General features: G+C 30.4%; 43 protein-coding genes (1 of these 43 running past the window's edge). 32 read left to right on the top strand and 11 right to left on the bottom strand.

Annotation, left to right across the window (positions count from 1 at the left end; translation table 11 throughout):
* From Q0998_RS13475 to Q0998_RS13420, 12 genes are all read left to right on the top strand, one after another.
* Nucleotides 1-1,052, top strand: partial view of a PorP/SprF family type IX secretion system membrane protein gene (locus Q0998_RS13475; protein WP_299670580.1) — the 3' portion only. The gene continues 919 nt to the left of window position 1, outside the view; the window shows 1,052 of its 1,971 coding nt (coding positions 920-1,971); the start codon falls outside the window, past its left edge; its stop codon occupies nt 1,050-1,052.
* Between the two features lie 34 nt (nt 1,053-1,086).
* A complete protein-coding gene (locus Q0998_RS13470; protein WP_299670578.1) occupies nt 1,087-12,240 on the top strand; it encodes a T9SS type B sorting domain-containing protein in 11,154 nt (3,717 codons plus the stop codon).
* Between the two features lie 6 nt (nt 12,241-12,246).
* Nucleotides 12,247-13,203 (top strand): type IX secretion system membrane protein PorP/SprF, encoded by a 957-nt coding sequence (locus Q0998_RS13465; RefSeq protein ID WP_299670576.1) that lies wholly within the window; start codon nt 12,247-12,249, stop codon nt 13,201-13,203.
* 173 nt (nt 13,204-13,376) lie between these two features.
* On the top strand, nt 13,377-14,492 hold the full coding sequence (gene gmd, locus Q0998_RS13460) for a GDP-mannose 4,6-dehydratase (protein ID WP_299670574.1): 1,116 nt from the start codon (nt 13,377-13,379) through the stop codon (nt 14,490-14,492).
* Complete coding sequence (locus Q0998_RS13455; protein WP_299670572.1) at nt 14,485-15,597, top strand: GDP-L-fucose synthase; 1,113 nt, start codon at nt 14,485-14,487, stop codon at nt 15,595-15,597. Before gmd ends, Q0998_RS13455 begins: the two co-directional genes overlap by 8 nt.
* A gap of 46 nt (nt 15,598-15,643) precedes the next feature.
* A complete protein-coding gene (locus tag Q0998_RS13450; RefSeq protein WP_299670570.1) occupies nt 15,644-17,029 on the top strand; it encodes an MATE family efflux transporter in 1,386 nt (461 codons plus the stop codon).
* A gap of 9 nt (nt 17,030-17,038) precedes the next feature.
* The gene (locus tag Q0998_RS13445) at nt 17,039-17,620 is read left to right on the top strand and encodes an acyltransferase (protein ID WP_299670568.1); all 582 of its coding nucleotides are present in this window, start codon (nt 17,039-17,041) and stop codon (nt 17,618-17,620) included.
* On the top strand, nt 17,604-18,605 hold the full coding sequence (locus Q0998_RS13440; RefSeq protein ID WP_299670566.1) for a hypothetical protein: 1,002 nt from the start codon (nt 17,604-17,606) through the stop codon (nt 18,603-18,605). The genes Q0998_RS13445 and Q0998_RS13440 overlap by 17 nt, the downstream gene beginning before the upstream one ends.
* A gap of 5 nt (nt 18,606-18,610) precedes the next feature.
* Complete coding sequence (locus Q0998_RS13435; protein ID WP_299670564.1) at nt 18,611-19,441, top strand: hypothetical protein; 831 nt, start codon at nt 18,611-18,613, stop codon at nt 19,439-19,441.
* Between the two features lie 4 nt (nt 19,442-19,445).
* Complete coding sequence (locus tag Q0998_RS13430; protein WP_299670562.1) at nt 19,446-20,207, top strand: glycosyltransferase family 2 protein; 762 nt, start codon at nt 19,446-19,448, stop codon at nt 20,205-20,207.
* Nucleotides 20,208-20,598: 391 nt separating this feature from the next.
* Nucleotides 20,599-21,378: a hypothetical protein gene (locus tag Q0998_RS13425; RefSeq protein ID WP_299670560.1), complete on the top strand. Its 780-nt coding sequence runs from the start codon at nt 20,599-20,601 to the stop codon at nt 21,376-21,378.
* A complete protein-coding gene (locus tag Q0998_RS13420) occupies nt 21,356-22,441 on the top strand; it encodes a glycosyltransferase (RefSeq protein ID WP_299670558.1) in 1,086 nt (361 codons plus the stop codon). Before Q0998_RS13425 ends, Q0998_RS13420 begins: the two co-directional genes overlap by 23 nt.
* A gap of 474 nt (nt 22,442-22,915) precedes the next feature.
* Here the strand turns inward: Q0998_RS13420 and Q0998_RS13415 are convergent, their stop codons facing one another.
* Entirely contained in the window at nt 22,916-23,098 is a 183-nt protein-coding gene (locus Q0998_RS13415) for a hypothetical protein (protein ID WP_299670667.1), read from the bottom strand.
* On the opposite strand from Q0998_RS13415, the gene Q0998_RS13410 reads away from it, so the two are divergent.
* The 4 genes from Q0998_RS13410 to Q0998_RS13395 are packed head-to-tail and all read left to right on the top strand — an operon-like array spanning nt 23,025 to nt 26,946.
* Nucleotides 23,025-23,657, top strand: coding sequence for an O-antigen ligase family protein (locus Q0998_RS13410; protein WP_366943652.1), 633 nt, complete (start codon nt 23,025-23,027; stop codon nt 23,655-23,657). The genes Q0998_RS13415 and Q0998_RS13410 overlap by 74 nt on opposite strands.
* Nucleotides 23,654-24,820, top strand: a complete 1,167-nt coding sequence (locus Q0998_RS13405; protein ID WP_299670554.1) for a glycosyltransferase — start codon at nt 23,654-23,656, stop codon at nt 24,818-24,820. Before Q0998_RS13410 ends, Q0998_RS13405 begins: the two co-directional genes overlap by 4 nt.
* A 32-nt stretch (nt 24,821-24,852) precedes the next feature.
* Nucleotides 24,853-26,208 (top strand): exopolysaccharide biosynthesis polyprenyl glycosylphosphotransferase, encoded by a 1,356-nt coding sequence (locus Q0998_RS13400; RefSeq protein WP_299670552.1) that lies wholly within the window; start codon nt 24,853-24,855, stop codon nt 26,206-26,208.
* Nucleotides 26,209-26,946 (top strand): glycosyltransferase, encoded by a 738-nt coding sequence (locus Q0998_RS13395; RefSeq protein ID WP_299670550.1) that lies wholly within the window; start codon nt 26,209-26,211, stop codon nt 26,944-26,946.
* On the opposite strand, the gene Q0998_RS13390 is transcribed toward Q0998_RS13395, so the two are convergent.
* Together Q0998_RS13390 and Q0998_RS13385 are read right to left on the bottom strand one after the other, a co-directional pair.
* Entirely contained in the window at nt 26,943-27,539 is a 597-nt protein-coding gene (locus Q0998_RS13390; RefSeq protein ID WP_299670549.1) for a response regulator transcription factor, read from the bottom strand. The genes Q0998_RS13395 and Q0998_RS13390 overlap by 4 nt on opposite strands.
* Nucleotides 27,532-29,430, bottom strand: a complete 1,899-nt coding sequence (locus tag Q0998_RS13385) for an ATP-binding protein (RefSeq protein ID WP_299670547.1) — start codon at nt 29,428-29,430, stop codon at nt 27,532-27,534. The genes Q0998_RS13390 and Q0998_RS13385 overlap by 8 nt, the downstream gene beginning before the upstream one ends.
* An 82-nt stretch (nt 29,431-29,512) precedes the next feature.
* On the opposite strand from Q0998_RS13385, the gene Q0998_RS13380 reads away from it, so the two are divergent.
* The 7 genes from Q0998_RS13380 (at nt 29,513) to Q0998_RS13350 (ending at nt 37,618) form a co-directional block, all read left to right on the top strand.
* The gene (locus Q0998_RS13380) at nt 29,513-30,139 is read left to right on the top strand and encodes a T9SS type A sorting domain-containing protein (RefSeq protein ID WP_299670545.1); all 627 of its coding nucleotides are present in this window, start codon (nt 29,513-29,515) and stop codon (nt 30,137-30,139) included.
* Nucleotides 30,140-30,157: 18 nt separating this feature from the next.
* Nucleotides 30,158-30,937: a tail fiber protein gene (locus tag Q0998_RS13375; RefSeq protein WP_299670543.1), complete on the top strand. Its 780-nt coding sequence runs from the start codon at nt 30,158-30,160 to the stop codon at nt 30,935-30,937.
* Nucleotides 30,938-30,956: 19 nt separating this feature from the next.
* On the top strand, nt 30,957-31,841 hold the full coding sequence (locus tag Q0998_RS13370) for a hypothetical protein (RefSeq protein WP_299670541.1): 885 nt from the start codon (nt 30,957-30,959) through the stop codon (nt 31,839-31,841).
* A 184-nt stretch (nt 31,842-32,025) separates the two neighbouring features.
* Nucleotides 32,026-33,711 (top strand): T9SS type A sorting domain-containing protein, encoded by a 1,686-nt coding sequence (locus Q0998_RS13365; protein WP_299670539.1) that lies wholly within the window; start codon nt 32,026-32,028, stop codon nt 33,709-33,711.
* A 12-nt stretch (nt 33,712-33,723) separates the two neighbouring features.
* Nucleotides 33,724-35,112: a tyrosinase family protein gene (locus Q0998_RS13360; RefSeq protein ID WP_299670537.1), complete on the top strand. Its 1,389-nt coding sequence runs from the start codon at nt 33,724-33,726 to the stop codon at nt 35,110-35,112.
* Between the two features lie 99 nt (nt 35,113-35,211).
* The gene (gene purD / locus Q0998_RS13355; protein WP_299670534.1) at nt 35,212-36,486 is read left to right on the top strand and encodes a phosphoribosylamine--glycine ligase; all 1,275 of its coding nucleotides are present in this window, start codon (nt 35,212-35,214) and stop codon (nt 36,484-36,486) included.
* Nucleotides 36,487-36,571: 85 nt separating this feature from the next.
* Nucleotides 36,572-37,618 (top strand): glycosyltransferase, encoded by a 1,047-nt coding sequence (locus Q0998_RS13350; protein WP_299670532.1) that lies wholly within the window; start codon nt 36,572-36,574, stop codon nt 37,616-37,618.
* On the opposite strand, the gene Q0998_RS13345 is transcribed toward Q0998_RS13350, so the two are convergent.
* On the bottom strand, nt 37,583-38,623 hold the full coding sequence (locus tag Q0998_RS13345; protein ID WP_299670530.1) for an ATP-binding protein: 1,041 nt from the start codon (nt 38,621-38,623) through the stop codon (nt 37,583-37,585). The genes Q0998_RS13350 and Q0998_RS13345 overlap by 36 nt on opposite strands.
* 10 nt (nt 38,624-38,633) lie before the next feature.
* Nucleotides 38,634-39,332 carry a response regulator transcription factor gene (locus tag Q0998_RS13340; protein WP_299670528.1) on the bottom strand — a complete coding sequence of 233 codons (699 nt, stop codon included), beginning with the start codon at nt 39,330-39,332 and terminating at the stop codon, nt 38,634-38,636.
* Nucleotides 39,333-39,555: 223 nt separating this feature from the next.
* On the opposite strand from Q0998_RS13340, the gene Q0998_RS19395 reads away from it, so the two are divergent.
* Together Q0998_RS19395 and Q0998_RS13335 are read left to right on the top strand one after the other, a co-directional pair.
* Entirely contained in the window at nt 39,556-39,651 is a 96-nt protein-coding gene (locus tag Q0998_RS19395; protein WP_366943651.1) for a T9SS type A sorting domain-containing protein, read from the top strand.
* 86 nt (nt 39,652-39,737) lie between these two features.
* On the top strand, nt 39,738-40,454 hold the full coding sequence (locus tag Q0998_RS13335) for a 3'-5' exonuclease (protein ID WP_299670526.1): 717 nt from the start codon (nt 39,738-39,740) through the stop codon (nt 40,452-40,454).
* Here Q0998_RS13335 and Q0998_RS13330 read toward each other — a convergent pair.
* The gene (locus Q0998_RS13330) at nt 40,451-42,316 is read right to left on the bottom strand and encodes an ABC-F family ATP-binding cassette domain-containing protein (RefSeq protein WP_299670524.1); all 1,866 of its coding nucleotides are present in this window, start codon (nt 42,314-42,316) and stop codon (nt 40,451-40,453) included. The genes Q0998_RS13335 and Q0998_RS13330 overlap by 4 nt on opposite strands.
* 269 nt (nt 42,317-42,585) lie before the next feature.
* Complete coding sequence (locus tag Q0998_RS13325; RefSeq protein ID WP_299670522.1) at nt 42,586-47,229, bottom strand: GEVED domain-containing protein; 4,644 nt, start codon at nt 47,227-47,229, stop codon at nt 42,586-42,588.
* A gap of 407 nt (nt 47,230-47,636) precedes the next feature.
* On the opposite strand from Q0998_RS13325, the gene Q0998_RS13320 reads away from it, so the two are divergent.
* The 5 genes from Q0998_RS13320 (at nt 47,637) to Q0998_RS13300 (ending at nt 52,335) form a co-directional block, all read left to right on the top strand.
* The gene (locus Q0998_RS13320; RefSeq protein ID WP_299670520.1) at nt 47,637-48,653 is read left to right on the top strand and encodes a sugar nucleotidyltransferase; all 1,017 of its coding nucleotides are present in this window, start codon (nt 47,637-47,639) and stop codon (nt 48,651-48,653) included.
* Nucleotides 48,654-48,712: 59 nt separating this feature from the next.
* Nucleotides 48,713-49,633: a hypothetical protein gene (locus tag Q0998_RS13315; protein ID WP_299670518.1), complete on the top strand. Its 921-nt coding sequence runs from the start codon at nt 48,713-48,715 to the stop codon at nt 49,631-49,633.
* Between the two features lie 70 nt (nt 49,634-49,703).
* Nucleotides 49,704-50,405: a DUF4292 domain-containing protein gene (locus Q0998_RS13310; RefSeq protein ID WP_299670516.1), complete on the top strand. Its 702-nt coding sequence runs from the start codon at nt 49,704-49,706 to the stop codon at nt 50,403-50,405.
* A gap of 32 nt (nt 50,406-50,437) precedes the next feature.
* Nucleotides 50,438-51,640, top strand: coding sequence for a peptidoglycan DD-metalloendopeptidase family protein (locus tag Q0998_RS13305; protein WP_299670514.1), 1,203 nt, complete (start codon nt 50,438-50,440; stop codon nt 51,638-51,640).
* A gap of 134 nt (nt 51,641-51,774) precedes the next feature.
* On the top strand, nt 51,775-52,335 hold the full coding sequence (locus Q0998_RS13300) for a type 1 glutamine amidotransferase domain-containing protein (protein WP_299670512.1): 561 nt from the start codon (nt 51,775-51,777) through the stop codon (nt 52,333-52,335).
* Nucleotides 52,336-52,468: 133 nt separating this feature from the next.
* Here Q0998_RS13300 and Q0998_RS13295 read toward each other — a convergent pair whose 3' ends face one another.
* The 3 genes from Q0998_RS13295 to Q0998_RS13285 form a co-directional block, all read right to left on the bottom strand.
* A complete protein-coding gene (locus Q0998_RS13295; protein ID WP_299670510.1) occupies nt 52,469-52,972 on the bottom strand; it encodes a mechanosensitive ion channel domain-containing protein in 504 nt (167 codons plus the stop codon).
* A gap of 6 nt (nt 52,973-52,978) precedes the next feature.
* Nucleotides 52,979-53,488 (bottom strand): acyl-CoA thioesterase, encoded by a 510-nt coding sequence (locus tag Q0998_RS13290; protein WP_299670508.1) that lies wholly within the window; start codon nt 53,486-53,488, stop codon nt 52,979-52,981.
* A gap of 80 nt (nt 53,489-53,568) precedes the next feature.
* Nucleotides 53,569-54,474 carry an SPOR domain-containing protein gene (locus Q0998_RS13285; protein ID WP_299670506.1) on the bottom strand — a complete coding sequence of 302 codons (906 nt, stop codon included), beginning with the start codon at nt 54,472-54,474 and terminating at the stop codon, nt 53,569-53,571.
* Nucleotides 54,475-54,569: 95 nt separating this feature from the next.
* Between Q0998_RS13285 and dprA the strand changes: the two genes are divergently transcribed.
* Entirely contained in the window at nt 54,570-55,670 is a 1,101-nt protein-coding gene (dprA, locus tag Q0998_RS13280) for a DNA-processing protein DprA (RefSeq protein WP_299670504.1), read from the top strand.
* On the opposite strand, the gene Q0998_RS13275 is transcribed toward dprA, so the two are convergent.
* Nucleotides 55,663-56,376, bottom strand: coding sequence for a DUF6503 family protein (locus Q0998_RS13275; RefSeq protein WP_299670502.1), 714 nt, complete (start codon nt 56,374-56,376; stop codon nt 55,663-55,665). The two genes, dprA and Q0998_RS13275, sit on opposite strands and share 8 nt — an antisense overlap.
* A gap of 127 nt (nt 56,377-56,503) precedes the next feature.
* On the opposite strand from Q0998_RS13275, the gene Q0998_RS13270 reads away from it, so the two are divergent.
* Entirely contained in the window at nt 56,504-57,571 is a 1,068-nt protein-coding gene (locus Q0998_RS13270; RefSeq protein ID WP_299670500.1) for a hypothetical protein, read from the top strand.
* The last annotated feature ends 100 nt before the right edge of the window (nt 57,572-57,671 follow it).

The raw sequence follows: 57,671 nt of genomic DNA, 5'->3' as shown, positions 1-57,671 counted from the left end.
TAAATGATTTAGAGGCAACAGGTTTAGATATTAATACTGCGGGTTTAACTCAAAAAGAATATAAAGAAAATCAAAACAACGCTAAAAAAGAAGCGGTTGATAAAATTATAGACACCTATAAAATTCGTCAAGATTCTATCAATGAAATTCAGAAAAAAGAAACGCAAAGAAAGCACTTACAATTGCTAAGACTCATCAAAAGCAACCAACAGAATACTGCTGTAGAAATTGTTTCAAACAAAAAGAAAGACACCACACTCGAAAAAACGGAGTTTCTAGAGAAAAAAGAGTTTACTACACCAAAAAAGATACTTCCTAAAGTTGTTCCGAAGAAAACACCTATAAAAAAGAAAGCAGTCCTTCTTGAAGAGCCAAAAATAAATCCATTAAAAGCTACATTCCCAGCAGAAACTCCTAATGGATATTTTGTAGTTGCAAATTATTATTCAAGCGAGAACAATGCAATTGCCTTTACCAAAACAATGAAAGATAAAGGCTTTGACGCAAAGTACTTTAAGCATCCTAGAAGGAATAATTATTATGTGTATTTAGCTTCTTTTGGTACAAATAGCGAAGCTCAAAAAGCAGTAAGTTCAAAATTAAATAATCGCTATACAAAGTTATTATCTATTGTGAAAGTAAACGAAAATAGCGTAGGTGTAATTCCTGTGAATAGCGTTTATAAAAAACCACAACAACCAAGAAAAATTGTTACAACTAAAAAAACAATACCAAAAAAGAGGATAAAAACCTCCACGGTAAAACCGAGCATAAATAAGCCCGCTAAATTTAAAATAATGAAATCTGGTAACGGTTTAGAGCCAGGTTATTACTTAATTGTAAGTGTTTTTTCTAAAAAATCTAATGCAAATAGGTTTATGGTACAATTAGCTAACAAAGGCTTAAACCCAGCATTTTTTATCTATCCAAGAAATAATTATAGGTATGTCTATTTAGACAAAAAAGAGTCAAAGAAAGAAATATTAGAAATATACCATTCTAATCTAAATGGAAATTATAAAGAAGATAAATGGGTCATGCATATAAAATAAAATAATATCAATTAAAATTCATAATCCCCTAAGTATGAAAAAATTATTACACCACAGCAAGTGGCTACTGCTTTTGCTAATAGTGCAAACAGTTAGCCTAGAGTTTTATGCTCAAACGAAAAGTGAAACTTCCACAAGTGCTAAAAACGTTCCGTTTACACAAAGATTAGTAAATGGAGGCGTTAATTTAAAAGGAGACATTTCCTTTATAGCAAATAACATTGTCAGTAAAGATCAAGGTGGTACAGTACCAAATGATAATTATAACGGCACTAGTGAAGGAAACAATAAATTAAATCTTAATTATATTGATATAGATGGAGATGCAACCACATTTTCATCAAGTAAAGCTCAATTAAATCTACCAAATTGTTCTAAAGTTGTGCATGCAGGTTTGTACTGGACAGCCGTATATCCGTATAGATACTGGGACACTAAAGAGGCTAGAAGTAGTGATTTTAACAAAATTAAATTTAAACTTCCAGGAGGTAATTATCAAGATATTATTGGAGATATTATTTTTGACGGACAAACAAGTACAGAGGCAGAAAAAGTAGTGTACACCTGTTACAAAGACATTACTTCTATAGTAAGTGCTTTAGGTGATTCAAACGGAGACTATTATGCAGCAAACATAAGAGCAACAGTAAGAGGTACCAGTAACACGGGTTCTTCAGGAGGTTGGATAATGGTGGTGGTTTACGAAAACCAGACAGAGCCAAGTAGAAGAGTTTCTATTTTTGATGGTTTTGCAAGTGTTCAAGGAGGTTCAAACCCTAAATCTGCAGAGGTTTCTTATTCGGGTTTTAATACCATTCCTGTAGGCCCTGTAAAAGCTAGAATGCTAGTAGCTGCTTTAGAGGGTGATTATAATTTGAAGGGAGATCAATTTAAAATGGAAGATGTGAATGGAGCTTATCAAGACTTGTTTACACCCAACTTAAATGCTGCTACAAATTTCTTCAACGGTTCTATCACTATAGATGATACTTTTCAGGTAGGAAGAGTTCCCAGCAGTCAAAATACCCTAGGGTTTGATGCAGATTTGTTTACTGTTAATAACGTGAATAACAAATTAATTGCAAATGATCAAACCAGTGCAAAGGTACAAATGACTTCTAAAGGAGATGGGTATTGGGTTTTCTTAAATGCAATGAGTATAGACATTATTGAACCAAATATCGAATTAATTAAAACCATAGATAACGGCGAAGGGGTAGATATTGGAGGGAAAAATGTGGATTTAGGAGATTTAATTTGGTACAATGTAAGTTTTAGAAATAAAGGAAATGATGATGCTTTAGGTGCTGTTTTAATTGACAGGCTTCCCAAAAATGTAGATTTTTTAGAGTCAGAATTAATCCTTCCACCAGGTGTTAAATATACTTATGAACCTCCCGTTTTAGCGAATGAATTTCGAGGAGTTTTAAGGTTTACGATTCCAAATGGTTTGGTAGAAAAAGGAGATCCAGCCTATACGATTCGTATCAAGACAAAAGTGGTAGAAAATTGTAACGAGTTAAGAGATGTTTGTTCAAACAAAATAGAAAATCAGGTAATTACAAGTTATACAGGAAAAACAAGCGGAATTTCAATCAATGAAGATCCCAGTTTTTATGGTGTAGATGCTTGTAATATTGGTTTAGAAGGGCCATCAAATTTTTTAGTAGATGTAGACGGTTGTAAATATGAGCGTGATGAAATTTTATGTGCAGCAACCGTTACATTAACAGCCGGAAGTGGTTTTTTATCTTACGAATGGAAAAATGAAAACGGAGTTGTTATTGGGAATTCTCAATCAGTAACAGTTTCAAGTACGGGAAGATATACCGTTGATAAAATTGCGCCAGTGGGTTGTATTAGTACTTCTGAAATTGTAAACGTTAAATCTTTTATTACGCAAGAAAATCCATTGTTAGCCTATGCAGATGAAATAAAAACCTGTCCTAATGATGGTTCAAAATTATCTGAAATATATTTGTGTGGAGACGGGAGTATCAAAGAAATAAAAACAACAATTTTTAATTCAAATACCATTTTATGGCAAAAGTTAGATGAAACTTCTTGCGGAGCAGTCACCAACTCAGATTGTGCAAATGTAGACAATGCATGTACTTGGAATACGGTAAAAACAGAGAACGATTTTACAGCAGATGCACCAGGGCAATATCGTCTAGAAATCCGTTCTCAAGGTGGTTGTTTTAAAAGATTTTACTTTAATGTTTTTAAAGCAACGATAGACCCAGCTGTTATTACAAAAGATATTATTTGTGGAACTCCAGGAAGCATCACCATTAATAATGTGCCTGTAGATTACGAATACAGTCTAACCAATAATGTGGGCTCTTACCAAGATCGTAACGTTTTTGATGTAACTTCAGCAGGCAGTTATAATGTATTTATCAGAAAAAAAGGAGGATCCATAACTTCTTGTATTTATTCTTTAGTAAATATAGATATTGTAGAAAAAGATATCGACGTAAAACTAATTACGCAGCCTATTTCTTGCTCAGACTCTACAGGTGAAATACGAGTGCAAGTAGATAATATTGCTGGAGATTATACTTATAAACTATACAAAGACGGCAACTTGTTGTCTACGGTTGGTCCCATAGCAGATAATGATTATAGTTTTGATGTTTCTCAAGCAGGTTTTTACAGTGTAGAAGTAACAGCATCTAACAGTTGTAATTTTATTGGTGAGGTAACTTTTACCAAGCCAAGTCCATTAGATTTATCAGCAACTGCCACTAAAAGCATTAATTGTTTAGACGGAAGTATAGAATTAAATCCCTCAGGCGGAGTTCCAATCTATAATTTTGCCATTTGGTCCTATAATGGTACTAATCTTTATAGCGATGCTGATGCAATTCCGGTTTCAGATTTCTTTACGTCAAGCACAATTGCTATTCCTTTAGGAAAAGAAGGGATCTATGAATATTTGGTGATGGACGCTAACAATTGTTGGACGATTTCAAACCCAGTAACTATTTCTAAAGAAGACGATTTAGCATTTAATGAAACTGTAAATAATAGCACTTGTTATGGCGAAAATAGTGGAAGTATCAATGTAAGTATTCAAGGAAGTAATTTAGGATATAGCCTAACCTATAGTATTGACAATGGTGTAACCTATCAAGGAAATGGCATTTTTAACAATCTAGCTCCAGATACGTATGTTATTAAAATAAATGCTGCAAAAGCGGGAGAAACCTGTACTTATGAACGTAGCATTTTAGTAACAGAACCCACTGAAATTGTTGGGAGTGCAAGCTTAACACAAGATTATACCTGTACTACAGATGGCATCATCACTTTTGATATGCCTTCAGGAGGAAAAGCACCGTATAAATTCAGTATAGACAATAGTAATTATGTTACTAACAGCACTTTTAATAATTTAGGTTCAGGAATTTATACCGTTTCTATAAAAGATGCAAATAACTGTGTTTTAAATTTACCAAATATTACTATAAATCCACTGCCAACTGCACCAAATGGAACAGCAAATGTTGTGTATGCATGTGATGGTAAAGGCACAATTACAATACTGCCTACCAATGCTCTTTATACTTATAGTTTTAATGGAGGTGCGTTTTCGTCAAATACTATTTTTACGAATATTTCTGAAGGAAGCTATCCTATTGAAATTAATTACGGCAGTAATTGTACTGAAACTATTGTTGTAGAGGTGTTGCCAAACAATACGTTTAAAGGAACCGTTTCTAGTGTTTCTGATGCTACCTGTAATGGAAATTCAGACGGAAGCATTACCATAAATGCAGAAAATTTTGGAAGTAATTTTGAGTATGCTGTAAACGGGGGAAGTTGGGTTGCTGCTACAAGTTCACCAATCATATTAAATACACTACCTCAAGGAAATTATGCCATCCAACTAAAAAAAGATACCTGTATTTTAGATTTAGACACACAAATTATTTCTGAACCATCAGTAGTTACGGTTACGGCAACTATTACCAAAAACCTTTCTTGCGGAAGTTCTGACGCAACAATAACGCCTAGTGCTGCTGGAGGAAAGGCACCCTATGAATTCAGTATCGACAATGGTACAACCTGGCAAACTCAATTTACGAATCTTTCTTCAGGAATTTATACAATAAAAGCAAGAGATACAAACGGATGTTTGGCAACAACAGATGCTGTAATTCAAATTAATACACCAGTTACGTTACAACATACCGCTACGAGTGCGCAATGTTATACAGGGAACAACGGAGAAATTTCTGTAAATGTCACCCAAGGAAATGGAGACTATACATTTAGAATTAATAATGGACTTTGGTTTTCTCCAGATGTAGCGACTCCAAATGCCTATATTTTTAAAAATTTAGTTCCCAATACCTATACTATAAATGTAAAAGATGCTTTAGGATGTGAATCTGTAATTTCTAATCATACCATTTATCCGCAGTTAAATGCCAGTATTTTAACTACAGATATTTCCTGTACTTCAGGAGCAATTTCTGTAACGGCTTCAGGTGGAAATGGCGCTTATGTATATGCTTTTGTGGATGCTGGAGTTTTACCTACAAATGCTGATTTTGGAAATACAAACAACAAAACTATTTCGATTGCAGGAAATTATGATGTGTATGTAAGAGATCGATCTGGAAATACTGGTTTTTGTGAATTCATAAAAACAGTTACCATTCATAAAACACCAGATTTAAATGTTATTGCTACAGCAACAGACCCAAAATGTTTTGGTGAAAAAGGAAAAATTGAAATTGCTATTTCTGGTAGTAAAGCTCCTTATTCGATTGAAGTAAATGGCTCTAATGGTTATACAAACACGACGGTATTCTTTTATGGAACTTTAAAAGAGTATGTAAATTTATCCGCAGGAAATTATACAATTGAAGTTACAGGTGCTGATGGTTGTTCAAAAACAACCAATGCTGCTGTTATAGAACCTTTGGATTTGGAAGCAAATATAAAACCGATTGTTCCAGATTGTACCATTACAGATCCAACTCAATTTGGTTTTGAATTTGAAGTAACAAATTCTTACGCTCCTTATATTTTAAATTATAGTTCAGACAATGGAGCAAATTGGAGTACAAATCCTGTTTTTTTGAATAACCCTTCAGGAACAAAGGTATTTCCAGTTATCAGATTGTTAGAAACAGATGGAGTTACAGTAAGATGTGAAAAAGTTTTAGATCCGTATACAATTCCCTACCCAGTTTCTAATTTAGTTGTTAGTACAGCTCCAGGAGGAAGTTGTGTAGATGGTTTTAATGTAACAGTAGAAGCGCAAGATGGTGTTGCACCGTATCAGTTTGCAATTAATTCTACAACAGATTGGCAGACGCCTATACCATCAACATCGTTGCAATATATTTTTGATAATCTAACACCAGGGCTTAATTATACTTTTTACGTAAAAGATGCTACGGGCTGTATCAAACAAAATGATACAAATGTGTATGATACGTTTACTCCAGATATTGCAATTACTGGAAACGTAACAAAAGATGCCTGTGCAACTTCAGATACTGGTGAAATTGAGTTTTCTATCGATGATGCTAAAAATCCTTTAAGTGGTATATTAAATTGGAATGTATTTGATAAAACAACCAACACTATAATTTCAAACGGAAGTCAATCAAATACAAATAACATTACAGTATCTAACTTGGCCGCCGGAGATTATTACTTAGTACTTACAAATGGCGCTTCTTGTTCTTGGGGAAGTTTAGATGTTAGCGTTAAAAGAGGTTTGGAAATTACTGGTGTGGCGGTTGTAGCAAAAGATATTACCTGTGCACTTCCTGGAATTATAGAAATCTCAAGCATTTATGGCGGATTTGGAAATTATGAGTTTACACTTTCAAGTTCAAACTTTGTTTCGACAATAGTAACTACAGATTTGTTTATAGAAGTTCCGTTGTCAAATTTAGTGGATCCAACAATTTCTTCAACAGTATTAATTTCAGTAAAAGACGCCTCTGAATGTAACAAGGTTTTAAATTCGGTAACACTTAATGTTAGTGAAAAACCAACCATCTCAACTTTAACTGCGAATAGTTGTGATAGTAACAAAACAATTACAGTTATTGGAGCCAATGGTTTAGCACCTTATTTTTATTCTATCGATAATGGGGTAAGTTATGTTTCAACTTCAGTATTTGAAAACTTAACCCCAGGAGACTATCAAGTAAAAATAAAAGATAGTAACGCTTGTGAGAGTCCTGCTGAAACTGTAAAAATCATTCCTGAATTAGATTTTATAGGAACGGTTACTAAAAATTTAGATTGTTCTTCATCACCTAATGCAGAAATAACGTTAACCGTTACAAGTGGTTCTGGAGATTATGATTATGAAGTTTCAGACGGTCTTGGAAATATCGTTTTTTCTAGAACCAATTTGCTTAATAATCCAGAAATAATTAGTGTTTCAAACGTAACATCATATCATATTACTGTTTTTGATAACGCCCTTGCTACGGGAAGTTGTTTTAAAACCATTGAGGTAGAAATTCCAGAGAGATTACTTCCAGACTTTACGTACACGGTTACTAACAGTGTTTGTAGTGGCAGTAATTCTGGCAATATTTCATTCCAAAATTTAAACAGCAGCCTCACCTATACGTATAGTATTAGTCCTGTTTCTGGAACTTTTGATACAAGTTCAAACAGTTTTATAGATGTTGCTCCTGGAACTTATACCATTACCGCGTTAAGTTCTAATGGGTGTAATGTTGACAAAACAAACGTGAATATTTTAGAATTTAATCCAATACTAGTTCCAACTCCAACGGTTACAGAATTTAATTGTTTGGTTGGAAATTCTGGCGAAAACGCAAGTATTTCTATTGATAAAACAGCCATTTCTGGTGGAAGTGGTTCATACACTATTTTCGAATTTATCGACACAAAAGGAACAGTAGCCACAACAGATGATGAAGTTGTACAAAAAGGAAATACCAGCACTTATTATTCAACGAATAAAAACGGAGGAGCATATCGCATTAACGTGTATGATTCTTTGGGTTGTATGGGAAGTACAAATGCTATAATTCAGCCATTTTCAGAAATTACAGGGGCGTCAATTACTATTGATAAAGCTTTAGATTGTGCTACAGGAGAACATATTTCTATAAATTATACATCAACATTACCAATAGCAAATATTAGTTATGCCGTAGTTGGTAAAAACGGATTTTCAGAAACGAACAATACGGGTGAATTTTTCAATTTAACAGAAGATGTGTATACAGTTACTGTAAATAACCTAACAACAGGATGTAGTTTACAGCGTACACATCAAGTTTTAGAAATTACCCCTTTTAAGTTAACGGTAAATAAAGTAAATGATGTGAGCTGCTTTGGTGCTAATACGGGTGAAGTTACTTTAGATTTTAGCACAACAACACCATATTCAGATGCGTATAATTATGAAATATTTGATAATAATAGCGGAATCACCACCTCAATTTCTGGCACAGGAACGGGTGTAACGTCCATTAATAATTTACCAGCAGGAGCATATTATACAGTAGTAAACATGTCGAATACTCCTTTTTGTGAAGTTACTTCTGAAGTATTTACTATTGAAAATCCAATGAATCCTTTAGATTTTTTTTTCGTAGAAACTCCTATAAATTGTTTAGTTGCAAATAGCGGAGAAATTTTAATAAACGCAAAGGGAGGTTGGGGAGATTACCAATACAAAGTAACCACTACGTCAGGAACTATAATTCAAGATTTTAGTAATAATAATTCAATAATTAATTTATCATCAGATGCTTATAATGTCATTGTAAAGGATAAAAATGGATGTGAAGTTCTAAAAAATAGTGTTTTAGAAGCACCAACACCTATACAAGCAACGTTAGTGGAAACGGTATTAAATAGCTGTGCTGGAGAGGCTAGTGCAGCAATACAAGTAGCTGTTTCTTCTGGCGGACAAGGAAATCCTCCAAATTATTTTTATCAAATTCAATTAGACGGGCAAACAATTTCAGCAAAACAATCCTCAAATATTTTTACTGATTTAGCTGCAGGAAATTATACGGTTACCATTTCTGATGATTATTCTTGTGATTTACAATTGCCAATTACGATTAATGAACCAAATAAGGTTATTATTGAAGCCAATATAACAAGTTCAGTTTCTTGTTTGACAGAAACCGCTTCAGTTACTGTTTCCGCAAATGGTGGAGCTGGAAATTATACCTACAGTTCAGATGGAATCAATTTTGGGAATAACTCAACTTTCAATTTAACTCCAGGAGATTACCAATTCTATGCAAAAGATGCAAATGGTTGTACTTCAGAAACATCAGCAATTATTAATATTTTACCAGTAACACCACTTTCGGCGACGCTTAATTTAGACGTTGCGTTGGTAAGCTGTGCGAATGAAAACACCGCTGTTCTTTCTGCAAATGCTTCTGGTGGTTTGGGTAATTATTTCTATGAATTATTAGAGGATACGAATGTGGTAGTTAGACCACAACAAACTTCAGAAATTTTTGACAATCTTGGTTCTGGAACTTACAAAATTAGAGTTACCAGTGAAGATTGTGAGATCACTACAGCAACACACACAATTGTTGATCCAGTTCCGTTAGAATTCACTGCTCCAATAGCGGTTACAAACATTACCTGTTTGGGATCAAATGATGGTTCTATCACTATAAATGCTCAAGGTGGAACAGGAAACCTAATTTACAGTATAGATCAATTAAAATTTGAAACTTCAAATACATTCAGCAATTTATCTGCAGGAAATTATGATGTTATTGTGCAAGATGAAAGCGGTTGTTTTATTCTACAAACCGTAACAATTATGCAGCCTACAGCCTTAACGGCAACGGCTATAAATGTGAAGCAAGAAACGTGTTTTGGAAATGCAGATGCTTCTTTTTCTGTAGCTATTGTTGGTGGAACAGCGCCGTATAAAACAAAATTAAATGGGGGAGTTTTTATTGACAATCAGGTAGCTTTTAGCAACCTTACAGGAGGAAAAACGCATGTTGTTTTTGTTGAAGATAGCCAAGGTTGTGAAACTGTAGTTATTGTAAACCTAGAAGAAGCTGTTGATTTAAACTTACAATCAACAACAGCGGTAGATTGTACAAATTACCTAACAACTATTTCTGCGACAATTGATGCTGCTTATGCGAATGAGGTTACTTTTTCTTTAGATGGAAGCACGCCTCAAACGAATGGAGAATTTAAAGATATTGCTTCTGGAAACTATACTTTAACAGTAACTCACGAGAACGGATGTATAGTAACCGAAGAGATTGTAATAAATAATCCAGAACCATTAATTTTTAATGGACCCGTAATTAAAACTGATGTTTCTTGTTTTGGCGAGAATAATGGAACAATTACTATAAATGCCCAAGGTGGAACAGGAAACCTCATGTACAGTATAGATCAATTAAACTTTGAAACTTCGAATACATTCAGCAATTTATCTGCAGGAAATTATAATATAACTGTGCAAGATGAAAGCGGTTGTTCTATTTTACAAACCGTAACAATTATGCAGCCTACAGCCTTAACGGCAACGGCTATAAATGTGAATCAAGAAACATGTTTTGGAAATGCAGATGCTTCTTTCTTTATAAATATTGTAGGCGGAACTGCACCGTATAAAACAAAATTAAACGATGGAGTCTTTATTGACAATCAAGTAGCTTTTAGCAATCTTACAGGAGAAACAACCCATGTTGTTTTTGTTGAAGATAGCCAAGGTTGTAAAACTGTAGTTACTGTAAACCTAGAGGAAGCTGTTGATTTAAACTTACAATCAACAACAACAGTAAATTGCACAAATTATTTAACAACTATTTCCGCGACGGTTGATGCTGCTTACGCAAGTGAGGTTACTTTTTCTTTAGACGGAAATACGCCTCAAATTGATGGAGAATTTAAAGACATTGCTTCAGGAAGTCACACTTTAACAGTAACACACACAAACGGATGTATAGTAACCGAAGAAATTGTAATAAATAATCCAGAACCGTTAATTTTTGATGGGCCGGTAATTGCAACCGCTATTTCTTGTTTTGGCGAAAGTAACGGAACAATTACCATAAATGCAAAAGGCGGACAAGGTGATTTCTTGTGCAGTATAGACGGTGTAAATTTTAAGAGTCAGAGTGTATTTACCAATTTAGCTTCAGGAGTATACGAAGTTAGCGTCAAAGACAATTTAAATTGTGAGCCAATTACACAAAAAATAACTATTGCAGAACCCTCAGAATTAAAAGTAGCATTAAAAAATATTGTTGAAGAAACCTGTGTTGGAAATTCGAATGCTTCTTTTGAGTTGGATATTTCTGGTGATGAAGCACCGTACGAAACGAAGTTAGAAAATGGTGCTTTTGTAACAGGACAAACGCTATTTTCGAATTTAGAAGGAGGTAAAACCTATGCTGTAACGGTAAAAGGTAAAAACGGTTGTGAAAAAAGTATCGATGTTTCGCTGAAGACAGCAGTAAATTTAAATGTATCTGCAAATGTAAGTTACACTTGTGAGGAAGGAGCCTCTATTGTAGCAGCGGTTAGTAGTGCATATCAAAATCAAATAACCTACACGCTAAATGATACAAGTCCAACAACTGATGGTAAGTATTCTAATGTATTGCCAGGAAAATATAGGGTAAAAGCGGTGCATGAAAATGGTTGTTCCGTAAGTACCGAAATTGAGGTAGAAAAGTCTGTACCTCTAGAGCTTACCATAGATACCAATACAAAAAATACTTTAATTGCAGACCCTATTGGGGGTTCTTCACCCTATACGTATAGTTTAAATGGAGGTGATTTCGACTGGGACAATACCTTTATAATTAATGCAACAAGAACCTATACCATCACCGTAAAAGATGCAAAAGGTTGTGAAGTTTCTGCGGCTGTTGAAGGTGTGTATATCGATATTTTTATTCCAAATTTCTTTACCCCAAATAATAATAATGAAAACGATTTTTGGTATCCAGAAAGAGTAGAGGAATATCATGAAATAGAAGTTTCTGTCTATGATAGGTATAGTAGATTGTTAAAAGAGTTTAAAGGGATTCAGCAAGGTTGGGACGGAATTTACAACGGCAAACCCATGCCTTCTGGAGATTATTGGTATGTAGTTTACTATAAAGACATTCTTGGAGACAAGAAAAAATTAATTGGAAATTTCACCCTTTATAGATAAGCACCGATGAAGAAATTATATATACTCGTTATTTGTTTGATAGCAAACGGCTCTATTTTTGGACAAGAAAATAATTTGCCACAATATTTAAATTATATGGGTGATAATCCTTTTATGATCACACCTGCGTATGCAGGAATTGGTTCAGGATTAAGAATTAGAGTCAACGGATTATCGCAATGGCTCGGTGTAAAAGATGCACCAGACACCCAATCTTTTTCTTTAGAAAGTAGAATAGCAGACCGTTTTGGAGGTGGTTTGGTGGTGTTTAATGACAGCAATGGAAATACGACCCAGCAAGGAGTAAAACTTACTTTTGCCAGTCATTTGACTTTAAGTCGTCTGAATGATAGTTTTTTCTCATTTGGTTTTACCTATAGTTACAATATGTTTAGAATTGACACCGATAATTTTAATGGACCAGATTCTTCTGTGGTAGATAATAGAAGTGTAAATTCTTCCAATTTTGATGTCAGTTTTTTATATCGTTTTAATCATTATAGCGTTAGTTTAAATATTTCGAACCTTTTAAATAAAGATGATGATACTTTTGCAAACGGAGAACCCTTAGTGCTCAGAAGGTTTTCTCTTTTTAATTCTTATATTTTCAATAAATTTTCCGCTAATTATGAGCTAGAACCTTCTATTCTGGTTGAATATTTTGAGGCTGACCAAAGGTCTAGAACCGATTTTAATCTTAAATTAAGAAAAAGAACAAGCAATGGGTATATCTGGGCTGGTGTAAGCTATAATTTCTTAAATGATCAATTTTTAAACCCGAACAGCATCGCGCCAATTGTAGGTTTAAAAAGAGGAAATTTATATGCCTCTTATGGTTTTGGAATCAACACCAACAAAACACAAGCATTTAATGTGGGTTCGCATATGATTACTTTAGGGTTCGATTTTGTTCGAAGTGCAAGTTCGGCAAGATGTACTCAGAAGTATTATATTTTTCAGTAATTGAAATTAAAAAATCAATTATCAATTTTAATGAAGTCTTATAAAGATGGTATAATTTACAAAAGAATTAGTGCTATTGATTTTCATTTTCTAAAAATTCAAATTCTTATTCATTTTTAGCACCAAAATCGTATGTTTGTGTATTAAACTTATACCAAAAAAGATTCTTAGAAATGAGAAAAGTTGCTTTAATTACAGGAATTACAGGACAAGACGGCGCCTATCTAACCGAATTATTACTTAAAAAGGGTTATGAAGTTCATGGAATTAAAAGAAGAGCTTCTAGTTTTAATACCCAAAGGATCGACCATCTGTATCAAGATCCACACATAGAAAACAGAAGTTTGTTTTTACATTATGGGGATATGACAGATTCTTCTAATTTAATTAGAATTATTCAAGAAGTAAAACCCGATGAAATTTACAATCTCGCTGCAATGAGTCATGTACACGTTTCTTTTGAAACACCAGAGTATACTGCAAATGTAGATGGTTTAGGTACTTTAAGATTGTTGGAAGCGATACGAATTTTAAACCTAGAGAAAAAGACCAAAATCTATCAAGCTTCCACTTCAGAATTATACGGTAAAGTGCAAGAAGTACCTCAAACAGAAACAACGCCATTTTATCCAAGAAGTCCTTATGGAGTAGCAAAAATATATGCCTATTGGATTACAGTAAACTATAGAGAAGCGTATAATTTATTTGCCTGTAACGGAATTTTATTTAATCACGAATCTCCAATTCGAGGAGAAACTTTTGTTACCAGAAAAATTACGAGAGCAGTCTCTAAAATTGCTTTAGGTATGCAGGGCAAAGTCTTTCTAGGGAATTTAGATGCAAAAAGAGATTGGGGTCATGCAAAAGACTATGTAAGAATGATGTGGATGATTTTGCAAGCAAAAGAACCAGAAGATTGGGTAATTGCAACAGGAAAAACAACCACTGTTAGAGATTTTGTAAATATGGCATTTGCTCAAGTAGGTATAAGTTTAGAATTTAAAGGAGAAGGTACAGAAGAGAAAGGATATATAAAAGCATGTTCCAACAGTGAATATACTGTCGAAATTGGTAAAGAAGTTGTAGCGATAGATTCTCATTATTACAGACCTACAGAAGTAGATTTATTAGTAGGAGACGCCACAAAAGCAAAACAAAAATTAGGTTGGGTTCCAGAATTCACCCTGCAAGATTTAGTAAAAGATATGATGCAGAATGATGTAAATCTAATGAAAAAAGAAATGTATCTTAAAAAAGGGGGGCACGATATTCTCAACAATTATGAATAAGAACGATAAGATATTTGTTGCAGGTCATAGAGGTTTGGTGGGGAGTGCCATTTTAAAGAATCTTCAAGAAAAAGGGCATACCAATATTATTACTAGAACACACAAAGAACTAGATTTAACAAATCAGCAAGCAACCGCAGCTTTTTTTGCACAAGAAAACCCAACTTATGTCTTTTTAGCAGCGGCAAAAGTTGGGGGTATTGTTGCAAATAATAGGTATAGAGCAGATTTTATTTATCATGATTTAATGATTCAGAATAATGTAATTCACCAGAGTTATGTTTCTGGCGTTAAAAAATTACTATTCCTAGGAAGTACTTGTATTTATCCAAAAAATGCAGCGCAACCCATTAAAGAAGAGTCTCTATTAACAGATGTTTTAGAATATACCAATGAGCCCTATGCGATCGCTAAAATTGCTGGTATTAAGCTTTGTGAAAGTTATAATTTGCAATATGGCACCAATTTTATTTCTGTAATGCCAACAAATCTATACGGACCCAATGATAATTTTGATTTAGAAAAATCGCATGTTTTGCCAGCTTTAATTCGTAAAATTCATTTGGCAAAGTTGATATTAGAGGATAACTGGGAAGGCGTTCGAAAAGATTTGAATAAAAATCCTATAAAAAACATTTCAGGGAAAAATGATAAAAATGAAATTTTAAAGATTTTAGAGAAGTTTGGTGTCTTTCAATTCTCCCCTTTTGGGGAAGATGTGCATAGCGCAGAAGGGGCTGTTGAAGTTTGGGGAACAGGTAAACCAATGAGAGAGTTTTTATATTCAGAAGACATGGCAGATGCTTGTGTTCATATAATGCAAAGTGTAGATTTTAAAGATTTAATTTCTGATAAAAAAGAAATAAGAAATACCCATATCAACATTGGAACAGGAAGAGATATTTCGATTAAAGATTTAGCAAATTTGATAAAGAAAATTGTAGGCTTTAAAGGTAAATTTGTTTTCAATACAGAAAAACCAGATGGTACCATGCGTAAGGTTACAGATGTTACTAAATTAAATAATCTGGATTGGAAACATAAAGTAGAATTAGAAAGTGGTGTACAAATGATGTATGATTGGTATTTGAAAAAGTCTTTATAACATAAAACTGTCAAAATACAACATCAAGTTTCATTAAAAAGATAAAATGATATTTTTCAAAATTTTTTTTTCCAAAATATTTCAATATATATCCAAGGGGAATGAAAGGTCAATAAAAGCAAAGTCTAATATTATTTCACTTTTTTTTATAAAAGGGTTTAGTGTGATTATAAATTTAATGTTAATACCATTAACATTAGATATTTTAAGCAATTATAAATATGGAGTATGGATTACTATATTTAGTGTTTTATCATGGATAGAAATTTTTGATATTGGTATTGGAAATGGACTTAGGAATAAGTTTTCTGAATCTATAGCAAGGGGTAATTTAAAGGAAGGTAAAGAATACATTAGTACTGCATATATTATAATGATTTTTTTATCAATCTCAGTAATATTAATATTCTATTTACCTTGGAATTATGTTAATTGGGCATCTGCTTTTAATGTTAATGAAAATTTTCAAGAAGAAATTAAATATTTAATTTTTATTCTTTTCTCAATTACAGTTGCACAATTCTCTTTAAAATTGATAAATTCAATATTATTAGCTAACCATAAACCAGCTTATCCTTCGCTAATTATTGCTATTTCTAATTTTATTGTTCTATTGATTTTTTTAGTGTTTAAAGAAGAACTGAAGGATAATCTTTTAGGTATTGGAGTTATTTACACTATAATTCCTTTTATAATTTTTGTTTTTTTTAGTTTTTGGATGTTCAGTAGAAAATACAAAAGTTTTAGACCATCTTTTACTTTTTTCGATAAAAATAAAGTTAAAGATTTATTCTCATTAGGAGGTAAATTTTTTTTTATACAACTAGCAGGAATAATAATTTTCCAGACAGATACATTAATTATATCTCATGTGATATCTCCAGAAGAAGTTACTCCATATAGCATAACTTTTAGATATTTTGGTGTTATTACAATGCTATCTACATTAATAATGATTCCTCTTTGGTCTGCATATACAGAGGCTTATGTGAAAAAGGATTTTATTTGGATAAGAAAAATAGTAAAAAAACAATTAATGGCTTTAATAGTAATTTTTCCAATACTAATTATAATGGTTTTCTCAGGTAGAAAAATAATAACTATTTGGATTAATGAGTCAATGATTATTTCTAGTGAACTACTAGTGTCTTTTGCTGTTTATACCTTCTTGAGTATGGTTACAGGAATATTTTCCACAATATTAGGTGGTATTAGCAAAGTTAGACTAATTATGTATATGACTATATTTACAATGATTTTAAACATTCCATTATCTATTTTCTTTATTAAATTTACGGGTAATAATACTTATGGAGTAATCATAGCAACATCAATATGTTTATTAATTACTGCTATTGGAAACATATTTCAAGTAAAATATTTCATATTTTCAGACAGAAAAACAGCTTTTTTAGATAAGATTCTACAGTAAAAATAAATTATGAAAAAAATATTAGAATTTTTAAAGGATTGGGTTTTCACAATATTGAATTTATTCTCTAGTATATTTGCTATTAATCTTAAGCCGTTCTTATTTGTAAGAACTTTTATTTTAAAAATTACTGGAATTAGTATTGAGAAAAATTGTTTTATAGATTTAGGATTTAGATTTTTACATCCCAAAAACATATCAATTGGGAATAATGTAAGTTTAGGACATTTCAATAAAATATGGGCTTTTAATAAAGTTGAAATTGGTAATTATGTTCAAACAGCAATTGGTTTAACAATAGTTTCTGGTGGGCACGAAACAAATGACTATAGTGCCAAAACTATAAATCAAGAAATTATTATTGAAGGCGAAAATTGGATAGGTGCCAACGTAACAATTTTAGGAGGAGTGACTATTGGAAAAGGGACAGTTGTTGGAGCTGGTTCTGTAGTAGTAAAAAGTTTACCAGCGTATTCAATATGTGTGGGAAATCCTTGTAAGGTTATTAGAAAAAGAACTCCTTCAAAATCAGTAATTTCACCATTTGGTAACTATGAACCTAGCTATTTTAATAATGAAAAACCTAATTAAAGATTTAAAATATATTTTAGAGGATTTTAAAGGAGCAAGAAGAAGGAAAGATTTTCTAAATAATTCTTTGATAAAAGTAAGAATATCTTCTAACGCAGCTAGCTATAACAGCTTTATAATAAATCAAACTCCAAATAATTCTGGAATTGTAAACAACACTATTTTCTATAACGACTTAACTCCAGATTTTGATTTTGTTATAAATAAACCAAATAAGGCACTAAAGTATAATAAAAAAAACAGTTTTTTATTACATATAGAGCCACCAAAATATATTAGAAAACTAGATCTTTCTGCACCTAAAGTAGTGCGAAAATTTAAAAAGGTTTTTACAACAGATCAACATGCTATAAAAAAAAATAATGATAAATTTATTTTATCTCCTCCTTTTGTTCATTGGCATTTAGGAGGTAATTATTATACAGATAGAATAGAAAGCGAAAAGATTATAGATTACAATTTTTTAGAAGCTGCAAAATATCCAGAAAAAAGCATTAATTTATCTACTATAAATTCTAACTTAACAAGTATAGAAGGGCATAAAGTTAGAGCAGATTTTATAGAAAAACTATGTAAAAGCAATTATAAGTTCAACTTGTATGGAGGTTCTAAATGGGCAAATTTTAAACAATATATAGATAATGCACCAAAGGGCAAATGGTTTCCTTTTTCAAAAAGCAGGTATGTTCTTGTTATAGAAAATGAAAAAGCTCCCTTTTATTGGAGTGAGAAATTTTCTGATGCAGTTTTAAGTTTTGCAACGCCTATATATTATGGCTGTACAAATATGTTAGATTACTTTCCAGAAGGCAGTTTTTATCCTTTAGATATTAATGAAAGAGACAGTATAGAGGAGCTAAAATCTGTTGTTGAGAGTGATTTTCATGAAAAGAATATGTCTAAATTAATCGAAGCTAGAGCACTAATTTTAAAAAAATACAACTTATTTAGTTTTATGAGTAGAATAGTAAATGAGAATTTATAAAAATTATGATAACACTTGTTAATTTTGCAGATGAAAAATTCAGAAATAAGCAAAAATGGAACACTTTATCGGCTAAGCTATTTGGAAAATTTGATCACGTTATCGAATATGATTTTAGCGATATAAACGAACAAAGCTTATCATTAAATAAAGAAAGTCTTAAATATAAAGAAAAAGGGTCTGGTAATTATTTTTGGAAACCTTATATAGTTGAAAAAGCTTTAAATAGAATTAATGAAGGTGATTATTTAATGTATGCAGATAGCGGTTCGTTCTTTTTAAAAAGTGTTTTACCATTAGTAAAACACATGCAAAAGAAAAATAAAGAAATCCTTTGCTTTAGGTTACCCTTAATAGAAAAACAATGGACTAAAAGAGATGCTTTCATTTTAATGAACGCAGATAATGTTAAATACACAGAAACCTCTCAAGTTTTAGGAACTTTTTTCTTATTAAAAAAATGTAAAGAGTCAATAAATTTCGTTGAAAAATATAAAACCCTCTGTTCAGATAGTAGAATTTTGAGTGACGACCCAAATGAATTAGGAAAAAAAAATTACCCAGAATTTATAGCACATAGACATGACCAATCTATATTAAGTTTATTATGTAAGAAACACAATAATCTATTGCTTGAAAAAGATATAAGCGATTACGGCTATTACCCCTATAGGTATTTGCTAGGAAAAAACAGACTATTTGATAAAGAAATGCTTAACACTAAAAATAATAATTTTAAAGGAATATTAATTTCTCAACGAACTCAAAATTTATTTCTTTACCTGTTAAAATATTATATAAGAAGAATACTATTAAAATTTAATATTAAGATTTAAAAAATTGATAAACAAACCATTATTTACTATTGTTACAGCATCCTTCAATAGTGCTTTAACTATAAAAAGAACTGTAAAATCTGTGTTAGCGCAAACTATTACTGATTTTGAATATATAATAGTAGATGGAAATTCAAAAGATTCAACGTTAGCAATTGTAAAATCTTTTGAAGTAGATTTTAAAAAAAAAGGAATTGTTTACAAATGGATTTCAGAAAAAGATTTTGGCATTTATGATGCATTTAATAAAGGAATAAAAGAGGCAAGTGGCAAATGGATTTCTTTTTTAGGATCGGACGATTTTTATCTAAAAATTGCTTTGGCATCCTATAAAAAAAAGATAGAAGATTTAAATTTTGAACCGGATTTTATTCATTCTAGTATAAAAATAGATCATAAAATTTGCTTCAAAAAAGCATGGAAATGGAAAGATTTTAAACGAAAAATGACAATTGCCCATGCAGGAGGATTTCATAATGCAGCGTATTTTCAAAAATATGGATTATTTGACACAAATTATAAAATTGCTGCAGATTACGAATTGCTGCTTAGGGCAAAAGACAAACTTAAAACATCCTATCTCAATAATTTTATTTTAGTAATGTCTAGTGAGGGAATAAGTAATAACAGAGTAATTGACGTTTATAAAGAAACTACCAGCGCTAAAATTAAAATAGGTTTAAATAGAACATTGGCAAAAGCCGATTTTATTTTATGGTCTTTTAAATATAAAGTAAAAAATATTTTACATGCGGTTATTAGATAAATATATCATTTTTTCTAGTGTGTTTTCTCTTTTTACAGAAGCATTTTATATAAATTATTTTATTGATATAAAGTTGTTTTACGTTATTTTACTGTCTAATTCTTTATTATTGTCAGTAAACCATAAACTAACAGTTTCAAAAAATTTAATTATATTGTTATGTTTTCTTTTGGGACATGGTATTTTGAGTTACTTACTCTTATGGAATCCAATTAAATCTTTATTTGCTCAACTAATAGGGATTTCAATTAGCAGTATTTTTTTCTATAACTTTTTAAAATGTTACTCTACTAAAACAGTATTCCAAACCTATCTTGATTTTGCATTTTGGATTGCAGTATTAGCAATACCAATGTATTTTTTTGAAATTAATGCATTCTCAGTAAATAGATTGAACGGAATATTAACAGAACCAGCTCATTATGCAGTAATTATGTTGCCTGCATCATATTTTTTTTTCCGAAGAAAAAAGTATTTGAGGTTGGCAATAGTTGTTTTTACTGTTATGTTGTCAAAATCTTCCATCGGTTATATAGGTTTAATTCTAATTTTAATTTTACCTTTATTTAAAGTAAAATATTTTATTAAATATTCTTGGTTAGTAATTATTGTCTTAGGGTCGTCTATTTACTATATAAGCACACAGTGGAATAAATCTGTAGATGAAAATGATAGTAATTTATTAGTAAGAAGATTAAAAGAAACCAACGAGTCTTTAAATGCTATTAATTCTGGTAAATTTAAAGAATATACAAATTTAAGCTCCTACGCTTTTATTAGTAATGCTTTTGTTGCTAAAGAAATTATTATGAAAACACCTATAGGTGCTGGGTTAGGAGGTTACCAATATGAGTATGATAAATTTTACAAGAAAATAAAACCACCAAAATATTTAGTAACACTTAAATTATCTAAAATTAATAGAACAGATGCAAACTCATTATTTTTGAGGCTGATAGGAGATTTTGGAATTTTAGCAGTTGTTTTTTTACTCTATTTTTTTTATGTAAGTTTTTCCTTATTTCAAAAAGATAAAAAAATAATAAGGCAAAGCACCTTCTTTTATCTCATCGTAAAGTTGATTAGAGAAGGACATTATTTTCCGCCAGAATTTTACTTTTTTTTACTTATTTTTTTAAAAGATTTTGATGAGGATATTACACATAGTTGAAGATTTTTCTATTAAAAGTGGAGGGTTAAGAACAGTTATTAAGAATCTTGATTTTTTCTTAAAAAAAATGGGGCATAAATCTTACATTATTGCTTCAGATAAGGAAAAAAGCGATGCTATTTTTGTTGTAAAATCAACTACCAAATGGTTGTATTCTCAAGAATGGAAAAAAAGTATTCTTACAATAATTAATGAACAAAAAATAGAAGTAGTACACATTCATGGTGCTTGGTTATATCCACAATATATAGGTGCAAAAATTGCTGTGGAAAATAAAATTCCAATGGTTTTAAGTTTACATGGGATGTTTCAACCTTGGCTTTGGAAAAAAGGAACATTAAAAAAGAAACTTTATTTTAATCTATTAAGTAAAAAGTATTTTTCAAAAGCATTAGTATTTCATACCATAACCCCTATTGAAACAGAAACAATAAAAAGATTTTTTAAAAAAAGTAATAGTGATGAAATTCCCAATTTAATTTCAATAGCAGAGCAAAACAATAAAGTAAATTTTACGGAAAAAAATATACTTTACTTAGGAAGGCTTAATAAGACTAAAGGAATTGATATTTTAATAAAAGCATTTTCAAAAATAGACAATAACAAAGTAAAACTTCAAATTGCAGGAGGTTTTAATAAGTATAAAAAAGAATTAGAAGAAGTAGTAGAATCATTAAACTTAAAGGATAAAGTAATTTTTTTGGGAGAGGTTAAAGGAGAAGTTAAAACTAAATTAATAAAAAATGCTTGGGTAATGGCAAGTCCTTCATTTTCAGATGTAATAGGCATGGTGAATTTGGAAGCAGCTTCGCTAAAAACACCAATGATTACAACATATAATACTGGTTTGAAACCAGAATGGAATTTAAATGGTGGTAAATTAATAAACCCAAACATACAAGAATTAACAGATGCTTTAAAGGAAACTTTAAGTTGGTCTTTAGAAAAGAGAAACGCAAAAGGCAAGCTTCTTTATAACTATGTTAAGAAAGTCTATTCTTGGGATACTAGATTAAAAGATTGGCAGTTATTATATGAAAAAGCGATTTTTAATGAAAAATAATTGGCTAGAGAAAGTAATAAAATTATCATTTTTAGGATTGGCCTTATTTCCATTACTTAAGGAAAATATAAATTCTATCCTAATTATTATTTGTGCACTTTTGACTTTAGTTAGCAATATTAAAACAAAAAAGAAGCAAAAAATAGACTCAAAATTCTGGGTTTTAACAATCCCTTTTTGGATGTATTTTTTGCATGAATTATTAACTTTAGATAATAATTTTGATAGGGTTTTACTAAATTTACCGTTCTTAATTTTTCCTTTGTTATTTGCTTTCAGACCAAGTTATATTGATTCAGATATTAAAAAAAAATCATTATATATTTTTCAAACAAGTTTATTGTTACAATGCTTCATATATGTGTTGTTCTTTCTATTTCATCATTCAATAGATAAGTTCTTTTTGGTACACAATAGTATCCCTTTTTTTAGAGAATTTGTATCAGAAAATTATTTATTTACAATACATCCAACTTATTTTAGCTCATTTTTATTAATAAGCTTTACTATATCTTTTTTTTCATTAATTACTAGTACTACTACTAATAATAATAAAATAGCTACCACTATTAACATTTTAGCAATGGTTTTTTTTATATTTTTATTTTCTTCTCGAATGATAATCCTATTATTGCTACTTACTATATTTAGTAACATTGTTTACTTAATTTCAAAAAAAGGATTAAAACGAGGTGTATTGTTTTTACTTCCAACGGTTATTTTACTGGCTATTTTAATTTATCCTGCAAAAAAAGGAATTGGAGAGCGATTTAAAGAAATTAAAACAGAGATAAATAAACCAATTGTTGGTGATTATTACAACTCTTCCAATACTAGAATAGCTATTTTAAAATGTTCTTTAACTTTATTAAAAGAAACGCCTCTTTTTGGTTATGGAGATAAATTACAGGAAAAACTGAATGATTGTTACAAACAAAATAACGATAGCAATTTTTATCTAAAACAAACGTTTAACACACACAATTATTATATCAACTTAGTCACTTATGGAGGGTGGTTTTTTCTGCTTTTATTTATAATATATCTATTTTACACATTTATAAAAATTAAACACTCAGTTTTAGGATTGTTTCTATTATTTCAAATTTTGGCTATTAATCTTACAGAAAATTATTTTTCTAGACATTACGGAATTGTTATTTATGTTTATTTAATAGCTATGTTTATATTTATAAAAGAAAGAAAAGAAGTATGAAAACCCTCTCTAAAAATATTTTAATACTATCTCCATTTTTTTTTCCAGAACCTATTTCTACAGGAAAATTCAATACAAATTTTGCTCTCGAATTAAGAGATAAAGGGCATAGTGTAACCATATTATGTTTTCATCCATTTTATCCAGACTGGAAATCAAAAAAAAGTAATAATCAATTAAAAGGAATTAAAATAATTAGAGGAGGTAAAAATCTTTTTTATTCAAAAAAAACAATCTTTAGAAGATTCGTTTTAGAAATAGGCTATGCTTTTTTTGTGTTAAGAAAATTATTCAAGTACAAAAATAAAATAGATATTGTAGTGCCTGTTTTTCCACCAAGTTTTGCTTTTTTTTCAGTAATATCTTTTTTGAAAAGTATAAAAAAAGTGGGTATGGTTCATGATCTTCAAGAAATTTACTCTTCTACAAAAAAAGGAGTATTTAATAAATTTATTACCTATTTCATTAATAAAATTGAGAAAAAATGCTTTAAAAATTGTGATAGACTTATTTTTTTATCAAATGAAATGAAAGATGTTGCTAATGAATTATATAATTTAGATGAAACTAAATTAGAGGTGCAATACCCATTCCATTCGATAAAAAATAAAATAACTAATGATTTAGAAAATATTTTAAGTTCAGAAACAATAAACATAGTATATTCTGGAGCTTTAGGAGATAAACAAAATCCAGAAAAATTATATAATTTTTTTGACTACTCATCAAAAAAGACAAAAAACTTAAAATTTTATTTTTTCTCTCAAGGTACTATTTTTAATAATCTTAAGGACAAGAATAAGAACCAGGATATTAATTTTTACGATCTAGTGAATAGAGAAAATTTAGAGGAATTATACCATAGAAGTTCTGTGCAAATTGTACCTCAAAAAGAAAAAACATCTAAAGGCTCATTACCTTCGAAATTACCAAATTTACTAATAACTGGCTGTAAAATTCTAGTTATTACTGACAGAAATAGTGAAATAGAAACACTTTTTAGAACTAATAATTTATATTCTGTGACTAATTCTTGGAATAATGAAGTGCTTTTGACAACATTAAAAGAGTTAATAGATAAAGATTTAGATATTGCTCATCAAATAGAGGTTTCGAAAGATTTATTTACCATAGATAAAATGATTGACAAAATTTTATATTAAAACAATATATTTGTCTATAAAATAAAACTCTATTGAAAAAAAGATATTCATTTTTAATAAAACCCCTGCAAATATTACTAGACATACTTCTAATAATATTAATAATCTTTTTTATTAGAGACAAAGCATATCTGAATCTTCCTTTTTTATTATTTATAATTCTGTTTTGGTTATTAACTAGTTATTCTACTTCATTTTATAGAATATATAGGCACTTTAGTGCATTAAAAATTCTCACACTAATAGTAAAACAGTTTTTAATTTTTACTTTAGGTTATTTTGCCTATTTCGGTGTTTTTAAAGAAGGAGAGGTCGTAAATAACCAATTTCTAATATTAGTTACAATTCTTATTTCAATTACCTTTACAAAGTTTATAATTTTCTTTTTAGTAAAAAAATATAGAGCATTAGGTAACAATTTTAGAACAACTGTTGTTTTAGGATACGATGACTCTGCAAAAAAAGTAATTAAAATATTCAATAGTAAGGCAAATTTAGGGTACAAGTTTCTAGGCTTTTTCTCAGAGAGAGAATTTAAGAATCATAATTATTTAGGAAAAATTAAAGAAGTTTTCGAATTTGTAGAAAATAATATTGTAGATGAACTTTATTGTTCCTTATCGGTTTTAACTAAAAATCAAATTAAAGAAATAAAAAAATATACTACAGACAAAGGAATTGTTTTAAAACTAATTCCAAATGCTAACGAATTGTATTCAAAAAATCAAAGTATAGAGTTTTATGATGATACCTTATTGGTGTTAAATGTAAAAAAACTTCCTTTTGAATTTGCTGAAAATTTTTATATCAAAAGAATGTTTGATGTTTTTTTCTCTTTATTAGTTGCTGTTTTTTTACTTTCTTGGCTATTGCCAATCTTATGGGTTTTAGTGAAAATTGAGTCTAAAGGGCCTTTGATTTTTAGACAAAAAAGGGAAGGTATTAACGGTGATGAGTTTGTTTGTTACAAGTTTAGGTCAATGCAAGTAAATGAACATTCAGATACAATTCATGCTATAAAAGGAGATGTAAGAGTAACCACGATAGGTGCATTTATGAGAAGAACAAGTATAGATGAACTACCTCAGTTTATAAACGTTTTGTTTGGAGATATGAGTGTTGTTGGCCCTAGACCACATCTAGAAAGCTTATCTTTAGAATACCAGAGAGATGTGGACGATTATTTAAAAAGGCATATTGTAAAACCAGGAATTACAGGTTTGGCCCAAATTAGTGGGTATAGAGGAGAGATTAAAAATAGATCTGATATTAAAAATAGAGTGCGTTTAGATATTTTTTATATAGAAAATTGGTCTTTTTTATTAGATTTAAAAATTATTATTCAAACAATTTTAAATGTTTTTAAAGGAGAAAAAAATGCATATTAGATGATTACTGCCTCAATTGTCACTTATAAAGAAAGTTTAGAAACGCTTCAAACAACAGTTGATAGTTTTTTAAAAACGCCACTTCAAAAAAAACTATTTATAATAGATAATTCACCAGAGAATGAATTTGAATCAAAATTTAAACATGCTGAAATTGAATATATTTTTACTGATAAAAATCTAGGTTTTGGAAAAGCACATAATCTAATTTTAGATAAAATAGATTCAAAATTTCACCTAGTCTTAAATCCTGATATTATTTTTCCTATGGATGTAATTCCTAAATTGATTCATCAATTAAATAAAGAAAAAGTAGTTTCTTTTATTACGCCAAGAGTCACATATCCAAATGGGAAACTTCAATATATTTGTAGAAAACATCCTACTTTTTTTGATTTGATGAATAGAAAAATCAAAATTTCTAAAAAACAAATTTTTGAAAATGAATACAGAAACCAAGATTTGGAAAAATCTTTTTATCCAGATTTTATTCATGGTTGTTTTATGCTTTTTAAAACAGAAGATTTTATAAGATTAAGAGGTTTTGATGAACGTTATTTTTTATATCTAGAAGATGCAGATATTTGTAGAAAAATAGATGTTCTAGGTAAGAAAAAGATGTATTACCCAGAAGCAGAAATTATACATCTGCATCAAAAAGGATCTTCAAAAAGATTAAAGCTATTCTTTCGCCATCTTTCTTCTGCAATAAAATATTTTTTAAAGTGGGGATTTTAATTGATAAGACCCAGCATAAAAGCTTTTTTAATTAAACCTGCATTCGATTTAATATTTAGTTTTAAGAAAATATTTTTTTTATGAGTTTCCACTGTCATCCTACTGATAAATAAATTTTCCGCAATTTCATTTACCGTCTTTTCTTGTGCAATAAGAAGAACAATTTCTTTCTCTCTTTTCGTTAATTTATTATTTATTAAAGGAGTAATTTTTTTCTGGGTTGTAAAATAACTCATCTCATCTAGAACTATTTTTCTTATTGCTTTTATAAAATCTTCACTACTGGCATCTTTTAATATAAAACCATGAATCATTTTACGAGGAATTATTTGTGGAAACATACTAACTACTAATATTTTTAGATAAGGATATCTATTCTTAACTTTTTCTATAAACTCTATTCCATTCATATAAGGCATAGAAATATCTGTTATTAATAATTCTGGTTTATAAACATTCAGTTTATCTAGAGCTTTTTGAGCGTCTAAAAAAGTAGCCAATATCTCAATGTCTTCTTCTTTTTTTAAAATTGCAGATATACCTTCTATAAATAGTTTATGGTCGTCAACTAATATGATTTTTATTTTATTCATTGGGGATCTCGATAGAAATTAAGGTTCCTCTGTCAATCGTAGCATCGATATGTAAAGTACCATTCATACTACTAATTCTGTCTTTTATATTTTTAAAACCAATACCATCTGATTTTTTTTTAAGATCAAATCCAATTCCTTTATCTTCTACAATTAAAGAGATATATTCTTTATGACATGTAAATGAAATATCGATTGTTTTAGATTTTGAATATGTATAACTGTTGTTTATTAATTCTTGAAGAACTCTATATAGTTGGTGCTTTTTATGATTATTTAAAATATTAATGCAGTTTTCTGGATAGATACTAATATTAATTTTAGTTTTTTTCGAAGTTTCAAACGTGTTTTTCAATTCTAAAATTAAGTCAACGAAAGAAGTGTTTAAAATATAATGAGAACTTAATGTATGAGATAACAATCGAACCTCATGGGTTATTGAATTTATATTCTTTGTTATTTTTATAATTTCTAAATTTTTAACATCAGAATTTAAGGCATTTAAAATATGTTTTATTCCTGCCAATTTACCACCTATTCCATCGTGTAATTCTAAGGCAATTCTGTTTTTTTCTTTTTCTTGCCCTGCTATAAATTGATGTATTTTTTCTAATTCTAATTCTTTTTCACGTTTTTCTTTCTGACTTTTAAAGAGTTTCTTTTCTTGAGTCCTTATCTTTTTTTGATTTTTAAATCTATTTTTGTAGAATAGTAGCAAAACAAGTACAACTGTTAAAACTGAAATAAAAATAATAAGGATGTTTCTCTTACGTATTTCGGCTACTTCATTTTCTTTTTCTAATAAAACTATCTGATTTTCTTTTTTTTCTACTTCATATTGTGTTCTAATTTTTTCAAACTCTTTTTTCTTTTCTAGGCTTAAAATTCTCTCGTTTAATTCTAAAAAAGTATCAAGATATAAATAGGCTTCTTTATATTTTTGTAGGTGGTAAAGAACACCAGAAATTGTCCAATAGGCTTTCGATTTTTGATAGTCATCTACAAAAGAGCCGAATTCTTCAATTGCTTTTGTATATTTTTTTAGAGCATTTTTTAAATCTCCTTGACGCTCATAATAGATGCCTAAAGAAATATTAATATGATGAAGAGAATAGCTATTTCCAATCTGTTTGCTTATTTGTTCAGACTGCTTTAAATATTGAAATGCTTTTTTATACGCTTTCAAATAAATATAAAGATGCCCTAAGTTAGAGGTGATAATACTTTTAAGATACTTGTTATTACTTTCATTTATTAAAGCATATGCTTTTTTATAAAATATTAACGAGCTGTCTTTGTTTTTTTCTAAAAAAATAACCCCTAAAATATTATATGCATCCGCAAGATTATTTTTATCTGTACTATTATTTTTAATAACCTCTTGTAAAACTATTTTTGCATTTTGTTTTTCATTTGTAGCCCAATACAATCTTGCCAGATTATTTTTTATTTTAGAGACATCTTCTTTTGAAATTGTATTGGCAAGGACTAAGGCTTTCTCATAATACTTTAAAGAGGCTGTAAAGTTGTTTTTTCTTTTTTCAATAGAACCTAATAAATTATACAATTTGGCAAGTAGTTTTTTGTTCTCTAATTCTAAAGCCAATGAAATACCTTTCTTATTGTACGTATTAGCACTATCATTTTCTCTTTTAAAGTACAGAATTTCACTTAAATTTTTAAAGGAAGTAAGCAAGAGATTTTTGTCTCCAATTTTTTTACTATATGAAACAGCTATCGTAGCTTTTTTGTGTGCTGTATTAAAATCAGTAAAAAGAACTTGTTCAAATTCATTATGAAGCTTTGTAATATCCTCTTTAATTTGACCAATTACAGAGGCGTAGAAAAAGTAAAGTATACAAACTAAAAGAGGTTGTTTTGAAAGATTCAAAATTGAGTTAAATTTATAATGAATAAATATACCATATTTATGGTATATTTTAGAACTAAAAATATCATCAAATTTGTAAAGTATGAAAGATTATAGATTGTCCTTTTTATTAATACTATTGATATCAATTAGTATAAACCTTTTTTCTCAAAATTGGCCTTGTGAAGATACAGTACATGGCGTATTTAGTCATATTCATATGGATTGTACACAAGATATACAAGTCACATCAACCCAACAAGATCCTAATGGCACCATAATTAGAGGGGTAATTACAACTTCTGGAAGTATAATTATAATACCAGGAAGTAGTTTTGTAAGGATTATGCCAGATGGTACACAATCTAAAGGAATTAAAAAAACACAAACACACACCACAAAAATTGAAAGTAATGGGTCTGTAGGAGCAAAGTCTGGCAACAAGGCTAAAACGAAAGTTTCTTATGAAACAGATCTCTTGGATGAAATACCTGTTTTAGAGGAAATTATGGTGTATCCAAACCCAACGGAAGATTTTTTACATGTCCAATCGGCATCCCATAAAATAATAGGGTATCAAATTTCTAATTTTTATGGAAAAATTATTAAAAAAGAAAACCTATTATTAACAAATAAAATAAGGCTGTCTTTAGTGAAAAACGGAATATATCTTCTTAGAACACATTTAGAAAACGGAACTCAACAGATAGAAAAAATCATTAAAAATTAATAATCTTAAATTTATATTATGAAAAAAATTATTTTAGTATTAGTAGTTTATATCTTCAGTTTTGGAATTGAAATTAACGCACAAGATTTAATAAGCGGAGGTACTAACTCTTGGGTATTTCATACGCCTGATGATGGAAGAACAATTTTAAGCATAACCCCTAAAATTAATGGAGTGTGGGATTTTGGAAAAGAAACAGTTTTTCAAAATGACGGAATAGTTAAAATTCAGCAGTTAACTGTTGGTATTGGAGGAACATCGATGTTGGGGGATTTAGCTTTTGAAGGAGGAAACGATTGGGTACTTCATCATCCAGGAACAGTTCAAGGAAGTTTACATTTTGCTCCAAAAATTAATGGGCAATGGAATTGGAATCAACAGATTTATTTCACAAAAGATGCAGATGTAATTGTAGACGGTAAAATTGGTATTGGCTCAAGAAACCCAGACGAAAAACTAACCGTAAAAGGAAAAATACACGCAGAAGAAGTACGTGTAGATTTAAATGTACCTGCAGATTATGTATTTCAACACTATTATACAGGTTTTTCTGCCTTAAAAGAAACCTATAAAATGCCCACTTTAGAAGAAGTAGAAGCATTCGCTAAGAAACACCACCATTTGCCAGCAATTCCTTCTGCTAAACAAATACAAAAAGATGGTTTGCATCTAAAAGAAATGACCAACTTGTTATTGCAAAAAATAGAAGAACTAACCTTATATACAATTGAGCAACAAAAAAGTATCAAAGCACAAGAAAAACGTATAAAAGATTTAGAAAAAGTAATAAAAAATTAATAAAACTAAAATTTATATTATGAAAAAAATATTATCTACTATAGCTTTAGCCCTTATTTGTTTTATCTCACAAGGTCAAACTCAAACACAAAATTTAAATATGGGATTGTATCAACTTCAATTTCCGAGTGCAAGTGGGGGTAGTAACAGAATACAGAGCTATGCAGGAACTGCACCTGGGAAATGGATTTTTAAATCTAGATTTGATGACATCATTCTAGATGCAGGTGAAAATAGTAATAATAAATATCAAATATTATTCAAAACTGGAAATATTGAAAGAGTTCGAATTAATTCTGATGGTAAAGTTGGGATTGGAACAAGTAGTCCAAATTCACCACTTACAATAGGCTATAATAATTCTTCTAATCAACTTGCTTTTAAAAGACTAGATGGTGTTGAGTCTTTTTCTATGAATATAAACTCGTCTAATCAAATTATATTTAAAAATTATTCTGGAGGAGGAGATTTCGATTTCCAATCAAATATTGGTGGTCAAGGATTACGTTCCGTTTTATTTTTTAAAGGAGGTAACGGTAATGTTGGTATTGGTTCAATAAACCCAGACGAAAAACTAACGGTTAAAGGAAAAATACACGCAGAAGAAGTGCGTGTAGATTTAAATGTACCCGCAGACTATGTGTTTCAGAAATATTACACTGGTTTTTCTAATTTAAAGAAAGAATACAAAATGCCCACTTTAAAAGAAGTAGAGGTTTTTACTAAGAAACACCACCATTTGCCAGCTATTCCTTCTGCTAAAGAAATACAAAAGGAAGGTTTACACCTGAAAGAAATGACCAACTTGTTACTGCAAAAAATAGAAGAACTTACTTTGTATACTATTGCGCAAGAAAAACGTATTAACGCTTTGGAAGGTAAATTAGTAGAAAAGAAGAAATAGTTTTAATATTTTTTTTAAATTTTAGTAAAGAAGATGGAGCTGCATCCCAATTAAGCCATCTGGCGGCTTCTTATCTTTAATAAAACAATACTTTAAGTGAAATATACCACTTAAAAGGTATTCTTATTGTTAAGATTTAGGCAAATGCTACAAATTACATTTAACAACATCTAAAACTTTTATGATGAAAAAAAATTATATAGTAACGTCTTTTCTTCTATTGATTCTATTAAATTTTAACGCTCAAGAGCAAAATTCTAATTGGTATTTTGGTCATAATGCAGGTTTAGATTTTAGTACAAATCCTACCTCAATTTTAATGAATGGTCAAATTACCACACTGAATAAATCTGCAGCTATTAGTGATGAATTAGGAAACTTACTTTTTTATACAGATGGCAAAACAGTTTGGAATAAGAATCATTCTGTGATGCAAAATGGCAATCAAACATTAAGAAGTAGTGCCACTAATGATTATGAATCTGTAGTTATTTTGCCAATACCAAACAGTACAAAATACTATATTTTTACAGAAGAAGTAACATTTAATGACCCTGCTGGCTTTTTTATTTCTACATACTATTTTTCTATTGTTAATATGAGCTCAAATAATGGGTTAGGTAATGTTGAAACTTTAAATAAAGTATTACTTTCTTCATCACATACTGTAAATGGTCAGCAGAATTACTATTTTAATCATCATAATATGACATCTGCTCTTCATTCAGATGGTCAATCTTACTGGTTAATTTTAAACCCGACTAATAATTTTTATTCATTTCATATTACAAGTAATGTATTTCAAGAGAATCCTAGTTTTGTTTCCTCTACAACAACTTGTCAAAATGTTTTAGCTAAATCAACTTCAGATTGTACTCAATATTCAACAAAAATATCTTTAAAATCTTCTCCAACTTCAGATAAATTAGCTTTAATTGAAAATAATGGTCCGTGTTTAGCTGGTTCTAAAATAGATATTTATAATTTTAATAATTCAACAGGATTAGTAGATGGTTGTTCTTCATCAAATATAGAAACTCCAGAATTCATTTCTTTAGAATTTTCAGCTAATGGAGATTATTTATATGTTTTAAAAGAAAACGGATCAACTAATAATTACATTTCTATTTTTGATGTTTCTAGTCCATTAAATAGTATCTCAAATTTAAGTATTGCCAATTCTCAAAATAATTATTTTCCAAGAGGAAATTCAATTCAAAGAGGTATTGATGGCGATTTATATTTTTTAGATAATTATGCAAACCAAAGTGTTTCTGTAATTCAAAATTCCGATACACCAAATACTATTCAATTATTAAATAATACTATTGTTTTTAATAACTCTGTAGGACAATTTCCAAAACTAATTCCATATAATGAATGTCGTTTAGATCTTACAATTACAAAAACTATTGATTTTGGAGAAGTTTACATTAAATCTGCACAAAACACAATTACTGCAACAAATAGTATTCATAATGGAGGTTTAGCTAATTATGATGCAGGTGCTACAGTATTTCTAAAACCAGGATTTCATGCAAAGTCTGGTGCTAGTTTTAGAGCTTTTATTGAGGGTTGTAGTTCAATTAATACCTCTTCGAAAAGCGCTTCGTCTATAAAGAAACAAGCTATTTCGGTTTATGATAAACAAGTAGTAATTTTTCCAAACCCTACAATTGATAATCTTTATGTACAAAGTAATGGAGAAATAAGAACTTGGAATTTATTTAATTACAAAGGACAATTAGTGATTAAAGGGAAAGGAAATGTTAAAGTGATTAACACTCAAAAATTATCTAAAGGAATTTATTTATTGAAAGTAACTTTAAATAATGGAAAAGAAATTATTGAAAGAATTATAAAGAATTAAAAAAAAAATGATATGAAAAAAATTATAATAGTAATATTTTGTTTTCTTGTTTGGGGAAATTTAATTTCACAATCTATAAGAAAAGATTATAATGAAATGACTTCTACTGAAAAGCAATTATACGTGCAAGCTTTATATATTATGAGAGATCTTAATGGTGATAATGCATCAGGAGATGCTAATCCAAATGATGATGATTTAATTTTAGATATTGCCAATTACCATGCTGCAAATTTTAGTAATTCTACGAATGCAATTCATTTCAATTTACCAAATAATCCACAAAGAGATGTGTTTTTGGCATGGCATAGATATCTGAATTTTGAGTTAGAACAAGCGATGCAAGATTATGTAAATCCAAAATTAAGCATTCCTTATTGGAATTGGACGACGGATAATTCTGTAAATGACCCACTTTGGGATACTAATTTTTTGGGTCAGTTTGAAACAAATTGGGGGCTTACAAGACAATTTAATACATCTGTCTCCCTTCCAACAATGAGTCAAGTAAATGCTGTACAAGCTGTTAATTTTCCTTCAGGAAGCTTAAGTGCTTTTCAAAATTATTCTAATAGTTTAGAAAGAAGTAATGTTCATTTTAATGGTCATAATTGGATTGGTGGAACAATGTCAGCCGCAAATTCACCATTAGACCCAGCGTTTTATTTACATCACGGTATGATTGACAAACTATGGCAAGAGTGGGGCGAAAATAATACCGGATTGTCATCATTTATTAGAGTAGATATGCCAAGGTATAATGGAAACCATTCTTTTAATGGAGTTAATTTACCTTTAATAGACCCGGATAGTGTTATAGACTCTAAATCATTAGGCGTCTTTTTTGCTAATAATGGAGTAGCCAGTTTACATAACTATACTGTATCCAATCAACATAATTCTGTAGAAACTTTTTATTACCAATACTTAATAGATGTTAAAGACGGCTTTATAATACCTTCTTTAAAATCTAGTTTAATAGAATCTGTAAATAGTATTTCTTTAAAAGCAGGGTTTCATGCAAAAGCAGGCTCAAATTTTATAGCTAAAATAGATACGGATAACAATATTGTTACGCTCGGAAGAAGAAACATAATAAAAAAATACAAAAACCCATTTAAAGGAAAAGAAACAAATGTTTTCTTAAATAAACTTAGTACAGATGATATTATTGAAGACCTAGAAATAAAGTTTTATCCTAATCCAGTTAGTGAAACTTTATTTATTAAAACTACAAAAAATATACAATCTTGGACTTTTATAGATATTAATGGAAAAGAAGTTTTTAAAGGAAAAGATAAAGTTTTGAATGTTAAAGAGCTAAATAATGGTGTGTACATTCTAAAAGTTATTTTAGTTAATGGACAAACCATTACAAAAAAAATAATTAAACATGAATAGTTTTTTAGTATTGCTATGAAAAAGAAGAAAAAGAGAAGTGTTAAAGCTTCTCTTTTTTGTGTTAATTGTATATTTGCAAAACACAACAACACAACACAAATGAATATTCTTATTTTAGGTTCTGGAGGTAGAGAACATGCTTTCGCATTAAAATTAAATGAAAGTAACCACGTACATCAGCTTTATGTAGCTCCTGGAAATGCAGGGACAGAAAAGATAGCAACGAATATCAATATCGATCCAACAGATTTTAAAGCAGTAAAAAGCACGGTTTTAGAGAATGATATTCAAATGGTGGTTGTGGGTCCTGAAGCACCTTTGGTAAATGGTGTTCATGATTTTTTCTTAGCAGATGCTGAATTAAAAAATATTCCAGTAATTGGACCAAAAGCAGATGGAGCACTGTTAGAAGGAAGCAAAGATTTTTCGAAACAGTTTATGCAAAAACATGGTGTGCCAACAGCAAGATATCAATCATTCACTAAAGAAAATCTAGAAGAAGGCTTTGCTTTTTTAGAAACTTTAGAAGCACCTTATGTTTTAAAAGCAGACGGATTGGCCGCTGGGAAAGGGGTATTGATTTTGTTTTCTTTAGAGGAAGCAAAGATCGAGCTAAAAGAAATGATCTCTAACAAAAAGTTCGGTGAGGCTTCTACTACAGTGGTCATTGAAGAATTTTTAAAAGGAATAGAATTGTCTGTTTTTGTATTAACAGATGGTAAAAGCTATAAAATTTTACCTTCAGCAAAAGATTATAAAAGAATTGGTGAAGGTGATATAGGCTTAAATACTGGCGGAATGGGGGCAATTTCTCCTGTACCCTTTGCCGACGACGCTTTTTTAGATAAAGTTGAAGAATTGGTGGTAAAACCCACAATAGCAGGCTTGCAAAAAGACGGAATTGATTATAGAGGTTTTATCTTTATTGGCTTAATGAATGATGATGGAAATCCTTCTGTGGTAGAATATAATGTTAGAATGGGAGATCCTGAAACAGAAGTAGTTTTACCAAGAATAACTTCAGATTTGTTTGATCTATTTGATGGTGTTGCAAACCAAACACTACATGAAAAATTATTTCATATAACTCCAGAAATCGCTACCACGGTAATGTTAGTTTCTGGTGGTTATCCAGGGAGTTATGAAAAAAACAAAGAAATTTTTGGAATAAACGATGTGATCGAATCCACTGTTTTTCATGCAGGAACCATTTCTAAAGATGGAAAAGTGGTTACAAATGGAGGTCGCGTCATGGCCATAACTTCACTAGGAGATGCTATCGAAAATGCTTTGGAAAAATCATATAGAAGTATCCAGAAGATTTCTTTTGAAAACATGAAGTATCGAAAAGATATTGGTTTTGATCTAAATTAATGGGTTTGTACATTGATTTTGCTGTAAAATTAATCTTCTTATACTAAGTGACAGCAATCTCATAATTGAAAATTTATATTCTAAAATGAAGAAAGTAATTGTTGCACCATTATACTGGGGTTTAGGTCATGCATCACGCTGCATACCCATTATAAATGCTTTAATTTCAGCAAATTTTACACCCGTAATAGCTTCAGATGGACTTGCTTTAGAGTTCCTAAAACACGAATTTCCCGATTTAGAAACCTTAGAATTACCTTCTTATAAAATAAAATATGGTAAAAATTTAAAAAAGAATCTATTCCTTCAGCTTCCAACAATTGTAAGAGCAATCAATCAAGAGAAAAAGATTATACAGCTTTTTATCAATCAAAATATAGAAGTTGTTGGTGTAATATCTGATAATAGATTTGGGGTTAGAAGTAAAAAAGTACCTTCTGTTTATATAACACATCAAGTAAATATTCTCTCTAAAGTCACTACTTTTTTTACGAGTAAAATTCATCAAAAGATTATCAAAAGATTTGATGAATGCTGGATTCCTGATACTATACATTCTGAATTTTCAGGAAAACTATCCATCTCTAAAAGAAAGTTACATCAAAAATATATTGGAATTTTAAGTAGATTTAAAAAAACGGACTTAGCAAAAGAAATAGATATTTTAATCATACTTTCTGGACCAGAACCCAATAGAACTTTTATAGAAAATAAACTGGTTTCAGTATTTGAAAATGATCCAAGAACTATCGTTTTTGTGCTTGGGAAAATAGAAATCCCGCAAAAAAGCTGGCAGCATAACAATTGTATGTTTTATAATTTTCTTTTATCAGAAGAATTAGAACAAAAAATAAATGCTGCAAAGATGGTTGTTTGTAGATCTGGTTACTCGTCAATAATGGATTTGGCTGTTCTTGATAAAAAAGTATTTTTTATTCCTACAGAAAATCAACCTGAACAAGAATATCTAGCTAATTATTTAGAGCGTAATTATAAGGCTCCGTTTTCTAAGATTGAAGATTTTACTTCAGAGAAATTAAATGAAGTTGAGAATTATCAAGGTTTACATGCGAAAGAAACTGAGTTTGATGTCACTTTATTTCGCCTTTTCCATCGTAAAAGAGAATTCTGACCCTTCACCAAAAGTACTTTTTAATAAAACGCTTTGGTTGTGCGCTTCGACAATATGTTTTACAATCGATAAACCTAAACCAGAGCCACCTTGCTCTCTAGATCTGCTTTGATCTACTCTGTAGAAACGTTCAAAAAGACGCGGGAAATGTTGCTGTTTGATACCTTCACCATTGTCTATAACTCTAATAACAAACTTATTTTCATTGTAATTGTCTACCGCAACGATGCTCACTCCATTCGGTTTCCCGTATTTGATAGAGTTTACCACTAAATTGATAAGTACTTGTTCTATTTTTTCAATATCTCCAACAACAAAAACCGGAAACTCATAAATCTTATCGAATTTTAAGGTGATGTTTCTTTTTTTGGCTTTCATTTCAACCAAATCAAACACATTTTGAATAATTTCTAAGATGTTAAAAACTTCAATATTTAGTTTTAAACCATCTGTTTCTAACTTGGCAATCATGTCTAAATCTTTGGTTACTGCAACCAGTCTTTCTACACCTTTGTTTGCGCGTTCTAAATATTTAATTCTTATTTTTTTATCGTCAATGGCGCCTTCAAGAAGTGTAAGAATATATCCTTGTACCGTAAAAAGGGGTGTTTTTAATTCGTGGGCAACATTTCCTAAAAAATCTCTTCTAAAAGAATCTCTCTCTGTTAAATTTTTTATTTCTAGCCGTTTTCCTTCCACGTATTTTTGAACTCGCTTAGAAAGTTTGTCAATATCTGTGGTGGCAGATTCTTTTTTTAAATCATCAATATTTAAAATGGTAACTTCTTCGTAAATTTTTTTTAATCTCCTATAAATAAAGTGCTCTGCTCTATATTGGATTGTGAAAAAAGAAATAATAAATAGGGCTAAAATGGAAATGATGATGGTGCTTGTGCCTAAATGTTTTAGAATAAAAAAATAGGATATTGCAGCGATACTAGCAGCTAGTAGGGTCAAATAAATGGCAGACCAAAGTGCGTATGAGTATGTTTTTTTGAATTTCATAAAAGCAAATTTATTTATCTGCTTCTAATAGTACAAATTTATAGCCAACTCCTTTGACGGTTTTAAAATGATCATCACCAATTTTCTCTCTCAATTTTCGAATATGAACATCTATGGTTCTACCTCCAACAACCACTTCGTTGCCCCAAACCGTATCTAAAATAACCTCTCTTTTAAATACTTTACCTGGCTTAGAGGTGAGTAAAGAAAAAAGTTCAAACTCTTTTCTTGGCAGTGAAATTCTCGTTCCGGCTTTATATACAACATATTCTTCTCTGTCAATTACAATGTCACCAATTTTAAAAGTTTCTTCATTTTCCTGTTCCGACTTTAACCTTCTTAGCAAAGATTTTATTTTACTTACCAAAACTTTGGGTTTAATTGGCTTTGTAATATAATCATCTGCGCCAGCTTCAAAACCAGCAACTTGAGAATAATCTTCACCTCGAGCGGTTAGAAATGAAATGATGACGTTTTCTAAAGAACTAATTTTTCTGATTTTTTCGCAGGCTTCAATACCATCCATTTCTGGCATCATGATATCTAATAAAATTAAATGAGGAACATTTTTTTTAGCAGATTTTATAGCTTCTTGCCCGTTAGTTGCAGTAAAAACTTGATACCCTTCATTCCTAAGATTGTAACCAACAATTTCAATGATGTCTGGTTCATCATCAACTAATAAAATTTTAACATCGCTTTTATTCATAATTCTGAAAAGTGTAGATATCAAAAATAGCAATTATTATATAACTTTAAGGTTTCTTAACAATCATTTAATTTCTTGATGGTTTACATAACCTTTAGTTAACTCAAGTAGATTAAAAATCAAATTAGCATCTGATAAACAGATTGTTAGTTGTTAATTCTCTTAAAATGTTACTCTTGCTAGTGATTTTTTAATTTTAAATATTCAATTTTTGTGAATAAAATTGAAAATAGAGGTTTCTACAATAAACGCTGGAATTTATATTTTAAAGGTTATTGAAGAAGAAAGTACAGCTACTAAGAAGTTCGGAATTCAATAAGACTTTACAGGGAATAGGATACAAAAAAATGCCAAAGTCTTCGGTTTTTTTTCTTTTTTTACTATATTTCGTAGAAAAGAAGAAAGATGAATTTAAAAACCAAGCTAAACAACATCTTATTTTTAGATATTGAAACGGTTCCGCAAGAAGAAGATTGGCATCATCTTGCAGAAGAAACGCAAGAACTTTATCAGAAAAAAACACAGTACCAACGTAAAGAGGAATTTACAACAGAAGAATTTTATAATCGTGCAGGAATTTGGGCAGAGTTTGGTAAAATCATCTGTATTTCTGTTGGTTATTTTGTAGAAAATGAGGGTGTAGATCAATTTAGAGTCACGTCATTTTTTGGGGATGATGAAACAAAACTTCTCAATGAGTTTAAGGCTTTATTAGAAAATCATTTTTCTAAACCTGCGCATGTTTTGTGTGCGCACAATGGGAAAGAGTTCGATTTTCCTTTTATTGCGAGAAGAATGATTGTACATCGCATCGAATTACCAAAAAAGCTGAATTTATTTGGTAAAAAGCCTTGGGAAGTTCCGCATTTAGATACTTTAGAATTGTGGAAATTCGGGGACTATAAACACTATACTTCTTTAAAATTACTAACCTCTATTTTAGGCATTCCTTCCCCAAAAGATGATATCGATGGGAGTGAGGTTGGCCAAGTGTATTACCAAGAAAAAAACATTCAACGAATTGTAAATTATTGTGAAAAAGACACCATCGCCGTTGCTCAGATATTATTAAGGTTCAACAATCAAGCATTATTAAAAGAGAAAGACATTGTAAAGGTTTAGCCTTCCATTTTCATAGAAAGCTCCAACCAACGTTCTTCTTTTTGTTCTAAAGCGCTAATGGTCTCTTGTAATTCTTCAGATTTGTTAGCAATATCTTCTGGTTCGATTTCTACATGTAAAAATTGCTTTTCAATAGTTGCTTTTCTTTTTTGCAAACGCTCAATTTCAGACTCTAAAGCACCAAACTCTCTTTTCTCGTCAAAATTTAAGGTATTTTTAGATGCCTTCTTTGCTGTTTTTGCTGTTTTTTTTAGAACAGGTTTTTCTGCAATTTCTTTGGGTGCAGAACTATCATAAGCTCTAAAATCTGAGTAATTTCCTGGAAAATTTTCAACAATACCTTCACCTCTAAAAACAAAAAGTGCATCAACAATTTTATCCATAAAATATCGATCGTGAGAAACCACTAATAAGTTTCCTGGGTAATCTAGCAAAAAGTTTTCTAAGACATTTAAAGTAACTACATCTAAATCATTTGTAGGTTCATCCAAAATTAAAAAGTTAGGATTTTGAATGAGGACAGCACATAAATACAGACGCTTTTGTTCTCCTCCAGACAATTTTTCAACAAAATCATATTGTTTCTTTTTGTCGAATAAAAAACGTTCTAATAATTGGGAAGCAGATATTTTTCTTCCTTTTGTTAAAGGTATAAATTCACCAAATTCCTTCACAACTTCAATCACTTTTTGTCCTTCTTTAATATGGATGCCAGCTTGTGTATAATATCCGAATTTTACGGTTTCACCCAAAACAACTTTACCGCTATCTGCTGGTGCTTGTTCTGTAATAATATTTAAGAAAGAAGATTTGCCCGTTCCGTTTTTACCAATAATGCCAATTCTTTCGCCGCGTTTAAAAATATAATCGAAACCATCCAATATTTTTTTATCACCAAAAGATTTATATACTTTATGAAGTTCTAGAATTTTACTTCCTAAACGCTCCATGTTGATTTCTAATTGAACTTGATGATCTTGTCTGCGTTGGTGTGCTTTTTCTTTGATTTGATAGAAATCATCTGTTCTAGATTTAGATTTTGTAGTTCTTGCCTTGGGTTGCTTTCGCATCCAATCTAGCTCTTTTTTAAACAAGCTTTTAGCTTTGCCCAAATTGGTAGCTTCTAAAGCCAAACGCTCTTCTTTATTTTGTAAATAATACGAATAATTTCCTTTGTACTTATAGATTTTTCCTTCGTCTAATTCTAGAATTTCATCGCAAACACGTTCTAAGAAATAACGATCGTGCGTTACCATAAAAAGCGTAATTTTTTCTTTGGCAAAAAATGCTTCTAACCATTCTATCATTTCTAAATCTAAATGATTTGTAGGTTCATCTAAGATTAATAAATCTGGTTTATTTATTAAAACAATTGCCAAAGAAAGACGTTTTCTTTGACCTCCAGACAATTCACCTACTCTTAACGTTAAATCTTCTAGTTTTAACTTAGATAAAATTTGTCTGTATTGTGTTTCAAAATCCCAGGCATTGTATTGTTCCATTTGCTCAAAAGCAAGTTGATAGGCATCTGTATTGTCAAGATTTTTTAAAGCCTTTTCATACTGATTTACAATAGAAAGTATTTTATTATCAGTAGCAAAAATGGTCTCTTCTATGGTTAAATCTGGATTGATGTCATCTTTCTGAGCCAAATATGCAATAGAAATTCCTTTTCGGCTTACCACTTGCCCAGCATCTGGTACATCTAAACCTGCAATAATGTTAAGTATAGATGTTTTTCCGCTCCCGTTTTTCGCTACAAAAGCAACTTTTTGATCTTTGTTAATTCCGAAAGAAATGTCTTCAAATAAAATGCGTTCTCCATAAGACTTAGAGATGTTTTCTACTGATAAATAATTCACTATTTGTATTTTTTTACAAAGAAACAAAAAACCCAAGCAAAGGCTTGGGTTTTTGAATCATTTAATTTTTAGGGGTTGCATTAGGGTGCAAACTAAATGACTTATGATGTTGTAAAAATATAGTAAAATACATTACTTGTCAATCCCTGAAAACAGGGTTTTTTTAGTATCCCTGAATTCAGGGGTAGCTATCCCTGAATTCAGGGATATGACCCCTAAAAAATGAAGCTATACTTGCATTTCTAGAGATCATTTTTTTTGATGAATAATTAATGTTTAATGAATTTTTGTAAGACCGTTTCTTCCTCGTCAGACAATTCTACAAAATAGACGCCAATTTTTAATCTCGAAATATCGATCGCATGATTATATAATTTTCCACTTAAAATTGTTTTTCCTGTTAAATCGATTACTTTATACGCATTCTTAAATCCATAACTAGGGTTTATGTTTAACGTATTTTTAGCAGGTATTGGATATACAATAATGTCACCAAAAGTATTTTCTTCTGAGTTTTCTGTTGATGAAGTATTAAACGAGTTCAAAGCTTCTAATCTATTTACAGAACTACTGTTTGTAGCACCTGTAATAGTAACTTGATCTATATAAACTTGATCATTATTACCAGAAGCATCGTTCTGAAATCTAAATCCTGAATTTGATGCAAAATTGTAATTGGCAGCATCTAAAACAACAGTTGCTTCATAAAAAGTATTGTTGTTAAAATTTGTACCTCTTGCATAGGTTTGAACTGTAGACCAAGAAGATCCGTTGTAAAAACGTACCCAGAAATCTTCGCCATTTTCCATGCTATTTGCATAAAAGAAAAAGTTGATGCTAACTTGAGTATATGAAGTTAAATTAATATTCGATAACGTCATTGCAGAGCCTGTACCAGAATTATCTCTTAATCTAATAGAGTACGAACCCTCGTAAGAATTAGAAGTTGAAACTCTTGCACAATCAGAACCACCGTCTGTCCAGCTATCTAAACCTGTTTCAAAAAAGCCTTCATTTAAAATAACCTCAGAAGATTGACAAGGTGCACATGAACTTCCACCACAATCTATACCCGTTTCATCTCCATTTTGTATTCCGTCGAAACAAGTAGGAGCCGCTAATGTTGTAATAGTTAATGAATTGCTGTTGTTAGAACTATTACCCGCAGCATCTTTTGCTTTTACTGTAAATACATAAGATGTATTTTCTGCTAAACCAGTTGCTGTGTATATAGTTTCAGTAACAGTTGTAATGTTCGTTCCATTTCTGAATACATCATAATTAGAAACACCCACATTATCTGTTGAAGCAGTCCAAGATAAATCTACAGCGCTTTCTGTAACATTTGTTCCAGCCAGGGCTGAAGGACTTGTTGGAGCTTCAGTATCTGGACCAGATGCTGCTAAATTAACCGTATAATCTTCAACTTCACCATAAGTAAAACTCTGGCAAGAAGTAGGGATTGCGTTGTAGCTCATAGCAACTCTTAATCTTGTTGCGTTTTCTATGGCATTTGTAGGTACTGTAAAAGATGCAGAAACCGTTGTGTTCTGATTTGGTGCAACTGATAAAATTTGTTCACCAGCATCTGTAAAATCACCATCTTTATTGAAATCGATCCAAGCAGCATAGCCTTCATTATATATTGTACCTGTCCAAGTTGGTGTCACAGTAACGGTATAAGAATTTCCTTTTGTTAATGTTGTTGAAATTCCTGTAAAGTCCGAATAAAACTGTGCACCTGAACTATTGTCTATTCCACCTAATTGAACGTTACTTATATATTCGTCATTCGTATTAGAACTTTGTGAAGTACAATAATTTATTGCGGTTGCATCTGTTGTAACATTTATAGCGTTACTTGCGTTAGAAATATTACCAGCTTCGTCTTTTGCTTTTACAGAAAAAGAATAGGCAGTATTAGAAGTCAATCCGTTCACCGTAAAAGAGGTGTTTACTGTATTACCAACAATTGTAGTTCCTCTTAAAATATCATAAGAAGTTACTGCAACGTTGTCTGTAGCAGCATTCCAACTTAAACTAACACTTGTATCTGTATTTCCTGTTGAAGTTAAAGAAGTTGGTGCTGTTGGTGCCGTTGTATCTGGCGCTAACGTAGAAGCGCTTATGGTTGCACTTGCAGAAGAACTATTTCCAGAAGCATCTTTGGCAATTACATAAAAAGAATAACTGGTATTTGCAGTTAAACCTGTTGCTACAAATGAGGTGTTTGCAACTGTGGTTTGTAAAGACCCATTGCTATACACATCGTAACCTGCAACACCAATATTATCTGTTGCTGCATTCCAAGATAGATTTATCGAATTTTCTGTAATGTTAGAAGCAATTACATTTGTGGGTGCAGTAGGTGCTTCAGTATCTGGCGCAGAAGAAGAGGTAAATGTACCTGTAAATACGCCTCTACCATAAGTTGATGCGATGATTTTATTAGTAACATTGTCACCAGAAACATCCCAATAATCTAAAGAAGTAACACTTACATCACTCATACCATTATAAGATTGAGACCAGTTAGGACTAGCATCATTAAAATTTTCTGTAGACCAAACTCCTAATTGAGTTGCAATAATTGCTTCATTAGTTGCTAAAGGATTCAACAAGAAGTCTCTTACAGGAATGTTCGGTAAATTTCCTTCTTTGTTAGCCCAAGAAGTTCCATCATTTGAAGAATACCAAACACTAGCAACTCCATAATTGTGGATCGTTACAACTAAATCATTTGCAGTTTCTCCAAACCTTACAGATGACACAGCTCCCACAAAAGGATTGGCAATCGTGGTAAATGTTGCCGAACTATTGGTAACATTTGTAAGTTTTACCAAACCACCATTTGACAACCCAACATACCAAGTGTTTGATGCAAAAGGAGAAGCTCTAAATGCTGTTGGACTAGCTGTTAAGGCAGCATTGGTTAAAGTTCCATTGCTGTTTGAAGCTACGTTTATACTTAAAATAGCATTGCTTGTTCCTGTAGATTTATTAGATAATAATCTGTTTGCATCACTATCATAATCCATAGGATTTACAAAATCTCCTGTACTTTGATCACTCGATAATGTAGTTGCACCACCATCAATTCTTCCTTGTCCATTCCAAGGTAAACTAAATCTATAGATCACATTATTTACATAGGTTGCAATCATATATTGACCGTCTTTGTCTACAAAAGTATAAAACCCATCACCGTCACTTAACTCTTCCGAAGAATTGATACCGTTGGCAGTGTTTGCATCTCTAAAAGCTTGTGTTCCGTTGTCTTGAGCACCTGCAGAGAAAATTCCATTTACATCTCCAACACCATCTGGACCAATACTGGCTTTTACAAATTGAGTTACATTGTAGTTGTTATTTCTTGCACCTATTGTGCTTCCTGAATTTCCAGAATAAAAGATGCCACCATCATTTCCAAATAAAACTTTAGATGCATCATTATTACCAAAAGCAATAGAATGTTGATCTGCATGTACATTATTTGGTTGTCCGAAGCCACCATACCAATGTGATAATTGAGACCAAGAACTTGCACTGTTTGTAGATTTAAATAAATCGATACCACCCACATATAAAATATTATCATTGGCAGGATCTGCTTCAATGACTAAATCATAAAATGCTTGTCCACGTGTAAAATCATTTGCTGAAATTCCCGTATCTGCATCATTTGGTAAAGCTTTTGTAGTGATGCTTCCAAAGCCATTTGTTGTTTCATAAATATGAACAGGAGCACTTACACCTTGTGTTAAGGCATATAGTTTATTTCCGTTTGTTGCAGATGGTTCTAATTCTACTCTGTTAGAATCGGTTAAAGGAGATGCTGCAGCTTCTGTCCAAGTAGCACCATCTGTAGAGCTATACACTCTTCCTCCACCTTCTCCTAATGGAGAACTGATTGTACCCATCCAAAGTTTGTTATCTGCGCCAACTTCTAAATCGTTAGGAATGTAGTAGTAAGTAGCGCCTCCAAAAGAATGTGAAAGATTTGCAGATTCTATTCTGCTCCAAGTAGTACCATTATTCGTAGATCTGTAAATACCTGCAGATTGTAAGCCTAGCCAATTTCTTGGGCTAGAAGAATCTCCATAAACACTTGCGCCTATTGCAACAAAAAGTTCTGTAGCACTTCCATTATCCCATGCTAAAACATCGTTTACATAGTAGATACCTTTTAAAAACAAGTTAGATGCATTGTAGTCAAAAGAATCTGGTCCTGAAGCAGGAATTGTTAAAGCAGTCCATGTACCTCCACCATTTGTAGTTACATATACACCATTACCAACAACATCACCAGCGGTGTATTGTTCTCCAGTACCAACGTACCATGTATTCGCATTTCTAGGATCTACAGTAATTGAGGTTACAGATAAATTTCCTGGTACGTTTTGCACTCTGCTCCATTGTGAACTTGAGTTAGCAATGTTGGTGTTTTTCCATAATCCACCAGAAACGCCACCTGCGTAAACGGTATTGTTTGTTGCATCATTTGGATCGAACATGATCACTCTTGTTCTACCACCTACGTTATTCGGACCTCTTTCTTCCCATGCGTTTGTTGCATCTCCTGGGCTTTTTCTAGAAAGTCTTTTACGTATTAGTTTTTCTCTTAGTTGCGTTAAATCTCCATCATCTAATTGTCCAGTTGAAGGATTAATGGTTAACTCCCACATTTGTTCAAAATATCGATTTGGGGGCAAACCGTTTCGTTTTCTTTTTTTCTTGTCCCATTTTAAGGTTTCTTGATAAGGACTGTTTTTTACAAAATTTTCTAACTTTTTTCTTTGTGATAAAGTTGAATCTTTTTCATCATTTGTAAAAGAATTTCTTGCTAAAAAGAGCGTGATTGATACCATAGCAACTCCGCCAATTAGTAAGGTTCTGAAGTCTTTTTTTTTCATGTAAAGAGTGTTTTTTAATTAAGGGTTTCTATAAAATATTTAAACTATATTAATTATATTGATAAAAACTTATTAAAATATCTTAAATTTTTATTAATAACTTGTCAAACATACTAAAATTTTAAATTTAATTCAATCCCTGAAAACAGTGTTTTTTTGATATCCCTGAATTCAGGGGTGGGTATCCCTGAATTCAGGGATAGGCTGTTTTTTAAAATGAAACCATGCTTGCCTTTAAGGGGTGTTTCAAAAATTATTTTTAACATGCATTTTTATCTTTTGATCTTTTTTAGAGATTGCAGTAACGTTAAACTTCCTATTTTGATGTCATTTTTTAATCATCTCAATTGTTTTAGAATCTTTTTAATAAATGGTATATTGCATTTTTAATTTTGATAAAAAAGAGTATGAAAATAATTGTTCCGATGGCAGGAATTGGTTCTCGTTTGAGACCACACACATTAACGGTTCCTAAACCTTTAACAGTAATCGCAGGAAAGCCAATTGTACAAAGATTGGTAGAAGATATCTCGTCTGTAATTGATGAAAAAATAGATGAAATTGCCTTTATTATAGGGCCTGCAAAAAAGGGGTTTCCGTCAAATACGAAAGAGAATCTTTTAAAGATCGCTAAAGAGTTAGGCGCAAAAGGTTCTGTTTATGTTCAAGAAGAGGCTTTGGGTACAGCCCATGCTATTTTTTGCGCTAAAGATTCTTTAAGCGGACCTTGTGTGGTTGCGTTTGCAGATACTTTATTTAAGGCAGATTTTAAGTTAGATGCAAATGCCGATGGCGCAATTTGGGTAAAACAGGTAGCAGATCCTAGTGCCTTTGGAGTTGTGAAATTACAAGATGGTTATATTAAAGATTTTGTAGAAAAACCAACAAAATTTGTTTCGGATTTAGCAATAATTGGGATTTATTATTTTAAAGATGGAGATCGTGTAAAGAAAGAAATTCAATATTTAATAGATAACGATTTAAAAGAACACGGTGAATTTCAATTGACCAATGTTTTAGAAACGCTCAAAAATGAAGGCGCAAAATTTATTCCAGGAACGGTAGATACTTGGATGGATTGTGGAAAAAAAGACCCCACTGTAGATACAAACAAACAGGTTTTAGAATTTGAACACAAGGCAGGAAATAATTTAGTTTCTAAAGACGTTGTATTAGAGAATTCAGAGATTATTCAGCCTTGCTATATTGGGAAAAATGTAGTGCTAAAAAATACAAAAATAGGACCCTATGTTTCCATAGGGGAAAATAGTATTGTAGAAAATGCGACCATCACAAATTCATTAATTCAAACCAATGTGACCATTTCTAATGCAAAATTAGACAATGCAATGATTGGTAATTTCGCAAAATTTGATGGTAATTTCACCTCTGTAAGTATTGGCGATTATACAGAATTAACTTAATGGTTTTTAGAAAAAAGAACATAAAAAGTAGCAATGAGAGACCCTTAAATTATTTTAAGATGTCTCTTTTTTCTTTGCTCTTTTTTCTAATTTCTCTAAAATATTTTGCACAAGACAGCATTCCTGCAGCAGTAGATGTAAGCGAAGAAAAAGAGTTGAAATTTCAGCAATTTTTCTTTAAAGCGTTGTCTCAGAAAGCGATTGGAAACTACCAAAAATCGATCGAAAATTTAGAAAGTTGCAATCAAATATTGCCAAACAATCTAACCGTTTTTTTTGAATTTTCTAAAAACTACTTATTTTTAAATAAAACACTTTTAGCAAAAGAATACATAAGAAGAGCTTTGGCTAAAGATGCAGATAATCTTTGGATGCAAAAACATTTGGTAAAAATTCTAGTAAAAGAAAGAAATTATACTGAAGCGATAAAAAAGCAGCAAAAAATTATTGCTTCAAATCCTAAAGAAAGAGAATATTTAGTAAGACTTCATTTACAAAATAGAAATACTAAGGCTGCTTTAACTTTAATGAATCTTTTAGAAAAAGAAAACGCACTTTCTTCAAACCTAAAAAGAATAAAAGATAGTATCGAGCAGCGTAAAAATCCTAAAGTAAAAAAGGAAGTAATTAATATTGAAGAAGATTTAATAGTAAAATTTAAATCTGATAAATCTTATCTGCTGTTAAAACAAATTTTAGAACAATCTAAAAACAATACAGCACAGCTTTTACAGTATAGTAAAGAAGGTATTTCTCTTTTTCCTGCACAGCCATTTGTCTATTTGATAAACGGGAAAGCACTAAATTCAAAAAAAGAATTTAAAAAAGCACTAGAGATTTTAAAAAATGGTATCGATTTTGTTATTGAAGATGCTATGGAAGCAGATTTTTATAAAGAAATGTCTGTTTCTTATAAAGGTTTAGGAAATACAATTGAAGAAAAGAAATTTATGGAAAAGTCAAAAAAATTGAATAATTAGGATGCGATATTTAAAATATTTATTAGTTACAGTCGTTATATTTAGCGCTTGTAAATCAACAAAAAACATTATGGATGAAAATGTAATCGCAAAAGAAATATCTGCAAAAAAAGTTGTTAGAAAACACATAGCGACTCATTTTGATAAAGAAACTGTAGACGCAAAATTAAAAGCAAATTTTAACGACGGAAAAATAAAACAAAGTATTTCTGTCTATCTAAAAATAATAAAAGACGAGGTAATTTGGTTGAAAGGCACAAAATTTATCAGTGTTTTTAAAGCGAAAATCACACCAACTTCTGTTCAATTTTACTCGCCACTAGAGAAAAAATATTTTGAAGGAGATTTTGCAATGTTAGAAAAATTATTAGGAACAGAAATAAATTTTCAGCAATTACAAAATTTGTTTTTAGGACAAGCTATTTTAGATTTGAAACTCAAAAAACAAAAGGTAGCCATTGAAAATAATTCTTATGTGCTATCTCCACAATTGCAAGCCAATTTGTTTGATGCTTTTTTTGCAGTGAATCCAAGTCATTTTAAACTAGATCAGCAATCTATTGTAAATAGTTTAAAAGGCCAAAGACTAGATATTAAGTATCCTTTGTATAAATTGGTTGAAGATGAAGTTTTTCCACAAGAAATAAATATAAAAGCAAAAAAAGGCACTAAATTAACAACCATAGATTTTGAATTAAAATCTGTTGAATTTAATACAGAAATTAATACTTCTTTTACAATTCCTAAAGGATATAAACGCATTAATTTATAGTGATTAGAGCTTGTTTTTACATATTGTTTTCTGTGCTACTTTTGAGTAGTTTTTCTTCTTTTAGTCAAACAAAAAAAGAGTTAGAGCAACAACGTTTAAAATTAAAAAAAGAAATAGCCCAAGTAAATAGTTTATTGTTTAAAGAACAAAAAAAGGAAAAAAATATTCTTGAGAATTTAAAAGATTTAAATCAAAAAATTGATGTTCGATTAAGATTGATAAGAACTATTAATTCAGAAGCAAAACTACTTTCGAAAGAAATACATAAAAACGAAAAGGAAATTGCCAAATTAGAGAAAGAACTTGCTGCTTTAAAAGAAGATTACGCCAATATGATTTTTAGATCGTATAAAAGTAAATCTCAACAAAGCAGAATGATGTTTTTACTTTCGTCTCAAAACTTCTATCAAGCATACAAGCGTTTAGAGTATATGAAACAATATACTTCTTTTCGAAAAAAACAAGGAGAAGCAATTGTAAATCAAACCAATTTAGTAGCCAAATTAAACGATTCTTTGTTGCTGCAAAAGCAAGTAAAAGATACTTTGATTCTTTCAGAAAAAGAACAAAAAGAAAAAATCGAATCAGATAAAAAAAACAAAGAAAGACTAATTACTTCTATAAAAAAGAAAGAGAATAAATACAAAAGAGATCTTCGGAATAAAATAAAAGCAGAAAGAAGAGTTACTGAAAAAATTGATAAGATTATTAGAGACGAAATTGCAAAAGCGAATAGACTTGCAAATGCAAAACTTAAAATTAAACCGAAGAATACTAAGAAAAACGAGTTTATTTTAAGTCCAGAAGCAAAAGCACTAGCTGCAAAATTTGAACAGAACAAAGGTAAATTGCCTTGGCCTGTAGATGAAGGTTTGGTGACTAGAAGATTCGGGAATCAGCCACACCCGTCTTTTCCTGGAATTTCTATCAATAGTACAGGGTTACATATTGTTACAAAAAGAGGGAAAAGTGCAGAGGCAATTTTTAGCGGAAAAGTGCTAAATATCTTAGTGACCTCTCAAGGTAAAAGAAATGTGTTAATTCAACATGGAAATTATATAACCTCTTATAATAACTTAGAAAAGCTCTATGTTAAAAAAGGTGATGCTATAAAAACAGGTCAAAAAATAGGTCAAATTTTTACAGATAAAGTATCAGGAAAAACAACATTGATTTTTGTTTTGTATAAAAATACCACAAAGTTGAATCCGTCTTCTTGGATTCTAAAAAGATAAAATTTTCTTAAAATAGTATTTGTGTCAAAATACTTATGGATTGAATTAATGATGGTTCCATTCAATATTTACTTTTGTAGAAGAATTTAGAAAGCAATTAAGTTCTACACTAATATTAATTTAAAAATTTTAAAATGGAAAACTTAAATAGAAAGACTGTTGCAATTTTAGCAACCAATGGATTTGAAGAAAGTGAATTAAGCGAACCAAAAAAAGCGTTAGAAAAAGCAGGCGCAGATGTACATATTGTTTCTTTAGAGTCTGGTGAAATAAAATCTTGGAACGATGGAGATTGGGGAAAAACCTATACAGTAGACAAAACGTTAGATCAAGTAACGCAAGCAGATTATAATGCATTAATGTTACCAGGTGGTGTTATAAACCCAGACATGTTGCGTAAAAATAAAGATGCTGTTAGCTTTGTAAAATCATTTTTTGAAAACCATAAACCAGTGGCAGCTATTTGTCATGCGCCTTGGTTATTAGCAGAGGCAGGAGTATTAAAAGGAAGAAATATAACTTCTTATGAATCTATTAAAACAGACATGATAAATGCAGGAGCAAATTGGTCTGATGAAGAAGTTGTTGTAGATTCTGGATTGGTAACCAGTAGAAATCCTGATGATTTACCAGCATTTAATGCGAAGCTTGTAGAAGAAATTTACGAAGGCAAGCACGAAGAACAAACAGCATAATTTTTTCTTATAGAATAACGAATTAGAAAATAAGTTGATTTTTAAAAATGAAGATTAACAGTAAAAAAAGTAAACCAGTGAAAATTTCACTGGTTTACTTTTTATATTCAAATAGTTTTAGAGAACAAATTCATTAATTTGGCTGAGGAGAATACTTTATATTTTTTTGAAGAATAATAGAATTGGGTAATGTAATTAATTCCTTATCGGGTGTTCTTATAGTGATAAAAAAAGCACCAATATCTCTAATTTCTCCAGTAATATTATTGTCTTTTTCTAAGATCGTAATCGTGTCTCCAATTTTTACAGGGTAATTTACAAATAAAATAATACCTGCAGTAATATTAGAAAGTATAGACCATTGTGCAAAAAAAGCAATTCCTAAAATGGTTAAAAATGAAGAGATATAAATTAATAATTGTTTTTCATCTACACCCCAAATAAAAGCAATAACAACAATTACAGTAATATAAATAAGAATTGTAATTATTTTATTTGTTACTAATATTCTAGAATTATGAAATCCAAATTTTTGCTGAATCTTCCGTAAAGAATTTGTGGTTAGCCAACGTATAAAAATTGCCAAAACAAAAACAATAATAGATTCGATAAATTTGTAGTGATTTAAAAATTCCATAGGATTCTAATTAAAAAGTGCTTTTAACTCTGTTGCTTCATGAGGTTTTAATTTCCCTGCTAAAACCAAACTTAATTGTTTACGCCTTAAAGCACCTTCAAAACGTTCTTTTTCTAATTTAGTTTCAGGATGTATTTGAGGAATCTGAACAGGTTTTCCTGTTTCATCTACCGCGACAAAGGTATAAATTCCTTCATTTACTTTTGTTTTTTGCCCAGATTGTCTGTCTTCTATCCAAACATCAACATAAATTTCCATAGAAGATTTAAATGCTCTAGAAACTTTCGCCTCAACGGTTACCACACTTCCTACAGGAACAGATTTGTTAAAAGCAACATGATTTACAGAAGCCGTAACAACAATTCTTCTAGAGTGCCTTCTTGCAGCAATACTACAAGCTCTGTCCATTCTAGCTAGTAATTCTCCTCCAAAAAGATTGTCTAAGTAATTGGTGTCTCCTGGTAAAACTAAATCTGTTAAAATGGTTAAAGATTCTTTAGGTGTTTTTGCTTCCATCAAAAAATAAATTTTTTGCAAAGATAATAATCACTCGTTAAAAGTGTTCTTATTTTAGAGAAAGATAAATGGAAATTGTTTTACTCTTTTATATGCAACCAAGCGTCTTTAGAAACAGTTCTTTTAATTTTATTTAGACGGTTAATGGCATCCTTTTTATCAACATAACTATTAAAAGTAACTTGTGTCAAGCCCCATTTGTTAACGCCAATAATTTTAGCATCAAAGCCCTCTAAAAGTAATTGTTTTACTTTTTTTTCTGCATTTTCTGGAAACTGAAAAGCACCTGCAATTACATGGTATTTTTTTTCCTTTTCTTTCACAACATTTAAGTCTAAAGTTGGCAGCGGATTCGCAATAACAAATGTTGCGGTTTGTATTTTTTTCTCTAAAGCTGTTTGTTGAATTGCAAATACTTCTTTTTGCTTATTTTGTTGATAACCATTGTAACCTGCAAAACCTAATGTTAATAAAATAGCAGCAGTTGCAGCATATTTTATAAAGGTAGGCACTGCTTTTTTCTGCGTTGGATTTACAACAGGAATAAAAGGTTTTACTTGTGCTTTATATCTTGTAATTGATGAAGATGCTACAGAAGACAGTCCAAAAGAAGCGGTTAAAAAATTGATTTCTTTTGTAGGTTCAAAAATAATTTGTTTGTTGTCGTTTAAAGAAATAGCACCTAAATTATTTAGCTGAATTTCATTAGATTGTAATTCGTTTTGCCATTTAATAACCAACAAAGAAATAGCTGTAGAAGCCTTTTCAAAAGAGATTTGCTCGGAAGAAGCAATGTAATTCGCCAACAAACCATCATTGTGTTTTAGATGACTATTAAAGGTAATTTGTTTTGTTGGTGGATAGAATGTATGTGTGTCTGTATTTAATTTTGCACCAATTCTATTGGTTACAAATCCTCCAAAATCAGGAACAATTACGCAATCGTATCTGTATAATAAATCGTTGATGTAGTTGGCTAAATTCATATAAACAAATATAGAAATTTTGGCAACTTAGAAAACTAGGATCGCTAAAAATTATCAACAAAATTTTTATATATTGGTATTCAAATTGTTACCTGTTGAAAGAAGAAAAGTTACTTGCCGTTTTAAGATTGCAAAAAAGTAAAGCTATTGGCGATATTTTGGCAAAGAAACTCATTGTAAATGTGGGAGATGTCTCTCAAATATTTAAAGAAAAAGCTGCGTATTTATCAAAAATAAACGGCATTGGAAATCACGCTTTAAAACATCTTTTTGATGAAGAAAACATCAAATTGGCAACCCAAGAGTTAAAATATATGCAAGAGCATAAGATTGCGTATTCTTATTTTTTAGAAGATGATTATCCAACCAATTTACAGCATTGTATAGACAGCCCTATTTTATTATTTAAAGATGGAAACATCGATCTTTCTAATCATAGAATCATCTCTATTGTTGGTACAAGAAATATGAGTTCTTATGGGAGAGATTTTTGCAATCAATTGATACAAGATTTAGCAGCATACAATCCTATAATTGTTAGTGGTTTTGCTTATGGAGTAGATATCTGTGCGCACAAAGCAGCTCTAAAAAATAATTTGCAAACCATTGCTGTTTTAGCACATGGATTAGAAGAGACGTATCCGAAAGTTCATAAAAAATACATCCATCAAGTAAATGAAAATGGAGGTTTTCTAACCGAGTTTTGGCACAACGAAACACCTTTACGAGAAAATTTTTTAAAGCGAAATAGAATCGTAGCAGGAATTTCTAAAGCAACTATCATTATAGAATCTGCAGAAAAAGGAGGTTCTTTGGTCACCGCGGATATTGCCAATTCTTATGATAGAGATGTATTTGCAGTTCCTGGTAGAACAACAGATTTGTTTAGTAAAGGTTGTAATAATTTGATTAAAAATAACAAGGCATTTCTATTAAATTCTGCAGAAGACATTGTAAAAATGTTGAATTGGGATTTAGAGAAAACTCCAAAAACGATTCAAAAACAACTCTTTATAGCGTTGAATGACAACGAACAAAAAATTTATGATGTATTGCATGTAAAAGGGCAGCAATTATTAGATGTTATAGCTTTAGAATGTAACATTCCTATGTATCAATTATCATCTATTTTATTGCAAATGGAACTCAAAGGCATTATAAAACCTTTGCCTGGAAAGATGTTTGAACTTAGTTGAGTTGTTTTAAAATAATATCAGAACCAGCATACGTATTGTCTAATGCATACCAGTGATGCATTCTTACTAATAACAGATTCTCAACTTTTACAAAATCATCAAACAAAACGCGATCTCCTTTAAGGAGATCTTCTGGGAAGACCATTTCTATTCCTTGGATGGTAAAGTCTTCAACCGAAAAATAGAGATTCCAGTCTTTAGAAAATAGAGGTTCTTTAAATTCCAAAGAAATTTTATAGGTATTTTTTTTATTGAACATGACTTCTTCTACCTTCGTGTGAAGTGTAATTTGTTCATTTTTTAAAGACATTGGCAAACCATATAAAGTTTGATAAAAACGTTTGTAGCCAAAATTTCTTTTAGGATCTAATCTGTATTTTTTTATCAGTAAAGAATCATTAGTAACGTTACCATTAAGAAGTGTTGATGCATTTCCGTTGTCATCAATAATATGACTAGAAATAGCGGTGTTTCTATTTCTTTGCAGTTCAAAAGCTCCAGTTTTATTGTTCAATTTTACAATAGAATATCTTATAGGGTTTCCAATTCTTGGTTCTTGAATATGAAAATTTAATGCAGCAAAATTCCATTGATTTTGGGGGTCATGTTTTTGAATGCTATTTTTTAAAATTTCTTTACTAGTTAAAACAGGTTTGGTTTTACAGGTGATAAAAACAAGAAATAAAAAAGAAAGTAAATATTTCATAATTGGTTTTGTTAATCTTTTTAAAAGTAATTAAAAATAGCATCTTTATATTTAAAATTGTGTTAAACAAATTACTGACGAAGAATGCTTAAATAATTCTTACTTTTGAGGAAATTCAATAGAGAAGATGGCTGTAGAGAAAAAATTGATGTCTAAGAAAAAACCTTCATTTCTCGTAAATGAAATGCTAGACGCGTATTTAAGAAATTATAATAGAAATATAAAAAATGCTATCTCTTATGACGATTTATTACGTTTTCAAGGCTCAGTAACGGTGTATGATAAAAATGACGAGGATACACTTTGGATACGAACCTATTATTCAGATGCAGATAGAAATGAAATAGATAATAATTTAAAAAAAGTTTACACCATGCTTCATTCCGATGGAAATGATGACGCCATTCCCTTTTTAAATGTAGATGCCATTGATTATTGTACGTTTGGAAACTCAAAACCTTTTCGCATTAAAATTAGAAATATTTTAAATGATAACTTTACCTACTTTTATGTAAAAAAAGCAGATGCTTCAAGAGTTTATGGTTTAGAGTTAGAGCATATTCTATCGCCGCATAACATGAATTTTTTGGTGTATAAAAACACGTTGATAGAAGAACACATTGCAGGAATTCCTGGAGACGATTTTATAAAAGACTTTTTGCCACATTGTACAGAATTAGAAAAATCTCAAATTGCTAAAGAATTTGTAAAGTTTAAAGAACGTTGTTTAGTGCGTCTGTTAGGCGATATGCGTTCTTACAATTATGTAATTACACCAACGCATGATTTCGACCATATTATTTACAAAATTAGAGCCATAGATTTCGACCAGCAATCTTTTGAAGGAAACTTAAAAGTGTACAACTTACAGTTTATGAAAGAGAATTTTAAGATGATAGAAATGGTTGGAAAAAAGCTGGAAAATAGTTCTATAAGACAATATAAAATTGAAGAACGTTCTTTTATGGCAAAAAGAATGATTACTGCGCCAAGAAGAACCGCTCGTTTAATTAAATGCATGAAAGCAGATACCATTTCCTTTCCAGAAAATGTAGCGCTTCTAAAAAAGCATTTGATACAATATGTTGGTGATGTAAAGTTTAAAGAATGTGAAAATATGGGTGAAATTTTAGAAACGATTCTAGCTTTTGTAAAACGAAACTATTTAGATATTAGTAATAAAGAGTTGTTTTAAAGCTTATGATTTTTCGCAGCGTATGTCATCCTATGTTTGCAAAAGGATATGGATTAAAGTATTTATATTAGATAGATATTAATAAAAAGGAGAAAGAGCA

Source organism: uncultured Polaribacter sp., assembly GCF_947501385.1.
Taxonomy (GTDB): domain Bacteria; phylum Bacteroidota; class Bacteroidia; order Flavobacteriales; family Flavobacteriaceae; genus Polaribacter.
This window is presented reverse-complemented; position numbering and strand designations above follow the sequence as displayed.

Excerpts from the sequence above, each read along its gene's own strand:
- Q0998_RS13310 (WP_299670516.1), top strand. The coding sequence starts at position 49,704 with ATGGATGAAAATGTAATCGCAAAAGAAATATCTGCAAAAAAAGTTGTT.
- Q0998_RS13315 (WP_299670518.1), top strand. The coding sequence starts at position 48,713 with ATGTCTCTTTTTTCTTTGCTCTTTTTTCTAATTTCTCTAAAATATTTT.
- Q0998_RS13345 (WP_299670530.1), bottom strand. The coding sequence starts at position 38,623 with ATGAAATTCAAAAAAACATACTCATACGCACTTTGGTCTGCCATTTAT.
- gmd (WP_299670574.1), top strand. The coding sequence starts at position 13,377 with ATGAGAAAAGTTGCTTTAATTACAGGAATTACAGGACAAGACGGCGCC.
- Q0998_RS13360 (WP_299670537.1), top strand. The coding sequence starts at position 33,724 with ATGAAAAAAATTATAATAGTAATATTTTGTTTTCTTGTTTGGGGAAAT.
- Q0998_RS13470 (WP_299670578.1), top strand. The coding sequence starts at position 1,087 with ATGAAAAAATTATTACACCACAGCAAGTGGCTACTGCTTTTGCTAATA.
- Q0998_RS13370 (WP_299670541.1), top strand. The coding sequence starts at position 30,957 with ATGAAAAAAATATTATCTACTATAGCTTTAGCCCTTATTTGTTTTATC.
- Q0998_RS13405 (WP_299670554.1), top strand. The coding sequence starts at position 23,654 with ATGAAAACCCTCTCTAAAAATATTTTAATACTATCTCCATTTTTTTTT.
- Q0998_RS13275 (WP_299670502.1), bottom strand. The coding sequence starts at position 56,376 with ATGAAATATTTACTTTCTTTTTTATTTCTTGTTTTTATCACCTGTAAA.
- purD (WP_299670534.1), top strand. The coding sequence starts at position 35,212 with ATGAATATTCTTATTTTAGGTTCTGGAGGTAGAGAACATGCTTTCGCA.
- Q0998_RS13285 (WP_299670506.1), bottom strand. The coding sequence starts at position 54,474 with ATGAATTTAGCCAACTACATCAACGATTTATTATACAGATACGATTGC.
- Q0998_RS13420 (WP_299670558.1), top strand. The coding sequence starts at position 21,356 with ATGAGGATATTACACATAGTTGAAGATTTTTCTATTAAAAGTGGAGGG.
- Q0998_RS13380 (WP_299670545.1), top strand. The coding sequence starts at position 29,513 with ATGAAAGATTATAGATTGTCCTTTTTATTAATACTATTGATATCAATT.
- Q0998_RS13410 (WP_366943652.1), top strand. The coding sequence starts at position 23,025 with ATGGTTTTTTTTATATTTTTATTTTCTTCTCGAATGATAATCCTATTA.
- Q0998_RS13350 (WP_299670532.1), top strand. The coding sequence starts at position 36,572 with ATGAAGAAAGTAATTGTTGCACCATTATACTGGGGTTTAGGTCATGCA.
- Q0998_RS13440 (WP_299670566.1), top strand. The coding sequence starts at position 17,604 with ATGAAAAACCTAATTAAAGATTTAAAATATATTTTAGAGGATTTTAAA.
- Q0998_RS13455 (WP_299670572.1), top strand. The coding sequence starts at position 14,485 with ATGAATAAGAACGATAAGATATTTGTTGCAGGTCATAGAGGTTTGGTG.
- Q0998_RS13290 (WP_299670508.1), bottom strand. The coding sequence starts at position 53,488 with ATGGAAGCAAAAACACCTAAAGAATCTTTAACCATTTTAACAGATTTA.
- Q0998_RS13390 (WP_299670549.1), bottom strand. The coding sequence starts at position 27,539 with ATGAATAAAATAAAAATCATATTAGTTGACGACCATAAACTATTTATA.
- Q0998_RS13375 (WP_299670543.1), top strand. The coding sequence starts at position 30,158 with ATGAAAAAAATTATTTTAGTATTAGTAGTTTATATCTTCAGTTTTGGA.
- Q0998_RS13395 (WP_299670550.1), top strand. The coding sequence starts at position 26,209 with ATGATTACTGCCTCAATTGTCACTTATAAAGAAAGTTTAGAAACGCTT.
- Q0998_RS13365 (WP_299670539.1), top strand. The coding sequence starts at position 32,026 with ATGAAAAAAAATTATATAGTAACGTCTTTTCTTCTATTGATTCTATTA.
- Q0998_RS13340 (WP_299670528.1), bottom strand. The coding sequence starts at position 39,332 with ATGAATAAAAGCGATGTTAAAATTTTATTAGTTGATGATGAACCAGAC.
- Q0998_RS13335 (WP_299670526.1), top strand. The coding sequence starts at position 39,738 with ATGAATTTAAAAACCAAGCTAAACAACATCTTATTTTTAGATATTGAA.
- Q0998_RS13270 (WP_299670500.1), top strand. The coding sequence starts at position 56,504 with ATGGCTGTAGAGAAAAAATTGATGTCTAAGAAAAAACCTTCATTTCTC.
- Q0998_RS13450 (WP_299670570.1), top strand. The coding sequence starts at position 15,644 with ATGATATTTTTCAAAATTTTTTTTTCCAAAATATTTCAATATATATCC.
- Q0998_RS13300 (WP_299670512.1), top strand. The coding sequence starts at position 51,775 with ATGGAAAACTTAAATAGAAAGACTGTTGCAATTTTAGCAACCAATGGA.
- Q0998_RS13325 (WP_299670522.1), bottom strand. The coding sequence starts at position 47,229 with ATGAAAAAAAAAGACTTCAGAACCTTACTAATTGGCGGAGTTGCTATG.
- Q0998_RS13445 (WP_299670568.1), top strand. The coding sequence starts at position 17,039 with ATGAAAAAAATATTAGAATTTTTAAAGGATTGGGTTTTCACAATATTG.
- Q0998_RS13415 (WP_299670667.1), bottom strand. The coding sequence starts at position 23,098 with ATGTTACTAAATATAGTAAGTAGCAATAATAGGATTATCATTCGAGAA.
- Q0998_RS13295 (WP_299670510.1), bottom strand. The coding sequence starts at position 52,972 with ATGGAATTTTTAAATCACTACAAATTTATCGAATCTATTATTGTTTTT.
- Q0998_RS13435 (WP_299670564.1), top strand. The coding sequence starts at position 18,611 with ATGATAACACTTGTTAATTTTGCAGATGAAAAATTCAGAAATAAGCAA.
- Q0998_RS13465 (WP_299670576.1), top strand. The coding sequence starts at position 12,247 with ATGAAGAAATTATATATACTCGTTATTTGTTTGATAGCAAACGGCTCT.
- Q0998_RS13320 (WP_299670520.1), top strand. The coding sequence starts at position 47,637 with ATGAAAATAATTGTTCCGATGGCAGGAATTGGTTCTCGTTTGAGACCA.